Genomic DNA, 51,234 nt, shown 5'->3' on the forward strand with positions numbered 1-51,234 from the left:
TGCCATACACCATGTCGTAGGCTACTGTGCAATTTTGAAATACCTGGGCAGGTACGTCTGGCAATGTCCCCTGCAGGCTTGCAGACGTAGAGTTAATTACAACATCGTATGTTGCTGCCAGAGACTCCAAGGTTACCGCAACAACGCGCGCGCTTTCACTGTTGCTTGCTATTTCCTGGGCTTTGCTTAACGTTCGGTTAAAAATATGCAGAGTATTCACACCAGCTTCTAACAGCGGTTGAACCACGCCTTTTGCTGCGCCACCAGCCCCAAGTAGAAGGATGTTAGCACCTTGAAGACTTGCTCCTTTTGCATTCAGATCAGTCACCAGGCCAATGCCATCGGTATTGAACGCCAGTAGCCTGCCGTTTTCATCACGCATCAGTGTATTGGCTGCCTTTGCTAATCTGGCTGCAGGATTACACTCATCTGCAAGTGCATAAGCCTGCTCTTTAAAAGGCAGAGTAACATTGCACCCTAGCCCACCTTCGTTCCAAAAATCAGTTAACGCCTGTTCAAACCCATCGATTGGTGCAAGTACCTTGGTATACTCCAGTTCAACACCACAGGATTTTGCAAACATACTATGTATAGTTGGTGATAAACTCTGTGCTATTGGATTTCCAAAAACGGCGTACTTTTTCATGGGACTGTTATCTAAATTAGGCATGGGTAAAAAATCGACTGCCAACTCTACTGATGTTACCACCCCCTATCAAGCGATTGGTGGTGAAAAAGTTGCGTATGCAATTGCTAACCGGTTCTACGATATTATGGAAACCGATCCCATTGCCGCAGATTTACTGGCGATTCATCCACAACCATTAGACCGGATCAGACAGGTATTTTGCCTTTACCTTACCATGTGGCTTGGCGGTCCTAACGATTATGAACAACAACGCGGGCATCCGCGTTTGCGCGCTCGCCACCTGCCGTTTACGGTTACACCCACGTTGAAAGTGCAATGGATGTACTGCATGAAGAAAGCCATGTACGAAAATGTGCCCAACATAGCGCTGGCAGACCAATTACTGGCTGCATTGGATCAGTTGGCCAATCACATGATTAACTCAGACGCATAAAAAAGCCCTTCCGAAGAAGGGCAACAGGCAGTGCAAAAACACAAGGTGAAACTGATATTTTGTTTAATTAAAATTTGTAGCCTAAAGAAACGGTGTAAACATAAGGGTCAACCTGGATGTCTTTAATTTCCCCTTTGGCTTCGCCCACTTTAAACGTTGCAGAAGTATCGATGTCTATCCAGCGTGCAGACGCATTAACATGCCACTTCTCATCAATCGCATAGTCAAAGCCTAACTGTGCAGACAAACCAAAAGAATTGTCTAAGGACAGATCGCTCAGGCCGGCTTCTTTATTGGCAGATGTGAACTGTTCATCAAAGAAAATAGTGTAATTTACGCCAACACCCGCGTATGGCTGAAACGCAGATGACGCATCGGCAAAATAGTAGTTAACGCTAACTGTTGGTGGCAAATGGGTTACTTCACCAACCTGATTACCTGTGCCAAGCGGATCAGCAACACCAAAATTTACATCGTGTGTGAACGGTGTAGCCGCTAATAGCTCAATATTGATATTGGGTGTAACAAAGTAAGCTACGTTCAAACCCAACTGCGTGTTGCTGTCTACTGTTACGTTAACGCCCAGATCAGCGCCACCAGCCAGAATATTTGAAGAAGAGTCATCAGGTGATACTGATGTTAGACCGGCGCGAACCAGAATGTCGCCAGTTTCATAGGCAAACGCAGCAGGTGCTGTAACTAATGCAGCCAGGATGATTGTGGCTAAGGTTGATTTTTTCATTGTACTTTCTCACTTGTTTTAACTTGATGAGGCGTACTTTACGCTTCCTCAAATTCAAAATGTTGATCTAAAACAAGTTTGAAAATACGTTTTACTATCAGTGATTTCGAGTTGATCTGTATCAACCCGAATCACGGATCAGGGTTGATTTTACCACTCGATTGGTTTCAACCAGTCCTGTAGTTTTGCTTCAGGCGAGCCGGCTGGCGCCTCGTAGCAATATTCCCATCTGGCTAAAGGTGGCATCGACATGAGGATGGATTCTGTGCGCCCACCCGTTTGTAAGCCAAACAACGTGCCGCGATCGAATACCAGGTTAAATTCTACATAACGCCCACGGCGATATAGCTGGAACTGTCGCTCGCGCTCGCCAAATGCCATCGCTTTGCGCTTTTCTACAATCGGCACATAGGCATCGAGATAACCATTGCCAACAGCCTGCATAAAGGCAAAGCATTTGTCGAATTCCCAGTGATTAACATCATCAAAAAACAAACCGCCAACGCCGCGTGTCTCATTGCGATGCTTCAGGAAAAAGTAATCGTCACACCACTTTTTATATTCCTGGTACACGTTGTCGCCGAAGGGCTTACAAATGTTTTTCGCTACCTGATGCCAGTGTTGAACATCTTCTTTAAATGGATAAAAAGGTGTGAGATCGAAACCGCCACCAAACCACCAGATTGGTTCTTCGCCAGGTTTATCTGCAATAAAGAAGCGCACATTGGCGTGTGATGTGGGTACATAAGGGTTATGCGGATGAATAACCAGTGATACCCCCATGGCCTGAAAACTTCGGCCCGCTAGCTCAGGACGTGATGCCGTTGCAGAAGCAGGCATTTGCGTACCAAACACATGCGAGAAATTTACCCCACCCTGCTCAATTACCGCACCATTGCGCATCACGCGGGAGCGGCCACCACCGCCTTCAGTACGTTCCCAGGCGTCCTCAATGAAATGCCCTTTGCCATCGGCCAGTTCAAGGGTATGACAAATATTATCTTGCAGCGCGAGGAGAAATTGCTTTACCGACGCAATGGCAGATTCGGTATTAATGGCTTCATTTTGCATTAGGCATTCCGGATAATAGCGCCGGTAAGGGCGTCTTTGATCATTGAGGGTTGTGCAGCACCGCCCACTTCAGACGGAACATAATGAACGCTATCGCCAAAATAGTCTCTGGCTTGTGCAATGGTTCGCGCAGGCTCTTCACCGCTTGGGTTTGCACTGGTCGAGACTATAGGGCTGTTTATTTTGTTACAGAGGGTCCTAACGCCTTCATGAGCAGAAACGCGTACCGCGATTTTATCGTGTTCACCAGTGATCCAGGCTGGTGCCGTTGCCGATTTTGGTAGCAACCAGGTTACTGGCCCAGGCCAGCAGGAAAAAATAGCAAAACGACGGTCCTGTGGAATCGCGTTATCGTTCACAAAAGGCAATAATTGCGAGTAATTGCTGGCTACCAGGATCATGCCCTTTTCTACCGGCCGCTGCTTAATTGCCAGCAATTTGCGTACGGCAGCTTCATTATTGGGGTCGCAACCGATACCCATAACGGCTTCCGTTGCATAAATCAGTAACTCACCCTGTTCAAACGCTGCGACATCAGGATCCACTGGAGCCGACACCTGACTCATACCACCACCTCTATTGTTCGCGTTGTAACTTAAACCCACACAGGGGCTGCGGGCACACCAACTGCCCCTTTTTTTCTACCATTATCGCCCAGCCACATTCCGGGCACTGCTCTGGTACGGGGGCGAAATTTACCACATATCGGCATTGAGGATAACGGTTACAGGCAAAAAACCGCTTTCCGTATTTGTTGGTGCGGTCAATTAAATGGCCTTCTTTGCACTTCGGACAATTCACCAGCGTATCCTGCTGGCTTTTGGTGCCTTCGATGTGATGACACTCGGGGAAATTGGTACAGCCAATAAACATGCCGTAACGGCCTTTTTTAATGGCCATATTCGAACCACACTCAGGGCAGTGACTGTCTTCGATAACTTTGAGTACCGTAGTTTGAGTGTCGTGCAGAGGCTTGGCGTAGTGGCATTCAGGATAGCCACTACAGCCTATAAACGGGCCCGTTTTGCTGTTTCGGATATGCAGATCTTTCCCGCAGTCCGGACACTGACCGTATTGATGCTCCAATGCATGCTCGTGTGCACTGAATAGCGAATGATCAATTTTCGACACTGTGTATCAACACTTAACCCTTATTCGGAATCAGTGCAGTATACCGTCATACTCTTCGAATAACAGATCTTCCATCTGCGCATAGGCATTTTCTTTGCCCGGCACATTAAACAGCACCATGAGGATCACCCATTTCAAATCTTCCAAACAGAATTCGGCAGAGTCGATTTCCATTACGCGGTCGATTACCATTTCACGGGTAGATGCATCAAGTACACCCACCTGCTCAAGGAATAACAAGAATCCCTGGCACTCGGTGTCTAAACGCATTTGCTCCTGATGGGTATAGATACGGCTTAAGCCACTGCTAATACCTTTACAGAAATAAGGGTTAATATCGGTTTCCTGTAGCGCAGCCAGCTTTTCAAGCCACGCCAGTGCTTTGTAGATTTCATCATGATGGAATCCCGCCCGAATGAGCTCGTCGGTGAGTTCATCCTGATCGACGCGAATTTCGGTCTCACTATGAACGAAGTTCTCGAACAGATACATGAGGATATCGAACATTATATTTTCCCCCTCAAGTTGATGTAACAACCAGACAGTTGCTACGGTAACCTCGCAACTTATGTTCACGGCATGGTCTGCTTAGCAAATAGACCAAAGCGTTGCGTTCGGCATTAACACTATTAAGCATAGTGCTTAATCTCAACTTATCGAAAAATCCTGTCGCTGCCAAGCATTCGGTGCGAAATATTTCATTTATTTGCTAACTGTTCTTATGCCCCGACGGATTTGCTGATTTAACCAACAGATACTGCCTGAAATGTGCTCAATAGCTGCGGCGGTAACCTCCGGGCACAGCAACTACCTTGCCCGCTATTTCGAATTCCAGCATATCAGCCATCACCTGTGCCACCGGCATCCCGGATCGGGTTGAAATATCGTCTACACTGGTAAATTCGGTATCAACATGGGCCAGCAATCCTTGTAGTTGTTCCCAAAGTAAGTTGCTTTGAGCAGGGTCAGCGTCTCTGGATTGCGCAACATCCATTCCAAGCTCAAACAGGATGTCAGGCACGCACGTGGTAAGTGTTGCGCCTTGTTGTATTAAGTAGTGCGGCCCCGAGGTTAACGGATGCTTTATATTGCCTGGTATAGCAAATACGTCTTTGCCCGCATCGGCAGCAAGATTAGCCGTGATCATTGAGCCACTCTTAATTTTTGCCTCTATCACCAGCACCGCTTCCGACATAGCAGCAATAATGCGGTTTCTGCGTGGGAAGTGATACGGTTTTGGTATAACCCAAGGGGCAAACTCACTCACCATGCATCCCCCACCCGCTAGCATCTGCTGCGCCAGCTTTACGTGGCTTTTGGGGTGCATTTGTTCCAGCCCGCCCCCCATAACCGCAATCGTATTACCACTGGTGCCGCATGCTCCCTTATGGGCCGCACCATCAATGCCCAGCGCCAGCCCGCTGGTTATAGTTAATCCCATCGCCCCCAATTCTGCCGCAAACTCCGTAGCAATAGATAAACCTTGCAAGGTAGCCCGCCGACTACCCACAATGGCAACTTGTCGTTGTGACAGCAATTGGGGATTACCCTCGCAGAACAATACCAGCGGTGGCGAGGTCAGCTCTTTTAATAACGCAGGATACAGGGGGTGATCGAAGTCGATAATGTAGCGATGTTGTGCATGAGCTTGCCAGGCCAAAGCCCTTTTAATGCTATCCCTTTGCAGATCAAAGGCGCTTGAATCTTCTTCTGTTAGTCCCGTCTCCAGTAACGCTGTATCAGATAAAGAGAATGCTTCAGTCAAACTCAATGAATGGTGGGCTAACCAGTTTTTCCAGAACGCAGGAGAACGCTTCTCGTACAGACTGAGTGACAGCCAACAATGTGCGGTGCTGGAGATATCTGCATTTGGCATAAAAGCTCCCAATGAATATTGGGAGCCTCGTACTCTTATGGTTGAGCGACGATATTCCCGGTTTTAACAACGTCGGCAGCACGAGTAATGATGCCGTAACTGGCATGGGTAAACGTGCTGAAAATAACTAACTCTCCTACTTTTAAAGCAGGTTGTTCAACGGTTGAGCCGTCGTCAAATACGCTGACGACCACTTTACTTTCGCTCAGGTATTTAGGCTCATCACCATCAATGATGGTTGGCCCCTGCTGGTAAATCCCCATCACAGTGCCGGGTTGAATGTCACTTTCGCCCAGATCAACAATCACCACGTCGTACTTGCCGAGTAACTGATGCTGGTGAAGATTGCCAACAATAAAGCCCCGCTGCTCTTCCGTGGCGGCTTGAAGCGTCATATCACCTGCTATTTTCGGCTCACCGTATAACAGTTTGTCACCGCGTTTGGCTTCTGAATTGGTGCCTTCGATTTTTACCAACCACTCGCCGGCGGCGCGATCCTCCACCATTGTGGCATTGGCAATGTGGTGTACCTGTACCCCAAGCGTATTGCCGTCGAGGTCTTCGATCTTAGATTGTTTGCGAATAACGCGATACTGATCTCTGGCACGGCCGCTGCGTCGGCTCATCACCAAGTCATCATCAACAAAACGCATAGAAGCGTTCTTATCACCCAACAAATGGGGCAGAATTTTGTACTTTCCGGGATCCAGAATTTCATGATGCTGAATGTAGGGTTCGATTACCGACCACGGTAATAAACTGATTGGTGACGGTTTTGTTGTGCGCTCAACATCAGGCGATAGCGTAATACGAGGTTTATCTCTTACCACCTCCATTACTGGCTCGCCATCTACGTAACGCAATACCAGCACATCACCCGGGTAAATGAGATGTGGATTCATAATTTGCGTATTGTTGCGCCACAAATCCGGCCATAGCCAGGGTTTGTCTAAAAACAACCGGGCGATATCCCACAACGTATCGTTTTTCTTCACGGTGTACGTTGTTGGTGCGTCGTCTTTAATATCCAACGCAAGCGCTGCACAGTTAACACACCACAGCAAACCTGCGGTAATTATTGCGACCAGCGTTTTCGATTTATTTACCATTGTTCATCCTCGCCCTGCTTCGGGTGGCTGCACTACCTTGTATTATTAGATCATAATCCCCAATTATTCAGTAGTGTAATGATTATATACTGCATGAAAACCTGCTTTAGGCTAGAATAAAGGCAGTTAGCACCCTGTAAATAGTCCTATCGGACGGTGCGTATATTTCTTAATACAGAATAGAGTGTAAATAGCAACAGATGGCAATTTTAGACGTTTTACAATTCCCCGACGAGAGACTTCGCACCGTGGCTAAGCCGATTGCTGAGGTCAATTCTGAAGTTAAACAGTTAATCGCAGACATGTTCGACACCATGCGCGACGAAAAGGGCATTGGCTTGGCAGCAACACAGGTTGACCGTCACGTACGTTTGGTTGTTATGGATGTGTCGGAAGAACAGAATGAACCACGGGTATTTATCAACCCAGAGATTATTGCCAAAGAAGGCTCTACTATCAGTGAAGAAGGCTGTTTGTCGGTACCGGGAAACTACGCTAAGGTAGATCGCGCAGAAAAAGTGACGGTAAAAGCACTCGATGGCGAAGGTAATGAATTTAAATTAGAAGCTGAAGGCTTGCTGGCGATTTGTATTCAACACGAACTAGACCACTTACAAGGAAAGTTGTTTGTCGATTATCTGTCGCCGCTCAAGCGCCAGCGTATTCGTAAAAAGCTGGAAAAAGACGCGCGTATGGCCACTAAGGCCTGAGCGCAACAATGATGACTACACCACTTCGAATTATTTTTGCAGGTACACCTGAGTTCGCTGCCGATCATTTGGCTGCTTTGATAGCCAGCCACCACAACGTGATTGCCGTTTACACGCAACCCGATCGGCCTGCCGGGCGTGGGAAAAAGCTCATGCCCAGCGCCACCAAGCAGCTGGCGCTGCAGCACGATATTCCCGTATATCAACCTGAAAGCCTGAAAAGTGCGGATGCACAGCAGCAACTCGCCGACCTGGATGCCGATATTATGGTAGTGGTGGCATACGGGTTACTGCTACCCAAAGCCGTACTGGATACACCGAAACTGGGCTGTATTAACGTTCACGGTTCTATTCTGCCCCGTTGGCGCGGTGCAGCGCCTATTCAGCGAAGCATATGGGCTGGCGATAAAGAGACGGGCGTGACTATTATGCAGATGGATGTTGGCCTGGATACGGGCAATATGCTGCACATTGAAACCCTGCCAATAGAAGCCGATGATACCAGTGCCAGTCTTTACACTAAACTTGCCGGTGTTGGCCCTAAAGCACTGGTTTACACCTTGAACAACATTACTGGGTTGTCTGCCACCGTGCAGGATGACGCACTGGCGACCTATGCCAAAAAGTTATCCAAAGAAGAAGCCTTTATGGACTGGCAACAAAGTGCTGCGCAGTTAGCCCGCAACATTCGAGCGTTCAATCCCTGGCCTGTATGCTGGACCATGCTTGGCGACAAGCAAATCAAGATTTGGCAGGGCCATGTTTCTCAGGACAACACCAACAAGGCTGTACCTGGTACTCTGTTGCGTGCAGACAAACAAGGAATAGTGATTGCCACCAGCGAGGGGGCGCTTTGCCTCACGCAAATTCAAATCCCCGGCAAAAAGCCTATGGCCGTTCAGGACGTATTAAATGGACGTCAGGACTGGTTTGAAGTTGGCTCTGTTTTGCCAAGCCAGCCCGAGTAATAAAGATGAAATTACCTCCATACACCAACCTCAGAGCCGATACCGCCTGGGTGATTTACAGTGTGCTCGAGCTGGGAAAGTCATCCCGTGAATGTCTGGCAAAAGCTCAGGCCAGACACAACAAACAAGACAGCGCCTGGTTGCAAGAGATGGCTATGGGCGTATTTCGTCATGTACCACAGTTGCAGATATGGCTTCGCCAACTCCTCGACCAGCCACTCAAAGGCAATAAAAAGATCCTGGAGCATTTGTTATTGCTGGGTTTTTATCAACAGGCATATAGTCGCGTATCCGATCACGCAGCAGTGTCGGCTACGGTAGATGCAGCAGATGTGCTGGGCGGGATGCGACTTAAAGGCTTAATAAACGCCGTACTGCGGAATTTTCAGCGTCAGCAATTAGCTTCACAAACCAGTAGCGACCCTATTGTGGCATCGGGGTTACCCAAGTGGATGTACAAGCGCATCGCGGCAGCTTATCCGGAACAACTGGTTAATATTATTGATGCTATGAATCAACCCGCGCCCGTTTGGCTGCGGGTTAACACCCGTCAGTGTAGCCACCAGAAGTACTGTAAAGCACTTACTGAAGCGGGTATCAATTTTGAATTAAGTGACCTGCATCCGGATGCGGTCATTCTGCTTGATCGCCTGCCAATTACCACGCTACCAGGTTTCCCGCAGGGCTGGTTTAGCGTACAGGACGGCGCAGCCCAATTAGCCGCGCCCTTATTGTCACCTCAGCCTGGTGAACGGGTACTCGACTGCTGTGCCGCCCCGGGTGGAAAAACCGCGCATGTATTAGAAAAGCAGCCTGAACTGGCTGCCTGTGTCGCGCTTGACTCCGAGGCGTCGCGCCTGGAACGTTTGACTGAGAATTTGAACCGATTGCAGTTAGAAGCTGAAGTGATTTGTGCCGACGCAAGCACCCCTGACAGCTGGTGGGATGGCAATCAGTTTGACCGCATTTTGCTGGATGCCCCCTGCTCAGCAACCGGCGTGATCAGACGCCATTCCGATATTCGCTGGTTGCGAAAGCCCGCCGATATTGAGGCGCTGCAATCGTTACAACAACGCATACTTGATGCACTTTGGCCTACATTGAAACCGGGCGGCACATTGCTTTATGCAACCTGTTCTATTCTTCCCGAAGAAAATACCCTGCAAATAAAGCAATTTTTGGCTCGTCAGCAGGACGCCACGTTACAACCGATGACGGATAGTGAATCAAATGACAAACCCGGCAGACAAATTTTGCCTGGCGAACAACAAATGGATGGTTTCTATTATGCGAGGCTGCTAAAGTCCGTATAACCAAGCATATAACAGCCTTTTAATAACGACGATGAAGATAATCATCCTTGGCGCCGGACAGGTAGGTGGTACCCTTGCCGAAAACCTGGTTGGCGAGAAAAATGAGATCACGGTAATCGACTCCGACCCTGTCATTTTGCGTGCATTGCAGGACAGGTTGGATTTACAGGTGGTTGCCGGGGTAGGCTCTCATCCCGATATTTTGAAAAAGGCAGGCGCCGAAGACGCTGACATGCTGATAGCCGTCACCAACAGTGACGAGAGCAACATGTTAGCGTGCCAGGTAGCGTACAGTTTGTTTAAAACGCCCACTAAAATCGCCCGCGTTCGCTCTGAACAATACATCATTTACCAGGAACAACTCTATAAACAACAGGATATTCCTGTTGACCATATAATTGCTCCCGAACAGTTGGTTACCCAGTCAATTAAGCGGCTGATCGATTACCCTGGTGCGCTTCAGGTAGTGGAGTTTGCCGATGGCAAAGCCAGCCTTGTTGCTGTAAAAGCGTATTATGGTGGTTTGCTGGTGGGCCATGCGCTTTCTGCTCTGAAAGAACACATGCCTAACGTTGAAACGCGAGTTGCTGCCATTTACCGTCGTGGCCGCCCTATCCGACCATTGGGCACCACAGTAATAGAAGCTGATGACGAGGTATTCTTTATAGCCGCAACCAAGCACATTCGCGCGGTAATGAGCGAGCTACAAAAACTCGAGTCCAGTTACAAGCGCATAATGATTGCGGGTGGTGGTTTAATTGGCGCAGGGCTAGCAAAACGGCTGGAGCACAATCACAACGTTAAGCTCATAGAGTACAGCCACGAGCGCGCTCAATACCTGTCTGCTCACCTGGATAAGACCATCGTATTTTGCGGTGACGCGTCAGATTCAGAGTTACTCAGCGAAGAAGGGGTTGATCAGGTTGACGCGTTTATCGCGGTAACCAACGACGATGAAGCGAATATCATGTCTGCTATGCTGGCCAAGCGTATGGGTGCACAAAAGGCCATGGTGCTGATTCAACGCAGTGCATATGTTGATTTGGTCCAGGGCGGCGAAATAGACATTGCGTTCTCACCTCAGCAAGCCACTATCTCGGCACTGCTTACCCATATCCGCCGGGGCGATATAGTTAATGTGTACTCACTTCGCCGTGGGGCCGCAGAAGCCATAGAGGCGATTGCTCACGGAGATCAAAACACCTCGAAAGTGGTGGGCAGGCAAATTGGCGATATTAAGCTGCCACCCGGCACAACCATTGGCGCTGTAGTGCGAGAGGATCAGGTGATCATTGCGCACAGCGACACAGTAATTGAAGCGAACGATCACGTGATCCTGTTTTTGGTAGATAAGAAATACATCAGTGACGTAGAGAAGCTATTCCAACCCAGCGCGTTTTTCTTCGGCTAACGTTGTCGGTTAACATTGTAATTTGGTTAACCGTTATTACCCGATATCATCGCAGGTTACTCTGCCACTTACCTGAATGATATGTGCAGATGTGTGCTATCTGACAGGGCTAGCCCCGCCAGAATGTGGGAGAAAACAGTACCAGCAGTGAGAAGATCTCCAGCCGCCCAAACAGCATAGCGATAACCAGTAACCACTTTCCGCCATCACTCACATCGGCAAAAGTACCCGCAACCGAACCCAAGCCAGGACCCAGGTTGTTCAGCGTTGCTGCTGTGGCAGTAAACGCGCTGATGTTATCGAGTCCGGTGGCAATCAGGCCAATCATGATCACCACAAACACAATGGCATAGGCAGAAAAGAAGCCCCATACCGCTTCTACTACACGGTCAGGCATAGCGCGCTCACCCAGTTTTACTGAGTAAACCGCTTTAGGGTGAATAAGCCGGTCTATTTCCCGCTTTCCCTGTAAAAACAGTAAATAAATGCGAATCACTTTTAACCCGCCGCCGGTAGACCCGGCACAGCCACCAATAAAGCTGGAAAAAATTAGCAAAATAGGCAGGAACGACGGCCAGTTAGCAAAGTCGGTTGTGGCAAAACCAGCAGTCGTACTTATAGAAACGGCTTGTATAACTGCCTGATCCAGTGCCTCTTCCGCAGTACTAAACTGATTGTGCATTACCAATACTATAAAGCACACGGTAATTAAGGCTGCCTGAATAAACAAAAATGCTTTTAATTCAGGATCCTGCCAATAGCCTTTCAGGTTTCGACCACTGGCGGCCGCATAGTGAAGCGAAAAGTTGAGCGCTGCTATCAGTAAGAAAACCGCACAAATTGCATTTACCATGGGACTGTCGAAGTATCCCAGGCTGGCATCATGGGTAGAAAATCCGCCAATGGCGATAGTTGAAAACGAATGACAAATAGCATCGAACCAGTTCATACCAGCCAGCCAGTACGCTACGGTACAGGCAATGGTAAGAGACAAGTAGATGTACCATAAGTGTTTTGCGGTATCGGCAATGCGCGGTGTCATTTTGGAATCTTTTACCGGTCCGGGTGTTTCTGCCCGGTATAGCTGCATGCCCCCTACGCCTAAGATTGGAAGAATGGCGACGGCCAGTACGATGATCCCCATACCACCCAGCCATTGTAGCTGCTGACGGTAAAACTGCACCGAGTGCGGCAAAAAGTCGATGCCCTCAATCACCGTGGCCCCGGTAGTAGTGAGGCCAGAAAAGGACTCGAAAAACGCGTCGGTTACACTCATCGACGGCTGTTCTAACAGGATAAACGGGATCGCACCAAAACTGGCCAGTACCGACCAGAACAACACAACGATCAAAAAGCCTTCTTTGGCTCTGAGGTCTTTTCTGTGTGCTCTGTTTGGATACCAGAAGGCACATCCGGTAAGAATACACAGGATAAACGCCAGGAAAAAAGGCAAACCACTACCGTCCTGATAGACCAGTGACACGATGGCAGGTGGGATCATGGTCACAGAAAACAGGGCAACTAACAGCCCCAGGATCCGAATGATAGCGCGGTAGTGCATTATTATCGCTTTTACAGAGTGGTTTATGATTGCTGCCTACACTATATAGCGAAAGCAACAATCAACCAAATTTTGCTACTTCAACGCCAATACAGACTGCACCATTTTGTCGAGCCCTATACTGACTTCCAGTATATTCTGACCCAGCATATAGGCAGGTGTTGTAACCAGTTTCGCTTCCTGATCAATAATGACACTGTCTACCGCGCAGTTCTGATGTTTAGCGCCAAAGGTTTCCAGGGCAGTAGCAGTGCCAGCGTCATTTCCAATGGTCAGGTTGGTGTCATTGCCATATACCTTTGCCGCTAACGCTGGTGCGATACAGGCATAGGCGGCGGGTTTACCGGCTTTCGCAAAGCCCTTACACACCGTCAACACTTCGCTGTTAAACGCACAGTCCGGCCCGTCTATGGCAAACGTACAGAGATTTTTCGCAGCCCCAAAGCCACCGGGTAACACCAGTAAATCGAAGTCATCAACGTTGCACTCCGAAACGGGTTTAATATTGCCTCGTACAATGCGCGCTGCTTCTGTTAACACGTTGCGTGATTCGCCTTCCACTACTTCACCGGTTAAATGGTTTACAACGTGAAGCTGCTCCATATCGGGTGCAAAGCACTGATAGCTGGCGCCATGTTTCTCCAGACTCAGGAGTGTTAACACTGCTTCGTGAATCTCTGCACCATCGAATACGCCACATCCACTTAAAATCACCGCTGCCTTTTTCATCTACTCGTCTCCAGACCAGGCATTCACTGCCTTATGCTATTTACTTTTATAGATCTCTATTAACTAATAAAAATTTTATCAACCAATACTAGGAATTCTGCTTGAGTATGCTAGATTAGTCGGTGCCCTGCACATTGAGCATTTCTTGTACAGGCATGTTATCCACAATGATATATGGAAATAACAAAGCAGGGTAGCTTCCTATCTCCTTTTTATTTTTCCTTATTTTTCAATTAACTCTGCCATTTTCGCGCGTGGAGTTGCGATCGTGTTTTGCGATCTGAGATCACATTAGATCACAAAGTTATCCACAACCGGATCCAGACACACCCTAGCGCATTAGCCTGCTCTGTGGCATGCTTCCGTTCATTGCATAAATGAGAAGAAAATTGCCATGTCATCGTCTGAAAAACCACCATTTATTCTGGTAGATGGTTCATCCTATTTGTTTCGCGCCTTCCACGGTCTGCCTCCCCTAACCAATTCAAAAGGTCAGGATACCGGTGCCATTTATGGCGTGATCAATATGCTTAAGAGCCTGATCAAGCAATACCAGCCAACGCATATTGGTGTAGTGTTTGACGCCAAAGGTAAAACTTTCCGCGATGACATTTACCCGGAATACAAAGCAAATCGCCCGCCTATGCCGGAAGAACTGCGATCGCAAATCGAACCGCTGCACGCGATCATTCGCGCCATGGGATTACCCATTATTATTGAGGAAGGCGTAGAGGCCGATGATGTTATTGGTACCCTCGCCCGTCAGGCATCAGAGCAAGGTATTGATACCCTGATCAGCACTGGTGACAAAGACATGGCTCAGTTGGTTAACCAGCACGTTACCTTGATCAATACCATGACTAACCAGCTTATGGATGTTGAAGGCGTAAAGGAAAAGTTCGGTATTCCACCTGAACTGATAATTGATTTTCTGGCATTAAAGGGCGACAAGGTAGATAACATTCCAGGTGTACCCGGTGTAGGCGATAAAAGTGCACAGGGCCTGTTAAATGGCATTGGCGGTATTGACGCTATTTACCAAAACCTAGACAGCATCGCCGGGTTGTCTTTTCGCGGCGCGAAAACGCTCGGTCAGAAAATGGCAGAATACGAAGAGCAGGCCCGACTATCTTATAAGCTGGCCACAATCGACGTAAACCTTAACCTCGACTACTCCCCAACTTCTCTTGTGCCTGTGCCAAGTGACAATGAGGCACTGGCTACACTGTTTAGCGAATATGAATTCAAGCGCTGGTACACTGAAGTGACGTCTGGTCAGGTGGCCAGCACGCTTGCATCAGCGGGTAATCAAGCTGAAGAATCTGAGGTTCAGCAGGAAGAAATCGCGCCACCAAGCAGTGACACCATCGACACCAACTATACCACCGTGCTGGATGAAGCCACTTTTGAGCAATGGCTAACCACGCTTCAAAACGCATCGTTAGTGGCGTTTGATACCGAAACAACCAGTCTGGATTATATGGAAGCAGAGCTGGTGGGCGTGTCATTTTCGGTTGAGCCTGGTGTAGCAGCGTATGTTCCGGTTGCACACGATTATCCTGGTGCACCCGATCAACTGGATCGCAACTGGGTACTGGATAAACTGAAGCCCTGGCTGGAAAGCACCGATCACAAAAAGGTGGGGCAGCATTTAAAGTACGACAAAAACGTGCTGGCAAATTATGGGATCACGCTTCGCGGCATCGCATTTGACACTATGCTGGAATCCTATGTATTAAACAGCACAGCAACCCGCCATGACATGGATTCCCTTGCCCAAAATTATCTGGGTGTTCGCACGGTCCACTTCGAGGACATCGCAGGCAAAGGGGCTAAACAACTTACGTTTAATCAGATTGATCTGGACAAAGCCGCCTATTATGCGGCCGAGGACGCCGATATTACATTGCGCTTACATCAGGTGTTGTGGCCTAAACTACAAGCGGAACAGTCCCTCACTGGTATTCTCAGTGACATTGAAGTGCCGCTAGCGTCTGTATTGGCCCGAATGGAGCAATACGGAGTACTTATCGATTCTCAGCAGTTGTTACAGCAAAGCCAACAATTAGCGATCCGTATTGTTGAATTAGAAAAGTCGGTACACGACATGGCTGGCGAGGTGTTCAATTTAAGTTCAACCAAGCAACTTCAACAGATTTTGTTTGAAAAGCTGGAGTTACCAGCCATTAAGAAAACGCCCAAAGGCGCCCCTTCTACGTCTGAGGAAGTATTACAGGAACTTGCGCTGGATTATCCGTTACCGAAACTAATCATGGAGTATCGTGGATTAACCAAATTAAAGAGTACCTATACCGATAAACTACCCAAAATGACCAATCACCGTACGGGTCGGGTACATACGTCATATCATCAGGCCGTTGCAGCGACTGGCAGATTGTCATCTACTGATCCGAATCTGCAAAACATCCCTATTCGCACAGAGGAAGGTCGGCGGGTTCGCAAAGCGTTTATTGCACGTAAAGGCTATCAGATTGTGGCGGCGGATTACTCTCAAATTGAATTGCGCATTATGGCCCATTTGTCTGGCGACAAAGGCTTGCTGGATGCCTTTGCGCACGGCAAGGATATTCACCGGGCCACCGCGGCTGAAGTGTTCAACGTGCCAGAATCAGAAGTGACTGACAATCAGCGCCGCAGTGCCAAAGCCATTAACTTTGGTTTGATTTACGGTATGTCGGCGTTTGGACTTGCCAGGCAGTTAAATGTGAGTCGTCAGGAAGCACAGGAATATATGAACCTGTACTTTACCCGTTACCCTGGTGTGCTGTCGTATATGGATACTACCCGGGAATTTGCCAAGGAACACGGATACGTAGAAACCGTATTTGGTCGCAGGCTTTACCTGCCAGACATTAAGGCTAGTAATGGCGCTCGTCGCAAAGGTGCTGAGCGTGCAGCGATTAATGCGCCTATGCAGGGAACAGCAGCCGACATTATAAAAATGGCAATGCTGCAGGTAGACGATTGGATTCAACAGAGCAACAGCGATGATGTCATCATGATCATGCAGGTTCACGATGAATTAGTGTTTGAAATTAAACACGAAAACATTGATGAGAATATTGCCAAGATCACAGCCTTAATGGAGCAGGCGGCTGCTCTCGCCGTGCCGCTGAAAGTAGAAGCAGGCAAAGGTGAAAACTGGGAAGAAGCCCACTAAAATTGGTAAATATATTACGGAAAAGCGCTTTCCATTTGTTAAAATTTGTTTAAATTCTGCCTTATTCGGTAATTTTATTACACTTTTGACTTGCATTTTCTTCAGTCTTCGGTACTCTTAGCTATGTAGGGTACAGAGGTGAGAAATCGTTTTTCAAACCTTTGATTTAAGCTCCAGCCATTGCTGGGGCTTTTTTTTTGCCTGAAATTAGTCTGAATACTGAGATCGGCAGGTAATGGTAGTGAAGAGTGGGTACGCTCAGTTACGAGAAATGACTGGAAAGATAGAGGCGTAAACAACGGAATTTATCGTGAATATTCGTTGTTTAAAAGGCTTTAATTCCTCGAACCGACATGCATTTTCAAAATAAATTCAAGTACAACCAATTGTTTTAATTGAAGTTTTAAAAAAGTTTAAAAAAAGATACAAATAATCTGAACTTTCAGTTGAATTACGTACTCTTATTATCGGTTTTTTTATGTGTTTTCTCTCAGTCCTTAAACCCCATTCAGTGAATGGGGTTTTTTTTTGGAATCCTGTAATAGGAAGCATGCCAGCCACAACAAAGAGGTGGGATATGCCTCATTAATGCATGATGCGATTACGCAGGTTCGGATTCGTCGCCCTTGTGTCTTTCCAGCCAGGTATCCAGAATCGATTCCAGCTCAGGCACCCCTTGTCTGCTCAGTGCAGAGAAAGTGTGTACGGTTACATCCCCCATAAATGCTAATACGGCTTCACGGGCCATTAACAGTTGTTCCTTGCGTTTACCGGATTTCAATTTATCTGCTTTCGTAAGCAAGGCCAGTACGGGTAATCCGGCATCAACCGCCCATTGAATCAAGTCCTGATCGAGATCTTTGAACGGATGTCGTATGTCCATTAATACCACTAACCCTTTCAGGCTTTTGCGCTTTTGCAAATACTCACCCAAAGACCGTTGCCATTTTACCTTCATGGCCAAAGGCACTTTGGCATACCCGTAACCGGGTAAGTCCACTAACCGGCGATCAGGTTCCAGTTCAAATACGTTGATTAGCTGGGTACGACCCGGTGTTTTACTGGTCCGTGCCAGATTTTTCTGACGGGTAAGGGTATTCAAGGCGCTGGACTTCCCCGCATTAGACCGCCCTGCAAAGGCGACTTCAATGCCGGTATCGTCTTTCAGATGCGAAATATCCGGTGCGCTGGTAAAAAATGTTGCTTTGCTGTAATAACTCATCGCGTTACTCAAAAGTCAGTTCATCTGCTACATTGGTCTTAGTTCAATAATAAACCGATGTAATTCCATAGTTTTAGCATGGAATAGGTTTTTCTGACGCGTTAAATGTGTAAAATACGCATGATATCACGTATATCAAGATGACCGTCGGATCCTTGTAAGAGAATTATTATGAAAAAACTGTGTTTGTTGGTTTGTTTAACCCTTGGGCTTACCGCTGCTGTACAGGCAGAAGGCACGCCTGAGGCTGGTAAAGCGAAATCAGCTGTCTGTGCTGCCTGTCACGGACCTGATGGAAACAGCATGATCGAACTCAATCCTAAGATTGCCGGACAACACGAAAATTATCTTGTTAAGCAGTTAACTGAATTCCGCCTGGCATCTGCTACTGGTGGTGCAGAAGGCCGTAACAACGCGGTAATGAACGGCATGGCTGCAGCACTGAGTGATCAGGATATTGCTGATTTAGCTGCATACTTTTCCAGCCAGGAAGCTCAACCAGGTGCCACACCGGAAAACTTTGTTGAACCAGGTCAGGCTTTATACCGTGGTGGCGATGCCTCTCGTGGTGTAACTGCATGTATCGCTTGTCACGGCCCACAAGGCAATGGCATGCAGTTAGCTGGTTTCCCTGATATCAGTGGTCAACATGCTTCATACACCGCAGCGCAGCTGAAAGCCTTCCGCGCTGGAGAGCGTCACAACGACATGAACGGTATGATGCGCGACATCGCGTCTAAGCTTACTGACGAAGACATCGAAATTCTGTCTAACTACGTTGCAGGTTTACACTAAGTTATTGATTAACGGCGAATGTTAATTTTTTGTAACACTCGCTGTTGTAATCTTATACAGATGGTGTATCCTAGTTGGCGTCGTGAAACCTGTTGTGAAACAGTCCGACTCTAATAACAACAATATTTATACAGGATGATCTATAAAGCGTCAGGAAGACCCAGAACAACAATTTGCTCTGTTAAAAAGAACAATAAGGGGAGCACTGCAGGACGCCAGCCGCACAGAGAAGTGCACTAACGGGAGAGGTGTCATCTGACACTCATTTATGAAGGTGATGGTGTGATACCATCGCCTTTTTTATTGGCTGTTGAATATGAAACTATCCTGCCCGCTGTGTAAAAGTCATCATATCTTTGCATTCCATGCCGACAAACAACGGAATTACCACCGCTGTAAATCTTGTGCGTTAGTCTTTGTTGATCCACAACAGTTACCGGATAGCACTCAGGAACGCCGCGAGTACGAACTACACGAAAACTCACTTCAGGATAACGGCTATCTGGCTTACCTTGCCAGATTGTACGATTGCCTGGCCCCCCACTTGCGCAACAATATGACCATGCTGGATTATGGCTCGGGTCCCTGCCCGGCACTTGCGCACATTTTTGCAGAGGCAGGCTATGCTATGGATTGTTATGACCCCTTCTTTGGCCCCATGGAAATTGCAAAAAGCCAGTATGATGTGATCACCGCAACGGAAACTATAGAGCACTTTCACGCGCCCATTAAGGAGTGGACACACTGGATGACATTGTTAAAACCTGGCGGATGGCTGGGGATCATGACTAAACGCGTGTTAGATCAGCCACGGTTTGCCAATTGGCATTACAAAAATGACCCTACGCATGTGAGCTTTTTCTCAGAGGACACTTTCAATTGGCTGGCAGCGCAATATCAGTTAAATGTCATTTTTCCGGCCAACGATATTGTATTGATGCAGAAGCCTGGCTGATTACAGGGTATAATGAAATAATTCACGCTTAATAACGAGTGTTCGGTAAATGACAAAGAAAAGAAAATCGCGCAAAGTAGGCTTAATCGGCGTTCGAAAGGATCCTGATTACGTACATGAAAAATCCTCTGGCCGCGTAAAGAAGCACAAAGGCAAGCCTCCTGGTAGTCGTCACAACGTTGAAACGAAAAAGCAGCAGGCATCGTCTGGCTCGGTATCGAAAGATCCTCGCCATGGCAGCAAGAAGCCTGTTCAGTTAGTTAAAAGCACGGTAAAACCAGCCCAGCGCAAGTTTGCTACGCCTGCACAGGAGCTGGCGGCGCTTGAAGCGGATGACCGCTTGTCGTCGCTACTCGATATGCTCGACGAAGGTGAGGCGCTTACCCAGGAACAACAAAAGTACGTTGACGAGAAGATGGCGCGCCACCGTATTTTATGTGATTTGATGGGCATCAGTTCAGATGATGATGAAGACGACGATTTAGATGATTTCGACAAGCTCGATGCTATCAAAATCGACGATTACACCAGGTAGTGTTAACGATGTGGTGGTATTTGCTCGCCTCTGTCGGCTTACTGATCATAGCGGTATTAGGAGTCTATGCTGGTAAGCTGATATTTCAGTTACAGGCTCAAACTCAAAAGCAACAGGCTGCACGTGCTCAACGGGTCGAAACCATACTTGAAAGTATTCATACGATTTCCAGAGCCATGCAGCAGCAACAATGCAATGTGTCGGAGGGCGCGATCCGTATTTGTCGGTTATTTGCCGCCCTGCCCGACACCACACCGGTGGATTACAAGGCGCAATTTCCGGCCATTCATGCATTGTTTGTGGATGTGAGTGGATTTTCGATTTTGGCTGATCGCAAAGCGTTAACCAAGCAACAACGCTTTGCCGAAGACAAGGCGCGGGAAATTATTGAAGAACAACACGAATCCATTGTGCTTCGCGAATTACCAGCAATCATTGCGTATTGTGAGACCCGTCAGCCTTCTCTGGCTAATTCACAGGTAATTTTATAATAATGGCAATCGTTGGCGTGGTCGTTCACCATGCCAACTGCCTGCATAAATGCATAGCAAATTGTCTCCCCCACAAATTTGAAACCCGCCTTTTTTAACGCCTTCGCCATAGCCTTAGACTCTGGAGTCGAAGTAGGAGCAATACGGTAATCGCGCCAGGTATTCACGATGGTTTTGTGGTTAGTGAACTGCCAAATGAAATCGCTAAACGATTGTGTTTCCGTTAATTTAAGGTAAGCCCTGGCATTCTGAATTATCGCATTAATTTTTGCCCGGCTTCGAATAATGCCTTTGTTCGTCATTAACCGTTCAACATCTTCGTCGGTCATGGCGGCTACTTTTACTGGATCAAACTGATAAAATGCTTCTTCAAATGCAGGCTGTTTTTTCAATACGGTGATCCAGCTCAGACCGGCCTGTTGACCGTCCAGACACAGTTTTGCAAACAGTTGCTGAGAATCATACTCAGGCCGGCCCCACACTTCGTCGTGGTACTGCTGATAAATAGGATCATCTGATACCCAACCGCAGCGCTTTATCGTCATCACATTCCCCTCAGGTTAAATCCGCAAGCAATTCGCATTTTGCGGCCCAGAATAGCAAGCAAGTGCTACAAAAGCCCCGAAAATCCGCATTTGGGCCGATTAATTCACCCCTTAGGCCTACATTCACACGCTTTCAGAATGTATACTAACCCACCTTTAAGTCATCAGTCAGTTACAGTCGTTAATGTATGCACAAGTACGATATTAAAACATTTCAGGGTTTGATCCTTGCCTTACAGGATTATTGGGCCAGACAAGGCTGCGTTATCATTCAACCTCTGGATATGGAAGTGGGCGCGGGTACATTCCATCCCATGACATTTTTGCGCTCTTTAGGCCCAGAGCCAATTTGCAGCGCTTATGTACAACCTTGCAGACGTCCGACTGATGGCCGCTACGGCGAAAACCCTAACCGTTTGCAACATTATTATCAGTTCCAGGTAATGTTAAAGCCGTCACCAGATAATATTCAGGAGCTGTATCTTGGCTCATTGAAAGAGCTGGGATTTGACCCGCTGGTTCACGACATCCGGTTTGTTGAAGACAACTGGGAATCACCTACGCTTGGCGCTTGGGGCCTGGGCTGGGAAGTCTGGCTAAACGGCATGGAAGTGACACAGTTTACTTATTTCCAACAAGTAGGTGGTCTTGAGTGTAAGCCGGTTACCGGCGAAATTACTTACGGTCTTGAGCGTCTGGCCATGTATATTCAGGGCGTAAACAGCATTTACGACCTGGTGTGGACCAACGGCCCAATGGGCACCGTTACTTACGGCGATGTATTCCACCAGAACGAAGTTGAGCAGTCAGCTTACAACTTTGAGCATGCTAATGTAGCAGCGCTGTTTAACACCTTTGACGAGTGTGAAGCTGCCAGCCAGTATCTGATTGAACAGAACCTGCCATTACCAGCCTACGAACAGGTAATGAAGGCGTCTCATGCATTTAACCTGTTAGACGCACGTCACGCCATCTCTGTAACAGAAAGACAGCGCTATATTTTAAGAGTAAGAACCCTGGCAAAAGCCTGCGCTGAGGCCTATTACCAGGCCCGCGAAGCGCTGGGATTCCCGCTTTGCCAGAAGGAGCAGTAACAGTGCGTACCGAGAATTTATTAGTTGAATTAGGCACAGAAGAACTGCCGCCAAAAGCACTGATCCAGTTGGGCAGCAGTTTTGCCAATAACGTTGAAGAAGCACTTAATCAGGCAGAGCTATCATTCAACAGTGTTACCTGGTATGCCGCGCCCCGTCGTTTAGCCGTTCGTGTGGAAGCACTGGTAGACAGCCAGCAGGATAAAGTGGTTGAGAAGCGTGGCCCTGCCGTAGCGGCAGCTTTTGACGCAAACGGCCAAGCTACAAAAGCCGCGTTGGGCTGGGCTAGCGGCAACGGCATTACCATCGATCAGGCCGAACGCCTGGTAACAGATAAAGGTGAATGGCTGATGTACAAGGCTTCCGTAAAGGGCCTGGGTATCAGCGAATTGCTCGAAGGTATTGTGAGTCAGGCAATATCAAAACTGCCTATTCCAAAGCCGATGCGTTGGGGTAACTACAACACGCAGTTCATTCGTCCGGTTCACACGTTGTGTGCCTTATATGGTGGCGACCTGATTGATATTTCCGTACTGGGACTTAACAGTGGCCGAACACTGCAAGGCCACCGTTTCCATGGTGAAGCGCGTTTTGAATTGGATCACGCAGACAACTACCTGTCTGCCATGCAAGCGCATTTTGTAGTGGCGGACTTTGCCACTCGTGCGACTACTATTGCACAGTCGTTGAATGAGCGCGCTCAGGCTTTGTCGTTAACCGCAGATTACAATGAAGATTTGCTCAACGAGATTGCCGCGCTAGTGGAATGGCCGGTGGTAATGCAAGCCAGTTTTGACGAAGCATTCCTGCAAGTACCCAAAGAAGCGCTGATTTACACTATGAAGGACGATCAGAAATACGTTCCACTTCTGCATAGTGATGGCAGTCTGTCGAATAAATTCCTGTTTGTTAGCAACATTGATAGTCAGGATCCAAGCCAGGTGATTGGTGGGAACGAGCGCGTTATCCGCCCTCGCCTTGCTGATGCAGAATTCTTTTTTAATACCGATAAGAAGCACAGTCTTGCGTCGCGTTTGGATTCCCTTGACACCGTGTTATTCCAGAAGCAACTCGGCACACTTAAAGACAAGTCTGACCGCATCGCTTCCTTGTCTGGTTATATTGCGTCAGTTATTGGTGCAGATGAACAGCAAGCCAATCGCGCGGGTTTATTGTCTAAAACGGATCTGATGACCAATATGGTCAGCGAGTTTCCGGATGTACAAGGTGTAATGGGCAAGTACTATGCCCTTCACGACGGCGAATCTGAACTGGTCGCTAGTGCACTGTATGAGCAATATTTGCCACGCTTTGCAGGAGACGTATTGCCCTCTTCATTGGAAAGCGCGGCGGTAGCACTTGCTGATAAATTCGACACACTGGTTGGCATTTTTGGTATTGGTCAGTTGCCGAAAGGCGATAAAGATCCTTTTGCACTGCGCCGTGCCGCAATTGGTGTACTGAGAATAATCACTGAAAAATCCCTGGTTTTGGATTTGGAAGATGTTGTTGCACGTGCAGTTGCTATCTATGGTGACAAGCTAACCAACTCAGACACCCAGCTCCAGGTGGTTGATTTTATTCTTGGACGATTCAACGCATTGTTGCAAGACCAAAACATCGAGATCGACGTTATTCAGGCTGTATCGGCCCGTCGCCCTACACAACCAACAGACTACCTTGCGCGCGTAAAAGCGGTAGCTGAATTCAAAACAAATGACGCGGCAGAAGCCCTCGCTGCTGCCAACAAGCGCGTTGCCAACATACTTGCCAAGAACAATGTAGAAGGCGATTCTATCGTTAACGAAGCGCTATTACACGAAGCCGCCGAACAGCAATTAGCCCGCGATATAAACGCCATTAGCGATAGCATTTACAAAGCGGCTGGCGAGCGTGACTACGGCCATGTATTGAGCACGCTTGCAACGTTGCGCCCCAGTATTGATGCATTCTTCGACAACGTAATGGTAATGGCTGACGACGACGCGGTAAGAACTAATCGCCTGGCGTTGTTGCTTGCCTTACGAGAGCTGTTCTTAACAACCGCAGATGTATCATTGCTTGCAAAGTAAGGCGTTATTTAGATAACAGTGTGGCTTGCCTGGTTATGTTTTTGGCCAGGCTTAGCCCGCTGAGTGTTGGAGTTGTAATGCACAAATACAGGTTATTACTTACCCCCATTGTCATGCTACTTACGGCATGTTCGCAAACGGCGCAGTACCCTATTTTTACCCCTCAAAAGCCTGAAATCGTGTTTAGTGATTGGTATTTAAGAGGCATTTTTAACTGGTGGGAAGCCCAGCCTCGCTATCAGCTCATGTCGACTAAAGAAGGTTGGTATGTTGATGTAGAGCTCATTGCTGACCAACAGCCCTATGACTTCAAGTTCTCTAACGCGACCTGGTCAACCGAGCAAACCTGTGGCAGTAGTTATAAAGGCTATGCTGTTTCTGTTAATTCAGACACCGTACTTACCTGTGGCGAGTATGCGGAGAATCTGCAGTTCACGCCCATAAAAACAGGAGTTTATCGGTTTACGGTAAAAGGTAAGCGAGCGAGCGGCATAGTTCTAACGGTCACAAAGAAGCCCTAAACTATTGTATTTAAATAAAAAAGCAGGCTAACGCCTGCTTTTTTATTTTCCGAAATATCTATGTTATTTTAACCGCTTATCTTACCGGCTCCGCATGCGCTGCAGATCTAAAAATAGCGTTTAAGAACATAACGTTAAGTCCATCCAGATACGCCCGAGTTGTGGGCTCCTGAGTAAATGCGATTACCATTCCGCGACCTAGTGGCTGATGAATAAGAAACGGCTTGTAGGCCAGCTGCGCTTTGTTTTCTTCCCACAGGTATCCACTAGCCAATACATCCTCTTTCGACTTAAACCAGGCTACGTTTTCGCCACTTTCTAATTTTACCGGGGAATAGATGTCATTGCCGTATACCATTGCAATGACTTCTGGATTTACACCAGCTGTCAGCCAGTGTTCCTGATCGACTTCGACCTTAGCGAGAACACCTGCAACGCTATCTGGCATATCCGTATCATTTTCTATGGCAAGAATAAGGTCGGCTTTTGATTCGATGAGTTGGCCGTCAATCAAATCACTGTCTTTTGGTGATGACGAGCCGTCTTCACTGTAAGCAAGCTCACGCTTGGCATCCAACAAGCCAGCAGCTTCACTGGCAGCCCATTGCGTAGCATCAGACATGGTAATCAACACACCACCACGGCTTACCCAACCAGCCAGATTCTCAGCGCCCGATTTACCCAGGTCCCGACTGTAATTACCTGAAGGTAAGATCAACACCTGGTACTGACTCAAATCTGCACGTTGCAAACGATCAGCGCGAATAGCGGTTACCGGATAGTTAAACTGTTGCTCTATCACAAATCGCGTATTGCCTGCACTCAACGAACTGGTAGGTTCGTCCCACGCCATAGCAATTTTGGGTGCCGTCATATGGACAGTTTTTTCACTTCCAAAGCTTGGGCCTTTGGTAACCCAACTGGTATCCACACCCACTATCTTTGCGCCCGTTTGCTCTGAAAGTGTTTGCATTGTTTGTGGTAACGACGATGTGTTTGCATGGCGTTCAATCACCAGTGTGCCCGCGGGATAGTTTACGCCTTCCAACGTAAAAGCTTCATCTGCGCTCTTCAGTGATATGCCAGCTTGCAGTGCTGCTGTGAGTAATCTTCCTGCCGCCATATCACCCCAAGGCACAAGATACGCTACCTTTGCATCTGCGTTTATAAATGGCTGAACAAGCTTGTCTGTTTCATCTACCAACCGGCTTTTTACTTCTACGGCCTTACCACAACGCGCAGTATCGATATTGAACATCAAGGGTAATGACCATCCGGTTACGTCGTATATCTCGTCTCTGAGCTTTCTGGCTCGTCTGCGCTCCTGCTCATCAACGAATGCCTGAGGCATATCTACTTGTTCGGTAAATGTAGTTTTTACAAATCGCCCTCTTGGCTGTGCGGTGTCAATGATATAGGCACCAGCCTGGTATCGTTCGCCACAGGCTTTAAAGTCTTCTGTTGCCTGCTTTACTATCACTCCATGTTTAGCCATTAATGTAGCCAGGCGATGTGTTCCTGCAACGTCACGGGTATTAGGCAGAATAAAACTGCGTTCTTTTTTATCGTTCTCACCCGCTTCGATTGCCTCAACCTGGTAGTCATAGAAGTCTGTTAGTATCTTCTTGCGGTTTTCTGCGGTTGCCTGTGCAGTGCTTAATGCGGCCACAAAATGGCGTTGTACCGTGTCGCGGTAATGTTTTATTTCACCTGTGCGTGTTTTGTATATTTCACCGCGGGTTGATGCTACTTCATAAGTGGCAGCAGAGGCGCCGTAAAACGTTGGCCAGCTGTCACCATACCCAGGATAAAAGCCATCAAATACCTCACGGGTAAAATAGCTAAAGCCAAAGTCATCGAAATGTCTGGCGTTATTCTTTCCAATAATGTCGTTGTTGGCTAATTGATCTGGCTGCATGTATGGATTAATGGGTTGTGCAGCCGGTACAAAGAAGTAGGTGTCATCTCCGCCCATTTCGTGCAGGTCAATCACTACCGTTGGCTTAAAGTGATTGATGGCTTTGATACGTCCAGCCGTTTCAGGTTGTGTTATTGCCAGCCAATCGCGATTCATATCGAACAGGTAGTGATTGCTTCGTCCTCTTGGCCATGGTTCATTGTGCTCAGCACTTAACCTGTCATCACTGTGCACCATCCCAACTGTTGCGTAGTAATGACTTATAAAACGGCTTCGACCATCCGGGTTTTGCAGCGGATCAATAAATACCAGTGTATTACTCAATATTGTTTTATTTACCGGGTCTTCTGGTGCAGCCAGTAAATGATAGGCTGTTTGTATAGCTGCGTCAGTGCTGCTTATTTCGTTTCCATGTACCCCATGCTGCAACCAAACAGAACTGGGTAAAGACGCAATAATTTGATTAGCTTCGCCTTTGCCCAGACTTTTTGGGTCAGACAGCTTTTGCATGTTACTTGCAAACGCATCCAGATTTGCCAGATGTTCTGCGCTACCCACCACTGCATAAATGAGCGCTCTCCCTTCCCAGGTTTCGCCATATTTAACTAGCTTGATGTTATCAGGTGCGGCTGAAGCAAGGGCTTCAAAGTATTTTATCAGGTCGGCATGACTGGTGATTCGCTCTCCCACCTTGTAGCCCAAGATACTTTCCGTTGTGGGAATATTGGCATTGTAATTCACACCAGGCCAATAGCTGAACTCGGTAGTTTGTATATCATTAGAAGTTTGTGCGAGCGCATTACTCGTAAATGCGCCTGCAGTAACGGCAACAATGCACGAGGCTATCATTGTTTTACTGATTGTATTGAGTTTTCCCATAGTTTTTCCAGTCGTATTTTTTTAGCTATTTTTTGTTATTTAAGCATGCTTCAAGCGCTAACTCTATGTAAGTTGCAGTAGCTTTTCGTGCTGTGGTCGAAAATAAAAAGCCCGACTAAAAAGCCGGGCTCTGCATTATTTCATTTATGCGGACTCTGTATTGCTACACATCCAGATTTTCTACGTTTAGCGCGTTTGCTTCGATGAATGCACGACGCGGTTCTACCTGATCACCCATTAATGTAGTAAACAGTTGGTCACAACCGATAGCATCCTCAATGGTTACCTGAAGCATACGACGGCTGGCTGGGTCCATTGTGGTTTCCCAAAGCTGGTCAGGGTTCATTTCACCCAGACCTTTATAGCGCTGAATATACTGACCGCGTTTAGCTTCGCCCATCAACCAATCCAATGCTTGTTTAAATTGGCTCACAGGCTCTGTGCGCTCATTACGCTTAATATAGGCACCGTCCTCCATCATGTTATTGATGGCATCGTTCAGGTCGCGTATACGCTTATATTCAGCTGATTCTATAAAGTCTCGACCCAAATTGTACTCGTAGTCGATACCATGCATTCGCATAATAATTGAAATGTAGAATTCACTACGCTCTTGATCGCGTTTGATTTCAAATTTATACAAAGCGCCATCAGTTTCTTGTGTTTCAAGCGCTTCAGTAAATTCCTTAGCAAATGAAGTCAGCGCATCTTCATTATTCAAATCGCTAGTAGAGAGCGTTTTAGTGTAAATCAGTTTATACCAAAGACTTGGAGGCATTACACGATGCATTCTGGCAATCATTTTTTCAATTGCCTGATATTGATTCACCAGATTTTCTAATGCTACACCTTTAATCGCTGGCGCATTTTCTGAAGTGAAAAGTTCTGCACCATCTACCGCAATAGATGTAAGGTAGTTGGTTAATGCGTCATCATCCTTCAGATACTGCTCTTGCTTACCCTTTTTCACTTTATACAATGGTGGCTGTGCAATATACACATAACCCCGTTCAATAATTTCGGGCATTTGACGATAGAAGAATGTCAGCAACAAGGTACGAATGTGTGAACCATCCACGTCGGCATCCGTCATGATGATGATGCTGTGATAGCGCAATTTGCCAGGATCATATTCATCTCTACCGATTCCACAACCCAATGCAGTGATCAATGTAGCCACTTCCTGAGAAGATAACATTTTATCGAAACGCGCTTTTTCTACGTTAAGAATTTTACCTTTCAGAGGTAATATTGCCTGATTCTTACGATTACGACCCTGTTTGGCAGAACCACCTGCCGAGTCACCTTCCACTATATACAGTTCGCTAAGTGCCGGGTCTTTTTCCTGACAATCTGCCAGCTTTCCTGGCAATCCAGCTAAGTCCAGCGCGCCTTTGCGGCGAGTCATTTCACGCGCTTTTCGCGCAGCTTCACGAGCTCGTGCAGCATCTATGATCTTACCCGCAATGATTCGACTTTCGGCAGGATTTTCCAACAGGAATTCTGCCAGCTTTTCGTTCATGGCTGATTCAACTGCTGGACGTACTTCAGACGAGACCAACTTATCCTTAGTTTGAGACGAGAATTTAGGATCGGGTACTTTAACCGAAACAACCGCAGTTAAGCCTTCACGGGCATCATCACCACTGGTGGTTGTCTTGGCCTTTTTGTTCATACCCTCAGTTTCCATATAGTTATTAAGCGTACGGGTAAGTGCGCCACGGAAACCTGCTAAGTGTGTTCCACCATCACGTTGTGGGATGTTATTGGTAAAGCAGTAGATGTTTTCCTGGAAGCCATCATTCCACTGCATAGACACTTCTACTGAAATACCGTCTTCACGTTCACTAGAGAAGTGAAATACTTTCTGATGAATAGGGGTTTTATTTCTATTCAGATATTCAACAAACGCCTGGATACCGCCTTCATAATGGAAGTGATCCTCTTTGCCATCACGCTCATCTCTTAGCTTAATGGACACGCCTGAGTTAAGAAAAGACAACTCACGTAGTCTTTTAGCCAGGATGTCATAGTGAAAAAGTGTGTCAGAGAAGGTATCACTGCTTGGCCAGAATCGAACTGCTGTACCGGTTTTATCGGTATCACCAATCACAGCAAGTGGCGCTTGAGGCACACCATGTTGATATTCCTGCTCATGCGTTTTTCCACCGCGACGAATAGTCAGTTTCAATTTTTTAGACAATGCGTTTACAACGGAAACACCTACGCCGTGTAGGCCACCAGACACTTTATAAGAATTGTCGTCAAACTTGCCGCCGGCGTGAAGTACCGTCATGATTACTTCAGCAGCAGACACCCCTTCTTCTGGGTGTAATGCAGTTGGAATACCACGACCATTATCTGATACAGATACAGAGCCATCAGTGTGAATTTGTACGTTGATTTCGGAACAATAGCCGGCTAACGCTTCATCTATGGAGTTATCTACCACCTCGAATACCATGTGGTGCAAACCAGTACCATCATCGGTATCACCAATATACATACCCGGGCGCTTTCTTACGGCATCCAGTCCTTTCAGAACTTTAATACTGGAAGAATCATAAGTGTTCTGTTCTGACATTTAGTTCTTACTCCTCGCTCACGCTACCATGTTCCACGTGAAACATTTTTTTGTCTTTATATTTATGTACAAATTCAAGTTGCTCTTGCTCAATGGCGGTAACAAATACTTGCGTCCCGGTGTCGATTAAGCCATCAATGAATCTTTCTCTTTTGTCTGCATCGAGCTCTGCGCCTATATCATCCAGTAAGAAAATACCGTGGCGTTGAGTCTCTAGCGTAAACAGTTTTGTTTGCGATAACTGCAGCGCGGCTACAGCCATTCTCAATTGCCCTCGAGACAATAATTCCTGCGCCTGCACACTATTTACTTTAAACCTCAGGTCAGCCTTATGCGGGCCAACTGAGGTATGTCCAATTTTCAGGTCGTAAGCCATTTTGTTTTCAAGACTATCACTTAAAGACCTGTCTTTTTCCCACCCCTTATAATACGAAATTTCTACGGAAAACTCAGGTAGAAATTGCTCACAAGTTGCGTTAAATAGCGGAATTAATCGTTCTACATAAGAATTTCTGAGTGAATCTATACGTTCCCCCAGTATATTGAGTTGTTGATCCCAATAAGCCATCTGTTCACGTTCTTGCCGTTGCACAATTCCAGCCTTAAGCAACGCGTTTCTATTTTTAAGCACTTTTGCATATTGCTTCATTAGCCCTGCATAAGATTGTTCCACGTGAAACAATCCCCAATCACAAAAGCGACGACGTTCTGAAGGCGAGCCAATAACGAGATCGGTACTTTGAGGCGTGAATAACTGAACAGGTACAAGACTTACCAAATCGCTAAGGCGATTTGAATGCTCTCCATTAATACTGCATTGAAACTGGTCGGATAAACTTCGGGATAATCCAATTTTCGATACTTCGTCAACCTCGTTGCGGCACTGCGCAAAAATAGTGAAGGCATCCGATTCACGCTGAATTACAGACTGATGTTTGTTCGTTCTAAAAGAGCGACCAAAACCCAGATAGTGAATGGATTCCAGTAAAGAGGACTTCCCACTCCCATTCTTTCCAATGATAATACTCAACGAAGGTGAAGGATTAAGCAACGCAGAATTGAAATTACGAAATGTAGTTAATGATAGTGAGGTTAAAATCACATTCCTCTCCAACTACTACACGTTCGCGCAGAACGAAAAATGCCCAGGGATACTGAATAAATCATTTCAAATCACATGGGCATTTTAATACAAATAAAATCGACTTAAACGCAGCAAACTACAGACGCATCGGCATGATAACATAAAGAGCGGCTTCATTCTCGGCGTCTTCTATAAGCGCACTGGAATTAGCATCGGTCAGATTAATCTTCACGTTGTTCGACACAAGCGAATTCAATACATCAATCAAATAAGCAACGTTAAAACCAATCTCCAGAGAATCGCCCTGATAATCAATATCTACAATCTCTTCGGCTTCTTCCTGCTCTGGGTTATTTGCCGTGATTTTTAATTCACCCGGAGAAATATTTAATCGAACGCCGCGGAACTTCTCGTTCGATAAAATAGCAGCCCTGGAGAAAGCGTCTTTGAGCACATCTTTTCTGGCCAGAATGATCTTATCACCGTCTTTGGGTAATACGCGGCGATAATCAGGAAAGCGACCATCTACTAACTTACTGGTGAAAATAAAATCAGAAGAGAATAAACGAATGTGATTTGCACCAATCTGAATCTTTAACAACTTATCGTCGTCTTCAATCAAACGGGAAATCTCTAATACACCCTTACGGGGAATAATAACCTGACGAGCAGACAAGGTTGCAGCCGTGTATTCCATACGACATAAAGCCAATCGATGACCATCGGTAGCCACAGTGCGAACCAAATGCTCTTCGGTTTCCAATGACATACCATTCAGGTAATAACGTACATCCTGTTGTGCCATCGAAAACTGAACACTGTCGATGAGGCGCTTCAAATTAGCGCCGGACACTTCAAATTCCAACTCACCTTCCCAATCTTCAAGATTAGGATAATCACTGGCAGACAAGGTAGACAGTGTATATCTGCCGCGGCCAGCGCGAAGCAACGCCTTGTTGCCATCCAATGAGAAGTTGATTTCGCTACCTTCCGACAATCCACGGCAAATATCGAATAACTTTTTAGCCGGAACAGTAATTTCGCCTTCAGCAAAATCACCTTCTAATTTAACACTAGAGATAAGTTCAACCTCTAGATCCGTGCCGGTTAACCATAGTGCGCCTTCACTTACCTTAATGAGCACGTTAGACAAAATTGGCAAAGTGTGGCGTCTTTCAACAGCACCAGAAACAAGTTGTAATGGTTGTAAGAAATTTTCCCGGCTGATGGTAAAGTTCATCGAATTCTTATCTCGCCTTTGTTTGTGATAGATTTAAGAAGACAGTGTTCTGATTAAGTTTTTATAGTCTTCTTTTATATCATGACTTTCTTCTTTTAGCTGCTCTATTTTGCGGCAAGCGTGGAGCACCGTTGTATGGTCTCTGCCACCAAACAAGTTACCCAATTCGGGTAAACTGTGATTGGTTAACTCTTTCGCTAATGCCATGGCAACCTGCCTAGGCCGAGCAACACTGCGACTGCGTCGTTTAGACAGGATATCAGATACTTTGATTTTATAATAATCAGCAACCGTTTTCTGAATATTATCCACCGTAACCAGCTTTTCCTGCAGCGCTAACAAATCGCGCAATGCTTCACGAACAAAATCGATAGTGATTGGTCGCCCGGTGAAATTCGCGTTTGCGATAACCCTGTTTAGTGCCCCTTCCAGTTCGCGAACGTTGGAACGTAATCGTTTGGCTATAAAAAACGCCACTTCATTAGGTAGCTGGATATTATTTTCTGCCGCTTTGCGCATCAAAATGGCAACACGCGTTTCTAGTTCCGGTGGTTCTATGGCAATGGTTAATCCCCAGCCAAAACGCGATTTTAGTCTGTCCTCTACCCCATCAATTTCCTTTGGATAGCGGTCTGACGTCAGTATGATTTGCTGGTTACCTTCTAATAGTGCATTAAAGGTATGGAAAAACTCTTCCTGAGAACGCTCTTTATTAGCAAAGAACTGAATATCATCGATGAGTAGCGCATCAACAGAACGATAAAAGCGTTTAAAATCTTCGATGGCATTGTTTTGTAGCGCTTTAACCATGTCCTGTACGAAACGCTCGGAATGCATGTATACGATCTTTGCATCTGTTCGATTAGCCATAATCCCATTGCCAACAGCATGCAATAAGTGAGTCTTACCTAAACCGGTACCGCCGTAAATAAACAATGGATTATAGGAACCACCCGGATTATTCGCTACCTGACTCGCTGCTGCTCGGGCTAGCTGGTTACTTTTACCCTCAACAAAGTTATCAAACTGATAATTGGGGTTGATATTACTCTTGTGACTCAAGCCTTCCGGAATAGGTACAACAGTCGCTGTCGATGCCGGTTTTACCGGTGCAGGCTTTGGTTGAATAGTCTGAGCAGACACAACAGGTGCTACTACTACGTCTCTACGAACAGAATGAGTAGTGGAATTTACCGCAGAAAAATTGTGCGCGGACGGCGGAGAAACGGGCACCGCAGGCGCACTGGCAATGCTATGCGAAGCCGGCCGACGCTGAACAACTTCAAAACGAAGTTGTGGCGCATCTGTGCCTGCAAATTCTATAAATAACTGATTGATTTTATCGCGATACTTTTCGCGAACCCAATCAAGAATAAACCGATTCGGAGCATACAAGGTTACAGCAGCGTGATCCTGTTCAGATGTAAGTGGTCTTATCCACATCACAAATTGCTGAGTCGGCAGTTCCTGGCGCAATCGCTCCAGACACTGGTTCCATAAAGACATATTATTATTATGCTCCGTTATAGCTGAGGGCTTTTATTTATTGGTTTTCAGAGTTTCTTTATATATTTGGCAACGCAAGCAAAGTAATGCAATGTGCGATCTACTTTGTTGGCAAAATTGCGCTGTGTGCGCACAGCCTGTGGATTATCTTACTTATTCGATCCAAAGTAAATCAGGATCGTAAATTTTATTCCAACAACACAACATATCTATTTGTAAAATATAGTAAAACTTAAAATAAAATTCCGGATCACAATAATCCGATCCACGATCCTGTATAGGCGATCAGTATTGGATCATTTTAAGATCCATGCCAATTACAATAAAAAAACTTGTAATTCTGTGGATAATTTAACTTGACTATATAGTTATTCACAGGTAGCGATCCAAACTAAACAACCACTGCGCAAAATAAACCGTTTATTTAACTAATTAAGCAGTGGTTACCATTGACACAAGCCCTTTAGATCTCTAGAATTCAGCGTCCTTTTGCAGTGCGATGTGTTTTTATCGTGATGCAAATAAGTTTGTTTAACCACGATTAGTGAGACTTTGGTCATGAAAAGAACATTTCAACCGAGCAACCTAAAGCGTAAACGCTCTCACGGTTTCCGTGCACGTATGGCGACTAAAAGTGGTCGTAAAGTACTTGCAGCCCGCCGTGCTAAGGGTCGTGCTCGCCTTTCTGCTTAATGGTATTTACCAAAAGTGGGCGAAAACCAGTTTTCCAGGGAGTTAAGGCTACTTGCTCCCTCCCACTTTAAATTCGTCTTCGACAACGCTACTCCCGCAGTTTCTCCTACTTTTACCGTTCTAGGTAGAGTTAATCAGCTTAATCATCCTCGTATTGGCATTACATTAGCCAAAAAGCGTATTCGCAAAGCAAATCAGCGAAACAGAATAAAACGCCTTATTCGAGAAAGTTTTCGTCATCGTGCACAACAGCTCCCCAATATTGATATAGTGGTGGTTGGCAAAACCGGTGCAGACAACTTAACCAATGATGAAATCTATGCGGTACTGGACAAGTTATGGAACAAGCTCGCAAAGCGCTGCAGTTCGCATTAATTGCGATTCCACTACTTATCATTTATTTCTACCGGTGGTTTATTTCCCCACTGTTAGGACAGCGATGTCGATTTCATCCCAGTTGCTCGGTGTATGCCTTAGGCGCATTAAAAACACACGGATTGTTAATTGGCGGTTGGTTATCTATCAAACGCATATTAAAATGCCACCCTTTGCACCCTGGTGGGTACGACCCAGTACCCCACAACGAACATAACAAACACTCAAAATAAAGAGCCCAGTATGGAATCGCAACGAAGTATTCTCATTATTGCACTCGCGTTTGTCAGTTTTTTACTCTGGCAACAATGGAACGACGACTACGGTCCTAAGCCCATTGAACCGATTGCACAAGACACCACGCCCGCAGCAGCAGGCGTTCCTTCAGCAGCCTCATCAATACCTGCAGCAGGTAATGAAGATGTGCCGCTGGCGCTCAGCGAGGATGTACCTTCGGTGCAAGCTGAAGCAAGTGCTTCTCAAAGCACCATTACCGTGTCTACCGACACACTCGATGTCACTATTAATTTGGTAGGCGGCGATGTTGTAGAAGCAGATTTGCTGAAGTTCCCGGTTACTCAGGGTTCAAGTGAACCCTACAGCCTGCTTCGTCCGTCAAAAGATTTGTACGTTGCGCAAAGTGGATTGGTTGGACGCGATGGACCAGATGGCAATGCATCAGGCCGACCGTTATATCAGGCTCAGGCGTCACATTACAGTCTGGAAGGCGATTCACTTGCCGTCCCTTTAACCTGGTCAAGCAGCAGCGGCATCAGCATCACAAAAACCTTTACGTTTTATCGTGATCGCAATGACGTAACGGTTGAATACACCATTACAAACAATTCGGGTCAAACTGCGCAATTCGAACAATATGCCCAGCTTAAACAAACTACCGCAGAGCAAAAAGGCGGCAATATGTTTATGCCAACCTACCGCGGTGCGGCATATTCAACCCAGGATGACCGCTATAACAAATACGCCTTCGACGATATTGAAGATGAAGCGTTGCGCCAAACCACAGTAGGTGGTTGGGTAGGTATGCTGGAGCACTACTTTGTTTCTGCATGGGTTCCGCCTCAGGACGAAACCAATACCTTGTACAGTCGTATGGTGAATGGTCAGTACGCCATTATTGGATACAAAGGTGAATCTGCCAGTGTGGAATCAGGTCAGGTACTAACGTTAAGCAGTATTTTGTATATGGGTCCAAAAGATCAGGATTCCCTTGCAGAATTGGCGCGTGGGCTGGACCTAACCGTAGATTACGGCCCACTTTGGATGATTTCAAAGTACCTGTTTAAGTTGCTTCAGGTATTACATGAACTGGTTGGTAACTGGGGTGTTGCGATTATCCTGATCACCATTATTGTGAAAGGTGCCATGTACTGGCTCACCAAGAAACAATATGAGTCTATGGCAAAGATGCGTAACCTCGCGCCGAAAATGCAGCAGTTGAAAGACCGCTTTGGCGATGATCGTCAAAAAATGTCTCAGGCTATGATGGAGCTATACCGCAAAGAAAAAGTCAACCCGATGGGTGGCTGCTTCCCTCTGCTATTACAAATGCCTATTTTCCTGGCATTGTACTGGGTTCTGCTGGAAAGCGTGGAATTACGCCATGCAGGCTTTATTCTGTGGATCACTGACTTGTCGGTAATGGACCCCTACTTCGTATTGCCTGTATTAACTGGCGCAAGTATGTGGATGCTGCAAAAACTACAACCCACCACCATGACCGACCCGATGCAGCAGAAAATCATGCAATGGATGCCAGTAATGATGAGTATTTTCTTCATCTGGTTCCCGGCCGGTTTGGTACTGTACTGGTTGATCAGTAACGTGATTACCCTGGTACAAGCGAAAATGATCTATGCTTCAATGGAAAAGCGCGGTATCAGCAAATAATTACCAGCGCGCCATAATTTACGGTATCTGATTGAATATCAGTTACAATTAACAAGCCCGCCATTGCGGGCTTTGTTTACTATAAGGAATCTCCTATGCCATCGTTTGATATTGTGTCCGAAATCAATATGGAAGAAATAAGAAACGCCACTGAAAACGCCAATCGCGAATTATCAACGCGCTTTGATTTTCGGGGCATTGAGGCAGAATTCGAGTATAAAGACAAACAGGTTACCATGCATGCTCAGGCAGAATTTCAGCTACAGCAAATGGAATCCATGTTCCGAAATGCTTGTTCAAAACGCGGTGTGGATACCAGCGTAATAGACTGTAAACCATTTACCCAAACAGGTAAAAACTGCCGCCAAATCATTACCTTTAAAGAAGGCATTGAGCAACAGGTAGCCAAGCAAATTGTTAAACTAATCAAAGACGCTAAAGTAAAAGTACAAACAGCAATTCAAGGCGACCAACTACGGGTAACCGGTAAAAAACGCGACGATCTACAGGAAGCCATTGCCCTGGTAAAAGGTGCGAATCTGGGACAACCATTTCAGTTTAATAACTTCCGCGACTAATCAATTATGCAAATATCCCACACCGACACAATTGTTGCCCAGGCTACGCCGCCAGGCCGTGGCGGCGTGGGTATAATTCGCGTTTCCGGTCCCAAGGCCCTCGACGTAGCCAGGGCGTTGTTACATGTGGAATTAACCCCTCGGGTTGCCACTTATACGGGATTCTACGATGCCAGTAACGACGTAATAGATCAGGGTATAGCTCTGTATTTTAAAGCGCCAAACTCTTTTACTGGCGAAGATGTAGTAGAGTTTCAGGGGCACGGTGGTCCAGTGATCATGGACATGCTGCTGGAAGCCATTTTACAGGTAAAAAACATTAGACTGGCCAGGCCGGGTGAGTTCAGTGAACAGGCCTTCCTGAATGACAAGCTTGACTTAGCTCAGGCCGAAGCGATTGCTGATTTAATTGACGCCAGTTCCAAACAAGCTGCTCGGAGTGCCGTTCGTTCGTTACAAGGTGACTTTTCAAAACACATTCACGCACTGTCTGAAGCCATTATACACCTGAGAATGTACGTTGAAGCGGCGATAGATTTCCCCGACGAAGAAATCGATTTTCTGTCTGACGGCAAAGTAAGCCAGGATCTCACTCACATTATTAACGATGTGAATACTATCCGCGAGCAGGCCAAGCAAGGCACGCTGCTGCGAGAAGGCATGCAAGTTGTGATTGCAGGTCGTCCAAACGCTGGTAAATCCAGTCTGCTAAATGCGCTGGCTGGCAAAGAAAGCGCCATTGTTACCGACATTGCAGGTACTACCCGTGACGTTTTAAAAGAGCACATCAATGTGAATGGCATGCCATTGCATGTGATCGATACCGCAGGTTTGCGCGACAGCCCGGACAAGGTTGAGCAAATCGGTATCGCACGCGCGTGGGAGGCCATCAACAATGCCGATCGTGTACTGTTTGTTGTAGACAGTACTACGTCATCGGAGATTGACCCTTACCAAATTTGGCCTGAATTTATGCAGCGCCTGCCACAGGGTATGCCTGTTACCGTGGTCCGCAATAAAGCTGATATTTCCGGCGACAGTGTCACCTTACAACAGGCAGATACCCCACACGGTTCATTTAGTGTTATTTCGCTGTCGGCCAATACCGGGCAAGGCGTAGAATTACTGCGCGATCATTTGTCGCAAAGTATGGGCCTGGATACCACTACCGAAGGACAGTTTATTGCCCGCCGCCGACATATCGATGCAATAGATAAAACTCTCGAGCATTTGCAAACCGGTGAACAACAGCTGCTCGATAACCTGGCCGGCGAGTTGCTAGCAGAAGAATTGCGCCTGGCTCACCAGCACTTAAGTGAAATTACCGGAGAATTCAGCTCCGACGACCTGCTCGGCCGCATATTCTCGTCGTTTTGTATCGGTAAATAATCGCTCATTCGCAATGCCCGCTAAACAAAATAGCGGGCTATTGGTATACTCCCGCCTTAATTTAAGACGACAAACTTGTTCATCAGGAGCGTTATGGATCGTCATTTTACCCTGCTGGTTGGTTCCGTACTGGGTGCCAGTGAATATGTTGCTGATGCAATTGCCAATGCAATTCGTGAGCGCGGTAACAAAGTCAATGTGTTACTTGAACCCGATATCAATGATATCGACGAAGATTCTACCTGGATTATCTGCACATCAACTCACGGCGCAGGTGATTTACCAGAAAATATTCAACCCTTTGCCAAACAACTTGAAGGTGAAGATCTGTCAGACGTGGAAGCCTTTATCATTGGCCTGGGCGACAGCAGTTACGATACGTTTTGTTACGGTGCCATGACGATGGAAAAGCTGCTCAAGAAAGGCAGCGCAAAAGTGATGGCTGAACCGTTACTGATCGATGTATTGCACCACCCTATTCCCGAAGATAAAGCCGTAGAATGGTTTGAACCCATTTTGGATACCCTCGACTGATGTACACCCAGGCTGAGATCAATGCACTTACTTCGCCGCTGTCGAATGACGCGCGTGTTCTGTATTGTCTTGGCTTGCGTCCAAGTGTAAACACGCACACCCTGGTGTGCGCCCCACTCCAGTATAAGTCTCTACTGTCACTGGTTAATGGCAATGCAGAGAGCGGCCCCTACACGCGAGGCCGCGACATCAATCAACTGATCGAGCAACTGCTTCACGCCGGTCTGGTAACTTTGCCAGAATCAGTATCGTTGGAATCATCACTCAATGGTGAACGCATTTTACTTCCTTTGGTTCAGGAACATCCTGAATACGCTGCGCTGCATCAGCACAGACAGGCTATGCATCCGAACTGGCAACCCCACGTTACCGTATTCAATGAACTCGCTGGCTTGATTGGATTAATTGATACTCATTTCGAGCAGGAAGATACGGGCGAATTCGTAGCTTACTGGCTGGGCAGACCCGAAACTGTACTCAGCACTTATCAGTGGACTCAAAAGTTCGTTCATGCGCTCAAAACCCGTCGCACTGCCAAAGGCTACCAGGCAGTGAAAAAAGTGGGTAATCAGATTGTGAAAGTTGAGGCAGGCATTGAAGCCGACGATAATGCGCGTAAACTGGTAGCCAAATATGCCAATAAATCTAACAACCGTTGATCACTATGGATTCATTTAAAGACCGATTAAATTCACTCGCCAAAGCACTGGGTAAGCCCGTGCCCAATGAATCTGAATACATTGATTACAAAACCCTGCGCAAAGATTACGAAGCCAAAGCCAATCAGGAAATTGCGCAACTGCAGCAACAGAGTAAGCGCCAGCGCATAGAAGCACTGCATGGCAGGTCGGATTTAAATCCGCGCTGGACCTTTAACAATCTGATTGAAGACAGTGATGATGTAATTGAAGCGGTGAGTATTGCACAATCGTTTATTGCCGCCCACGAAGACCGGGCCTGGCGCGAAGCCGGATCTCACATGATGATATTTTACGGTGATTACGGTCGCGGAAAATCTCATATAGCCGGCGCTATTGCCCATCAGTTGATCGAACAGTTTGAAATCACCGTGCTGTATCGCCAGCTATCCAGTTTACTGGAAATGCGTTATGCGGCCTATGATTTTGGAGCACAGGACAATATTGGTCAGAAATTCCGTGAAGCTAATCAGGAACTACTCGACGTAGAGATGCTCATTCTTGACGAGGTCTGTGTTAACGAAACGGTATTAAAGAAAAACGCACAAAGCTGGCTGGGCAATCTGCTAAGACAACGTCTGGTAAACAAGAAGAACTGCATCCTGATCACCAACCATTCGTTGGGCGATTTAGAGCACGCATTGGGCCGCTATTGCTTCGAATCGATCAAAGAGTACGATACCTATAAGGTAAAGTTTTCAGGCCCAAGCCGTCGACAGGGTTTAACGTTGGAAGAAGACGAATTAAGTACAAAACAGCAATACCAGCCAAACCAGGTACGCTAATTCCAAATAGCCCATAGAAGCAATTTCTGTGGGCTGTATCACCCATCATCTCTGTTATATGGCCCAGTTAAAAATCACCTCATTTGACGAAATCTGCCCTAAATCTTTGTAGAAGCAAACATTAGTAACCACTTCACCTTCTGCTCACCCGCAAAACAGCTCGACGTTAAATAACAGAGAATTGTGGTTATTCATTACATAATTAAACAACCGCAGATTTTTACTCAATTTATCTTTTCTCATTGGCTCGATACCGAGAAACTTGCCGTAGCAGGCTTCTATTTACCTGATATTGTTTGACTGAGTCACCAGGTTCTTTTCACCTTCCAGTGGAGAACCTTTCATTAAAGCAGCAAAACAGTACGCAAAAATTCGACTGTCAATCAAAACGCAGACATTGTATACCGGTTCGACATGATCGGATTAAGACGTTTTCCGTGAAATGTTCACATCATTTTAAGTGAGAAAAGTCGTTGGTATAAAAATAAAGGGCAAATGTTTTGCGATTTTGGTGTGGTAAAGATTATTTCACTCTCCTTTTTACAACGGATCCATTACGCAGATCTGAATAACTCTTTTCCACACTCAGATCGCGCTGTATACCGCGTAAATCCGTTATTGTTACGATCCGATCACGGATCTACTCAACAACTTATCCCCAGCTAGATCAGAGGTAGATCACTGCTGTGTATAACCTCTGCAGACTAGCTGTGTAAAAGCTTTGATCTCATTTTTGATAAGATCCGAGAGGATTCTCAATGTGGATAAAACAGCCCCTTATACACAGGATCACACTATACTTGTGATCGGGGTAATTCAGATCTTATTGATCGCGTAAGATCATGTAATAACATAGGAAAACACGGTTATACACAGATCTGGGCTTGCTATATAAATATAAATATAAAAGATCTATACAGATCCTTTTTAATATATTGCCGATCGCCGTATTGCATATCGCCGGTAAAATGAAGAAAATTTAACCGTTTTCTTTATGCATTATCTCAGCTAAAATACGCGCCCTTTTTTCCCACGCTATGTTACGTAATTAGTGAGGTTACAATGTTTTATCAGCAAGATTATGATGTCATTGTTGTTGGTGGTGGTCATGCAGGCACTGAAGCCGCACTGGCAGCTGCACGCATGGGCGTTAATACCTTATTGCTTACACATAACGTAGAAACCATCGGCCAGATGTCGTGTAACCCTGCAATTGGCGGGATCGGTAAAGGCCATTTGGTTAAAGAGATCGACGCATTAGGTGGGGCAATGGCCCTGGCGATCGATCAAGGTGGGATCCAATTTCGCACACTAAACTCCAGTAAAGGCCCGGCAGTACGCGCTACCCGCGCTCAGGCTGACCGCACCTTATATCGTCAGGCGATCCGCAAAATGGTGGAGAACCAGCCAAATCTGACGCTGTTTCAACAAAGTTGCGATGATCTGATCGTAGAAAACGATCGCGTATGCGGCGTGGTTACGCAAATGGGTTTGAAATTCCGGGCTAAAACCGTTGTGTTAACGGTTGGTACGTTCCTGGGCGGAACAATTCATATCGGCTTGCAAAATTACAAAGGCGGTCGCGCCGGTGATCCGCCGTCCATTGCGCTTGCTGAACGTTTACGTGCATTGCCATTTCGTGTCGATCGCTTAAAAACCGGTACACCAGCGAGACTCGATATCCGTTCACTGGACTTCAGTGTAATGCAACCACAGCCGGGTGATGACCCTGCGCCGGTGTTTTCGTTCATGGGCAACCGCGACATGCATCCTCGCCAGATCCCGTGTTACATCACCCATACCAATGAACAAACGCATGAGATCATTCGCGGCGGTTTAGATCGCTCGCCCATGTATACCGGGGTGATTGAAGGCATTGGACCACGCTATTGTCCAAGTATCGAAGATAAAATTAATCGTTTCGCTGATAAATCTTCGCACCAGATATTTGTTGAACCAGAAGGTCTCAACAGTGTTGAGGTATATCCCAATGGTATTTCAACCAGCTTACCTTTCGATGTGCAAATGGCATTGGTTCGTTCGATCAAAGGATTTGAAAACGCGCATATCATTCGTCCGGGCTACGCCATTGAATATGATTTCTTTGATCCGCGTGACCTTAAGCAAACTCTGGAAACCAAGTACATCCAGGGGTTGTTTTTCGCTGGTCAAATCAATGGCACTACCGGCTACGAAGAAGCAGGTGCGCAAGGCTTAATTGCTGGTGCCAACGCCGCGCTGCAGGTACAGAACAAAGATCCAATGATCTTGCGTCGCGATCAGGCTTACATGGGCGTACTGATTGACGATCTGGCCACTATGGGAACCAAAGAACCCTACCGCATGTTTACCAGTCGTGCTGAATACCGCTTGTTACTGCGCGAAGATAACGCTGATATGCGTTTAACCGCCATAGGCCGCGAAGCCGGCTTGGTGGATGATGCGCGATGGGCTGCGTTTAATGCCAAGGTGGAAGCAGTTGAGCAGGAACAGCAACGTTTACGAGGCCAGTGGATTCATCCTGAACATGCTGCAGTGCCAGCGTTAAACGCGTTATTGAAAACACCGGTTAGCCGAGAATATTCGCTGGAAGAATTAATTCGCCGTCCAGAAATGACATATAGCGAACTGATGAATATCGAAGGTATTGGTCCTGGACTGGATGATCCCATTGCCGCTGAGCAGGTGGAGATTCAAATTAAGTATGCCGGGTATATTGCCCGTCAGCACGATGAAATTGCGAAAACTCAGCGTCACGAAAATACCTTACTGCCTGCGGATTTTGACTACAGCAAGATCTCCGGCTTGTCTAACGAGGTTGTGGCCAAGCTGAGTGATGCCCGTCCTGAAACCATTGGTAAAGCGGCACGTATTTCAGGGATCACACCTGCGGCCATCTCGTTGTTGCTGGTATACCTGAAAAAGCACGGTTTGTTACGTAAACACGAAAAGCAGTCGGCATAAATGAGTATTGATCAACACGCACTACAGCAGATCCTGTCTGATGGTTTATCAGCAATGGATCTCACGTTAAACAACGAACAACAGCAACAACTGGTTGATTATGTTTCGCGAATCCACAAGTGGAACAAAGCGTTTAATTTAACGTCAGTGCGCGATCCTGAACAAATGATGGTTAAACACATTCTGGACTCGCTGGCAGTAGCACCGCATATCGACGGCAACAATTTGATTGATGTTGGTACCGGCCCAGGTTTACCGGGGATCCCGCTGGCAATCGTGTATCCCGATAAGCATTTTACCTTACTGGATAGTTTGGGGAAGCGGGTGCGCTTTATGAAGCAATGTGCGTTTGAGATGAAGTTAACTAATATCACGCCAATTCAAAGCCGGGTAGAAGACCACATTCCACAGCAATACTACGATGCAGTGCTGAGCCGGGCGTTTGCCTCGCTAAAAGATATGTTGCACTGGTGTCAGCATCTGGTAGATTCAGAAGGTAAGTTTCTGGCGTTAAAAGGCCAGTATCCGGCAGACGAAATTGCAGAGCTGGGCGAACATTTTGCAGTAACACGCTCTGTAAAGCTTACCGTTCCTGGTCTGGAGGGTGAGCGTCACCTGCTAACCGTGCAAAAATCATAACTGGAATTAACCGTGGCTAAAGTCATTGCGATTGCAAATCAAAAAGGTGGTGTGGGTAAAACCACCACAGCGGTGAACGTATCGGCGTCAATGGCAGCAACCAAGCGCAAGGTACTGTTAGTCGATCTGGATCCCCAGGGCAATGCCACAATGGGGAGCGGAGTTGATAAATACGAAGTGGACGCCACCAGTTACGAGTTGTTAATCGAAGATAAACCCATCGAAGAAGTGATTGTTAAGGGAACCACCGGTAAGTACGATCTGATCGCTGCCAATGGTGATGTTACCGCAGCCGAAATCAAGCTGATGGAACAGTTCGCGCGTGAAGTGCGTCTTCGCAATGCGCTGGCGTCGGTGCGGGATTACTATGACTTTATCTTTATTGACTGCCCGCCATCGCTGAACCTGCTAACGGTAAATGCGCTGGCTGCAGCCGATTCTATTTTGGTTCCCATGCAGTGCGAGTATTATGCCCTGGAAGGGTTAACCGCCTTGATGGACACCATTCAAAAGCTGGCTTCTGTAGTAAATCCAGCCCTGAAGATAGAAGGCGTGCTCAGAACCATGTATGATCCGCGCAACCGCCTGGCCAATGATGTATCAGAGCAGTTAAAACGTCATTTTGGTGAGCAGGTATATCGAACAGTTATTCCGCGAAACGTTCGATTGGCAGAAGCACCGTCATTTGGTGCACCAGCAATGTACTACGACAAATCGTCTACCGGTGCAAAAGCCTACCTGGCACTTGCTGGTGAAATACTGAGGCGTCGGGATAAAAGCAGCGAAATGCCTGCCAAGGCCAGTTAGTAAACACACACTCAGGCATTGAGGAAATTATGTCAGCAAAAAGAAGAGGACTCGGACGAGGCCTGGACGCATTACTTGCAACCAGTCAGTCAGCATCCCGCCAGGACGAAGAAGCCGGCAACGCGCAAAAAAGCGAACTGCGTAAAATCCCTATTGAATTTTTACAGCGTGGTAAATACCAGCCGCGTAAAGACATGTCGCCTGAAGCCCTCGAAGAACTTGCTTCGTCTATACGTTCACAAGGAGTTATCCAGCCCATTGTGGTTCGTACTATCGGTGATAACCGCTACGAAATTATTGCCGGTGAACGTCGTTGGCGTGCAGCGCAAATCGCCCAGCTCGACGTAGTGCCCTGTTTAATTAAAGACGTTCCTGATGAAGCTGCCGTTGCCATTGCGTTGATTGAAAACATACAGCGCGAAGATTTAAACGCGATGGAAGAAGCCCAGGCGCTTGAGCGTTTAATGAATGAATTTGAATTAACTCACGCTGAAGTTGCCGACGCAGTAGGTAAATCCCGAACCACTATTACCAACTTGTTACGGTTAAACAACCTTAACGAAGATGTAAAACTGTTAGTTGAGCACGGCGATATTGAGATGGGTCATGCCCGTGCGTTACTTGCACTGGATGGCGAAGCCCAATCTGAAGCTGCACAGGTCGTTTCAGGAAAGGGATTAACCGTACGCGATACCGAAAAACTGGTACGCAAATTACTCGAACCCGCCCCAATCAAGCCGGAAAAGAAAGTGGATCCGGATGTACAAAGTTTAATAGTGGAACTTTCTGAAAAAATGGGCGCTCAAGTGTCAATTGATCACAATGCCAAAGGAAAAGGGAAGTTAACCATTAATTTTAACGACCTTGACCAACTCGACGGCATACTTTCGCGCATTAAGTAATCAAACACCGGTATCGTTAGCCTTGCATCTAAGACAATAGTCTTAGATGCCCTCGACTATATTTCTGATATTGGGCTGGTAAATTTTCAGAATAACCTTCAGAATGCCTTTTACAGTTGAATTTAATCGCCAAAACAGTATACTTCTGACGCTTTTTATTCAGTGATGGCGAGCGGGTTTTGCAAGCAGCTAAAGGTATCGGTACTAAAGGTCAACATTTGGCACTCAAAGTACTACTCTTGCAGAGTTGCGCGGGTGTGGTTGCCTCTGGCATTGTTGCCATCCTGATGAGCCTGGACAGCGGCCTCGATGCGCTGGTAGGCGTGGTAGCGAACATAGTACCGGCTGGCATATTTGCCTTTTTTGCATTCAGATTCGCCGGTGCATCCAAGAACGACTTGGTCGTGCGGAGTTTTCGCAAAGGAATAGCACTTAAGTTGTTGTTCACTTTTTTAATATTTACATGGGTATTTAAGCACACAAATGTGCAGGTGTTACCTTTGTTTATCGGCTACATTGTGACGTTAGTCGCGCAATGGCCCGGAATGATTTATTTACATCGCGCGTAAGCAAACAATAAATAATTAATTACAACGCGATGATTGCCTGACCAACTCAACAGACGTTTATTCGTCGGGCAGAGCACAGCATTTTTTAACTTTAGATAATTTGGGAAAAAAATGGCAGCATCTGGTGGCGAACAAACCATAAGCGGTTACATTCAACACCACTTGACCAATGCTACTGTTGGTGAGGGCTTTATGGCCGTTCACGTCGACACGCTTGCCTGGTCTGTGGGGTTAGGGATTCTCTTCCTTTATCTTTTCCGTAAAGCAGCAAAGTCTATGACAGCTGGTGTACCTGGTAAGTTCCAGGCTGCGGTTGAGATCATCGTTGAGTTTGTGGATAACACAGTAAAAGGCACTTACCACGGTAAGAGCCCACTCATCGCACCATTAGCACTTACCATCTTTGTATGGGTATTGCTGATGAACCTGATGGACTTGGTTCCGGTTGACTTCCTGCCTTGGGCAGCACAGCAGATTGGCGCAGCAATGGGCTATGATCCGCATCACGTATACATGAAAGTGGTACCTACCACCGACGTCAACATGACCTTCGCACTGTCGCTGGGCGTGTTCATTCTGATGATTTTCTACAGTATCAAAATCAAAGGTGTAGGTGGCTTCTTAAAAGAATTGTATGCCCACCCGTTCAATACGCCGTGGTTATACTGGTTTAACTTTGTGTTGGAATTGGTATCACTGTTGGCTAAGCCACTGTCGTTATCACTTCGTCTATTCGGTAACTTGTACGCAGGTGAGCTAATCTTCATCCTGATTGCAGGCACGATGGGTCTGTGGCAGCTACCTCTGCACTTTATCTGGGCGGCATTCCACTTACTGGTTATTCCTTTGCAGGCGTTCATTTTCATGATGTTGACCATCGTGTATCTGAGCTTGGCCAGCGAAGAACATTAATTTTTGATTGACTAACTTTTTAATATTTAACTTCCAAACTTAAAGGTGAAAAAACTATGGAAATTTTAGGTAATCTGTACATTGCAGTTGGTATCCTGATCGGCCTGTGTGCACTTGGTCCTGCGATCGGTTTCGGTCTGTTAGGTGGTAAATTCCTGGAGTCGGCTGCCCGTCAACCAGAATTAGCACCAACACTGCAGGTAAAAATGTTCATCGTAGCAGGTCTGATCGATGCGATCGCGATGATCGGTGTTGCTATTGCCCTGTTCCTACTGTTCGTTGAAAGCGCAAAGTTTGCTGTATAAGCACCGACTAACTTTTATCAACGAATAGAGGGGGAGCGGTTGTGAACATCAACCTTACTCTAATTGGCGAATTAATTGCTTTCATCGTTTTCGTGTGGTTCTGTATGGCGAAAGTCTGGCCACCGATCATGGCAGCAATTGAAGAGCGTCAGAAGAAAATAGCCGATGGGCTGGAAGCTTCTGAGCGCGCCGAAAAAGATTTAGAGCTTGCTCAGGCGAAAGCCACCGAGCAGCTGAAAGAAGCGAAAGTACAAGCAGCGGAAATTATCGAGCAGGCCAAAAAGCGCGCCAATCAACTTGTTGATGAGGAAACGCAACGTGGTCATGCTGAGCGCGAGAAAATTATCACGCAAGGTTATGCCGAAATCGAAGCTGAGCGCAATCGTGCCAAAGAGGAACTGCGTAAGCAGGTAGCAGCTCTGGCTGTTGCTGGTGCACAGCAGATCCTTCAACGTGAAATCGACGCCAGCGCGCAAAGCGACATTGTTGAAAAACTTGTCGCCGAGCTTTGAGATAGGAGATGAGCCATGTCTGAATTGACAACCGTAGCTCGTCCTTATGCTAAAGCGGCGTTTGATTTTGCAGTTGAGCATAACGCCATTGCACAATGGCAGGACATGCTGGGCTTTGCCGCAGCGGTAGCGAGCAACGAGACAGTAAGCCAACTGTCTGGTGGTTCAATGGCCGCTGACAAGCTGGCAGAACTGTACATTAATGTTTGTGGCGATTCGCTCGACACACATGGTCAGAACCTGATTAAGGTTCTGGCAGAGAATAAACGTTTAACCGCCCTGCCAGAGATTTCTGTGCTGTTTAATTTGCTTAAAGCAGAATACGACAAAGAAATCGAAGTGGTTGTAACCGCTGCGTCTGAACTGACCAGTACACAAACCACTAATCTGAGCGCAGCGTTGGAAAAACGTTTGGCACGTAAAGTGAAGCTTATTTGTAACGTGGACCCTGCCCTTGTTGCCGGTATGGTAATTAAAGCCGGTGACACAGTCATCGATGGTTCCGTCAAGTCTAAATTGAACCGTCTCGCAGACGCGTTGCAAGCATAACGGGGATAAGAGCATGCAACTTAATTCCACTGAAATTGCAGAACTGATCAAGAAAAGAATTGAACAGTTTGATGTAACCAGTGAAGCACGCAATGAAGGTACTATCGTCGCAGTAACCGACGGTATCATTCGCATTCACGGCCTGGCCGATGTCATGCAGGGTGAGATGATTGAGCTTCCTGGTGGTCGTTACGCGATTGCACTAAACCTTGAGCGAGACTCAGTTGGTGCAGTTGTTATGGGTCCTTACTCGGACCTGCAAGAAGGACAAAAAGTCCAGTCTACCGGCCGTATTCTTGAAGTACCGGTAGGGCGTTCGCTGTTGGGTCGTGTTGTAAACACCCTGGGTGCGCCAATTGATGGTAAAGGTGCAATCGATGCCGAAGGTTTTGAACCGGTTGAGAAAATTGCACCTGGTGTTATCGAGCGTCAATCAGTAGACCAGCCGGTACAAACTGGTTACAAGTCTGTTGACTCGATGATTCCAATCGGCCGTGGCCAGCGTGAGCTGATCATCGGTGACCGTCAGACTGGTAAAACAGCGATGGCTGTTGATGCCATCATCAACCAGAAAGGCACAGGCGTTAAGTGTGTTTACGTAGCGGTTGGTCAAAAGGCCTCTACTATTGCAAACGTAGTGCGCAAGCTGGAAGAGCACGGCGCGATGGCTCACACCATTGTTGTTGCTGCTTCTGCTTCTGAGTCTGCTGCCCTGCAATACCTGGCACCTTACTCTGGTTGCACTATGGGTGAATACTTCCGTGACCGCGGTGAAGACGCTCTGATCGTATACGATGATTTGTCTAAGCAAGCTGTTGCTTACCGTCAGATCTCATTGCTACTGAAGCGCCCACCAGGCCGTGAAGCTTACCCAGGTGACGTATTCTATTTGCACTCACGTCTGCTAGAGCGTGCTGCACGTGTAAACGAGCAGTATGTTGAGCGTTTCACCAAAGGTGAAGTGAAAGGCAAAACCGGTTCATTAACCGCGCTGCCAATCATTGAAACTCAGGCTGGTGACGTTTCTGCATTCGTACCTACCAACGTAATCTCGATTACAGACGGTCAGATCTTCTTAGAAACTGACTTGTTCAACGCAGGTATCCGTCCGGCGGTTAACGCTGGTATCTCGGTATCTCGTGTAGGTGGTGCGGCACAAACTAAAATCGTTAAGAAGCTGGGTGGCGGTATCCGTCTTGCCCTGGCTCAGTACCGTGAATTGGCGGCTTTCTCGCAGTTCGCATCTGACCTTGACGAAGCGACTCGTTCACAGCTTGAGCACGGTGAGCGCGTTACCGAACTAATGAAACAGAAACAGTACACGCCACTGTCAGTGGGTGAGACTGGTGTTTCCCTGTTCGCGGTAGAGAAAGGCTTCCTGAAAGACGTGGAACTGAACAAGATCCTGGATTTCGAAGCGGCCTTACATTCATACATGAACAGCGAATACGCTGATCTGATGAAGACTATCAACGAAACAGGTAACTACAACGCTGACATTGAGTCACAGTTGAATGACGCTTTAACTAAATTTAAAGCGACACAAACTTGGTAATCAATGGTGCTGACCGAAAGGTCAGCACATCACGTTGAGTAATCGGAGAGATAGTCATGGCCAGCGGTAAAGAGATAAAAGGTAAGATTGGGAGTATCAAGAATACTCAAAAGATTACCAGTGCGATGGAAATGGTTGCTGCGTCTAAAATGAAAAAGGCGCAGGAGCGCATGGCCTCCGGTCGTCCATATGCACAAAATATGCTTAAAGTGATTGGTCACATTGCTAACGGTAA

General features: G+C 46.7%; 50 protein-coding genes. 33 read left to right on the forward strand and 17 right to left on the reverse strand.

Features of this window, described 5'->3' with window-relative positions:
• On the reverse strand, window positions 1-670 hold a 670-nt coding region (gene aroE / locus ACLR2L_RS05430; RefSeq protein ID WP_413366368.1), incomplete at its 3' end, for a shikimate dehydrogenase.
• On the opposite strand from aroE, the gene ACLR2L_RS05435 reads away from it, so the two are divergent.
• Window positions 645-1,082, forward strand: coding sequence for a group II truncated hemoglobin (locus tag ACLR2L_RS05435; protein WP_413366370.1), 438 nt, complete (start codon window positions 645-647; stop codon window positions 1,080-1,082). The genes aroE and ACLR2L_RS05435 overlap by 26 nt on opposite strands.
• 67 nt (window positions 1,083-1,149) lie before the next feature.
• On the opposite strand, the gene ACLR2L_RS05440 is transcribed toward ACLR2L_RS05435, so the two are convergent.
• The 7 genes from ACLR2L_RS05440 to ACLR2L_RS05470 all read right to left on the reverse strand — a co-directional run bounded on the left by ACLR2L_RS05440 (window position 1,150) and on the right by ACLR2L_RS05470 (window position 7,011).
• Window positions 1,150-1,824: an OmpW family outer membrane protein gene (locus tag ACLR2L_RS05440; RefSeq protein WP_413366372.1), complete on the reverse strand. Its 675-nt coding sequence runs from the start codon at window positions 1,822-1,824 to the stop codon at window positions 1,150-1,152.
• Window positions 1,825-1,974: 150 nt separating this feature from the next.
• The gene (hemF, locus tag ACLR2L_RS05445; RefSeq protein WP_413366374.1) at window positions 1,975-2,895 is read right to left on the reverse strand and encodes an oxygen-dependent coproporphyrinogen oxidase; all 921 of its coding nucleotides are present in this window, start codon (window positions 2,893-2,895) and stop codon (window positions 1,975-1,977) included.
• Window positions 2,895-3,461, reverse strand: a complete 567-nt coding sequence (locus ACLR2L_RS05450; RefSeq protein ID WP_413366376.1) for a Sua5/YciO/YrdC/YwlC family protein — start codon at window positions 3,459-3,461, stop codon at window positions 2,895-2,897. The genes hemF and ACLR2L_RS05450 overlap by 1 nt, the downstream gene beginning before the upstream one ends.
• Before the next feature lie 10 nt (window positions 3,462-3,471).
• Window positions 3,472-4,026, reverse strand: coding sequence for a topoisomerase DNA-binding C4 zinc finger domain-containing protein (locus ACLR2L_RS05455; RefSeq protein WP_413366378.1), 555 nt, complete (start codon window positions 4,024-4,026; stop codon window positions 3,472-3,474).
• A gap of 30 nt (window positions 4,027-4,056) precedes the next feature.
• A complete protein-coding gene (locus ACLR2L_RS05460) occupies window positions 4,057-4,533 on the reverse strand; it encodes a DUF494 family protein (RefSeq protein WP_140958010.1) in 477 nt (158 codons plus the stop codon).
• Window positions 4,534-4,798: 265 nt separating this feature from the next.
• Entirely contained in the window at window positions 4,799-5,902 is a 1,104-nt protein-coding gene (dprA, locus tag ACLR2L_RS05465; protein ID WP_413366381.1) for a DNA-processing protein DprA, read from the reverse strand.
• A 35-nt stretch (window positions 5,903-5,937) separates the two neighbouring features.
• Entirely contained in the window at window positions 5,938-7,011 is a 1,074-nt protein-coding gene (locus tag ACLR2L_RS05470; protein WP_413366383.1) for a LysM peptidoglycan-binding domain-containing protein, read from the reverse strand.
• A 200-nt stretch (window positions 7,012-7,211) separates the two neighbouring features.
• On the opposite strand from ACLR2L_RS05470, the gene def reads away from it, so the two are divergent.
• Genes def through trkA form a run of 4 tightly spaced genes read left to right on the forward strand, consistent with a single transcriptional unit; the run spans window position 7,212 to window position 11,413 of the window.
• Window positions 7,212-7,721, forward strand: coding sequence for a peptide deformylase (def, locus tag ACLR2L_RS05475; RefSeq protein WP_413366385.1), 510 nt, complete (start codon window positions 7,212-7,214; stop codon window positions 7,719-7,721).
• A gap of 11 nt (window positions 7,722-7,732) precedes the next feature.
• Window positions 7,733-8,689: a methionyl-tRNA formyltransferase gene (gene fmt / locus ACLR2L_RS05480; protein ID WP_413366442.1), complete on the forward strand. Its 957-nt coding sequence runs from the start codon at window positions 7,733-7,735 to the stop codon at window positions 8,687-8,689.
• Between the two features lie 5 nt (window positions 8,690-8,694).
• A complete protein-coding gene (gene rsmB, locus ACLR2L_RS05485) occupies window positions 8,695-10,002 on the forward strand; it encodes a 16S rRNA (cytosine(967)-C(5))-methyltransferase RsmB (protein WP_413366387.1) in 1,308 nt (435 codons plus the stop codon).
• A gap of 31 nt (window positions 10,003-10,033) precedes the next feature.
• Window positions 10,034-11,413, forward strand: coding sequence for a Trk system potassium transporter TrkA (gene trkA, locus ACLR2L_RS05490; RefSeq protein ID WP_140958003.1), 1,380 nt, complete (start codon window positions 10,034-10,036; stop codon window positions 11,411-11,413).
• Between the two features lie 109 nt (window positions 11,414-11,522).
• Here trkA and ACLR2L_RS05495 read toward each other — a convergent pair whose 3' ends face one another.
• Window positions 11,523-12,974, reverse strand: coding sequence for a TrkH family potassium uptake protein (locus ACLR2L_RS05495; protein ID WP_140958001.1), 1,452 nt, complete (start codon window positions 12,972-12,974; stop codon window positions 11,523-11,525).
• Between the two features lie 75 nt (window positions 12,975-13,049).
• Window positions 13,050-13,703 carry an isoprenoid biosynthesis glyoxalase ElbB gene (gene elbB, locus ACLR2L_RS05500; protein WP_413366389.1) on the reverse strand — a complete coding sequence of 218 codons (654 nt, stop codon included), beginning with the start codon at window positions 13,701-13,703 and terminating at the stop codon, window positions 13,050-13,052.
• Window positions 13,704-14,097: 394 nt separating this feature from the next.
• Here elbB and polA point away from each other — a divergent pair, with 394 nt between their 5' ends.
• Entirely contained in the window at window positions 14,098-16,884 is a 2,787-nt protein-coding gene (polA, locus tag ACLR2L_RS05505; protein ID WP_413366391.1) for a DNA polymerase I, read from the forward strand.
• A 601-nt stretch (window positions 16,885-17,485) separates the two neighbouring features.
• Here the strand turns inward: polA and yihA are convergent.
• A complete protein-coding gene (gene yihA, locus ACLR2L_RS05510; protein ID WP_413366393.1) occupies window positions 17,486-18,106 on the reverse strand; it encodes a ribosome biogenesis GTP-binding protein YihA/YsxC in 621 nt (206 codons plus the stop codon).
• 171 nt (window positions 18,107-18,277) lie between these two features.
• Here yihA and ACLR2L_RS05515 point away from each other — a divergent pair, with 171 nt between their 5' ends.
• The 4 genes from ACLR2L_RS05515 to ACLR2L_RS05530 all read left to right on the forward strand — a co-directional run bounded on the left by ACLR2L_RS05515 (window position 18,278) and on the right by ACLR2L_RS05530 (window position 20,882).
• On the forward strand, window positions 18,278-18,901 hold the full coding sequence (locus tag ACLR2L_RS05515; RefSeq protein ID WP_140957997.1) for a c-type cytochrome: 624 nt from the start codon (window positions 18,278-18,280) through the stop codon (window positions 18,899-18,901).
• Window positions 18,902-19,217: 316 nt separating this feature from the next.
• Entirely contained in the window at window positions 19,218-19,856 is a 639-nt protein-coding gene (locus tag ACLR2L_RS05520; protein ID WP_413366396.1) for a class I SAM-dependent methyltransferase, read from the forward strand.
• A gap of 49 nt (window positions 19,857-19,905) precedes the next feature.
• On the forward strand, window positions 19,906-20,391 hold the full coding sequence (gene yihI, locus ACLR2L_RS05525) for a Der GTPase-activating protein YihI (RefSeq protein ID WP_140957994.1): 486 nt from the start codon (window positions 19,906-19,908) through the stop codon (window positions 20,389-20,391).
• Between the two features lie 8 nt (window positions 20,392-20,399).
• A complete protein-coding gene (locus ACLR2L_RS05530) occupies window positions 20,400-20,882 on the forward strand; it encodes a DUF2489 domain-containing protein (protein WP_413366399.1) in 483 nt (160 codons plus the stop codon).
• Here ACLR2L_RS05530 and ACLR2L_RS05535 read toward each other — a convergent pair.
• The gene (locus tag ACLR2L_RS05535; RefSeq protein ID WP_413366401.1) at window positions 20,846-21,427 is read right to left on the reverse strand and encodes a DNA-3-methyladenine glycosylase I; all 582 of its coding nucleotides are present in this window, start codon (window positions 21,425-21,427) and stop codon (window positions 20,846-20,848) included. The two genes, ACLR2L_RS05530 and ACLR2L_RS05535, sit on opposite strands and share 37 nt — an antisense overlap.
• Window positions 21,428-21,615: 188 nt before the next feature.
• Here ACLR2L_RS05535 and glyQ point away from each other — a divergent pair, with 188 nt between their 5' ends.
• From glyQ to ACLR2L_RS05550, 3 genes are all read left to right on the forward strand, one after another.
• Window positions 21,616-22,521, forward strand: a complete 906-nt coding sequence (glyQ, locus tag ACLR2L_RS05540; RefSeq protein ID WP_413366403.1) for a glycine--tRNA ligase subunit alpha — start codon at window positions 21,616-21,618, stop codon at window positions 22,519-22,521.
• A 2-nt stretch (window positions 22,522-22,523) separates the two neighbouring features.
• Window positions 22,524-24,593: a glycine--tRNA ligase subunit beta gene (glyS, locus tag ACLR2L_RS05545; RefSeq protein ID WP_413366405.1), complete on the forward strand. Its 2,070-nt coding sequence runs from the start codon at window positions 22,524-22,526 to the stop codon at window positions 24,591-24,593.
• Between the two features lie 77 nt (window positions 24,594-24,670).
• Window positions 24,671-25,114, forward strand: coding sequence for a hypothetical protein (locus ACLR2L_RS05550; protein ID WP_413366407.1), 444 nt, complete (start codon window positions 24,671-24,673; stop codon window positions 25,112-25,114).
• Window positions 25,115-25,190: 76 nt separating this feature from the next.
• Here ACLR2L_RS05550 and ACLR2L_RS05555 read toward each other — a convergent pair whose 3' ends face one another.
• The 5 genes from ACLR2L_RS05555 to dnaA form a co-directional block, all read right to left on the reverse strand.
• A complete protein-coding gene (locus tag ACLR2L_RS05555) occupies window positions 25,191-27,911 on the reverse strand; it encodes a M14 family zinc carboxypeptidase (RefSeq protein ID WP_413366409.1) in 2,721 nt (906 codons plus the stop codon).
• Between the two features lie 163 nt (window positions 27,912-28,074).
• The gene (gene gyrB, locus ACLR2L_RS05560; protein ID WP_413366411.1) at window positions 28,075-30,495 is read right to left on the reverse strand and encodes a DNA topoisomerase (ATP-hydrolyzing) subunit B; all 2,421 of its coding nucleotides are present in this window, start codon (window positions 30,493-30,495) and stop codon (window positions 28,075-28,077) included.
• A 7-nt stretch (window positions 30,496-30,502) separates the two neighbouring features.
• On the reverse strand, window positions 30,503-31,597 hold the full coding sequence (gene recF / locus ACLR2L_RS05565) for a DNA replication/repair protein RecF (protein ID WP_413366414.1): 1,095 nt from the start codon (window positions 31,595-31,597) through the stop codon (window positions 30,503-30,505).
• 118 nt (window positions 31,598-31,715) lie between these two features.
• Window positions 31,716-32,819, reverse strand: coding sequence for a DNA polymerase III subunit beta (gene dnaN, locus ACLR2L_RS05570; RefSeq protein WP_140957980.1), 1,104 nt, complete (start codon window positions 32,817-32,819; stop codon window positions 31,716-31,718).
• Window positions 32,820-32,852: 33 nt separating this feature from the next.
• The gene (dnaA, locus tag ACLR2L_RS05575) at window positions 32,853-34,325 is read right to left on the reverse strand and encodes a chromosomal replication initiator protein DnaA (RefSeq protein WP_413366417.1); all 1,473 of its coding nucleotides are present in this window, start codon (window positions 34,323-34,325) and stop codon (window positions 32,853-32,855) included.
• 558 nt (window positions 34,326-34,883) lie between these two features.
• Between dnaA and rpmH the strand changes: the two genes are divergently transcribed.
• The 20 genes from rpmH to ACLR2L_RS05675 all read left to right on the forward strand — a co-directional run.
• Window positions 34,884-35,018, forward strand: coding sequence for a 50S ribosomal protein L34 (rpmH, locus tag ACLR2L_RS05580; RefSeq protein WP_413366419.1), 135 nt, complete (start codon window positions 34,884-34,886; stop codon window positions 35,016-35,018).
• Window positions 35,019-35,033: 15 nt separating this feature from the next.
• Window positions 35,034-35,393 carry a ribonuclease P protein component gene (rnpA, locus tag ACLR2L_RS05585; protein WP_140957978.1) on the forward strand — a complete coding sequence of 120 codons (360 nt, stop codon included), beginning with the start codon at window positions 35,034-35,036 and terminating at the stop codon, window positions 35,391-35,393.
• Window positions 35,378-35,626 carry a membrane protein insertion efficiency factor YidD gene (yidD, locus tag ACLR2L_RS05590; RefSeq protein ID WP_217653449.1) on the forward strand — a complete coding sequence of 83 codons (249 nt, stop codon included), beginning with the start codon at window positions 35,378-35,380 and terminating at the stop codon, window positions 35,624-35,626. The genes rnpA and yidD overlap by 16 nt, the downstream gene beginning before the upstream one ends.
• Window positions 35,627-35,636: 10 nt before the next feature.
• On the forward strand, window positions 35,637-37,301 hold the full coding sequence (gene yidC / locus ACLR2L_RS05595; protein WP_413366421.1) for a membrane protein insertase YidC: 1,665 nt from the start codon (window positions 35,637-35,639) through the stop codon (window positions 37,299-37,301).
• 95 nt (window positions 37,302-37,396) lie between these two features.
• Window positions 37,397-37,879: a YajQ family cyclic di-GMP-binding protein gene (locus ACLR2L_RS05600; protein ID WP_140957973.1), complete on the forward strand. Its 483-nt coding sequence runs from the start codon at window positions 37,397-37,399 to the stop codon at window positions 37,877-37,879.
• A 6-nt stretch (window positions 37,880-37,885) separates the two neighbouring features.
• Window positions 37,886-39,268 (forward strand): tRNA uridine-5-carboxymethylaminomethyl(34) synthesis GTPase MnmE, encoded by a 1,383-nt coding sequence (mnmE, locus tag ACLR2L_RS05605; RefSeq protein ID WP_413366424.1) that lies wholly within the window; start codon window positions 37,886-37,888, stop codon window positions 39,266-39,268.
• Between the two features lie 93 nt (window positions 39,269-39,361).
• Entirely contained in the window at window positions 39,362-39,802 is a 441-nt protein-coding gene (mioC, locus tag ACLR2L_RS05610) for an FMN-binding protein MioC (RefSeq protein WP_413366426.1), read from the forward strand.
• A complete protein-coding gene (locus ACLR2L_RS05615) occupies window positions 39,802-40,461 on the forward strand; it encodes a DnaT-like ssDNA-binding domain-containing protein (protein WP_413366428.1) in 660 nt (219 codons plus the stop codon). The genes mioC and ACLR2L_RS05615 overlap by 1 nt, the downstream gene beginning before the upstream one ends.
• 5 nt (window positions 40,462-40,466) lie before the next feature.
• Complete coding sequence (locus ACLR2L_RS05620) at window positions 40,467-41,285, forward strand: ATP-binding protein (protein WP_413366430.1); 819 nt, start codon at window positions 40,467-40,469, stop codon at window positions 41,283-41,285.
• Between the two features lie 1,062 nt (window positions 41,286-42,347).
• Entirely contained in the window at window positions 42,348-44,249 is a 1,902-nt protein-coding gene (mnmG, locus tag ACLR2L_RS05625; RefSeq protein ID WP_140957968.1) for a tRNA uridine-5-carboxymethylaminomethyl(34) synthesis enzyme MnmG, read from the forward strand.
• Window positions 44,250-44,888: a 16S rRNA (guanine(527)-N(7))-methyltransferase RsmG gene (gene rsmG / locus ACLR2L_RS05630; protein ID WP_140957966.1), complete on the forward strand. Its 639-nt coding sequence runs from the start codon at window positions 44,250-44,252 to the stop codon at window positions 44,886-44,888.
• Window positions 44,889-44,900: 12 nt separating this feature from the next.
• The gene (locus tag ACLR2L_RS05635) at window positions 44,901-45,695 is read left to right on the forward strand and encodes a ParA family protein (protein WP_413366432.1); all 795 of its coding nucleotides are present in this window, start codon (window positions 44,901-44,903) and stop codon (window positions 45,693-45,695) included.
• A gap of 29 nt (window positions 45,696-45,724) precedes the next feature.
• Window positions 45,725-46,597, forward strand: coding sequence for a ParB/RepB/Spo0J family partition protein (locus ACLR2L_RS05640; RefSeq protein WP_413366434.1), 873 nt, complete (start codon window positions 45,725-45,727; stop codon window positions 46,595-46,597).
• A 179-nt stretch (window positions 46,598-46,776) separates the two neighbouring features.
• On the forward strand, window positions 46,777-47,166 hold the full coding sequence (locus tag ACLR2L_RS05645) for an ATP synthase subunit I (RefSeq protein ID WP_413366436.1): 390 nt from the start codon (window positions 46,777-46,779) through the stop codon (window positions 47,164-47,166).
• Between the two features lie 111 nt (window positions 47,167-47,277).
• Window positions 47,278-48,078, forward strand: coding sequence for a F0F1 ATP synthase subunit A (gene atpB / locus ACLR2L_RS05650; RefSeq protein WP_140957957.1), 801 nt, complete (start codon window positions 47,278-47,280; stop codon window positions 48,076-48,078).
• Between the two features lie 56 nt (window positions 48,079-48,134).
• Window positions 48,135-48,383, forward strand: a complete 249-nt coding sequence (gene atpE / locus ACLR2L_RS05655) for a F0F1 ATP synthase subunit C (protein ID WP_073318383.1) — start codon at window positions 48,135-48,137, stop codon at window positions 48,381-48,383.
• A gap of 41 nt (window positions 48,384-48,424) precedes the next feature.
• Entirely contained in the window at window positions 48,425-48,895 is a 471-nt protein-coding gene (atpF, locus tag ACLR2L_RS05660) for a F0F1 ATP synthase subunit B (RefSeq protein ID WP_413366439.1), read from the forward strand.
• Window positions 48,896-48,910: 15 nt separating this feature from the next.
• Window positions 48,911-49,444: a F0F1 ATP synthase subunit delta gene (gene atpH / locus ACLR2L_RS05665; protein WP_140957955.1), complete on the forward strand. Its 534-nt coding sequence runs from the start codon at window positions 48,911-48,913 to the stop codon at window positions 49,442-49,444.
• 13 nt (window positions 49,445-49,457) lie between these two features.
• Window positions 49,458-50,999: a F0F1 ATP synthase subunit alpha gene (gene atpA, locus ACLR2L_RS05670; RefSeq protein WP_140957954.1), complete on the forward strand. Its 1,542-nt coding sequence runs from the start codon at window positions 49,458-49,460 to the stop codon at window positions 50,997-50,999.
• A 56-nt stretch (window positions 51,000-51,055) separates the two neighbouring features.
• On the forward strand, window positions 51,056-51,234 hold a 179-nt coding region (locus tag ACLR2L_RS05675; RefSeq protein WP_413366445.1), incomplete at its 3' end, for a F0F1 ATP synthase subunit gamma.

The organism is Alteromonas sp. AMM-1 (assembly GCF_047290655.1).
In the GTDB taxonomy this organism is placed as follows: Bacteria; Pseudomonadota; Gammaproteobacteria; order Enterobacterales; family Alteromonadaceae; genus Alteromonas; species Alteromonas mangrovi.

Bases quoted from the DNA above. Each gene is read 5' to 3' on its own strand.
- ACLR2L_RS05435 (WP_413366370.1), top strand. From the start codon at position 645: ATGGGACTGTTATCTAAATTAGGCATGGGTAAAAAATCGACTGCCAAC.
- ACLR2L_RS05440 (WP_413366372.1), bottom strand. From the start codon at position 1,824: ATGAAAAAATCAACCTTAGCCACAATCATCCTGGCTGCATTAGTTACA.
- hemF (WP_413366374.1), bottom strand. From the start codon at position 2,895: ATGCAAAATGAAGCCATTAATACCGAATCTGCCATTGCGTCGGTAAAG.
- ACLR2L_RS05450 (WP_413366376.1), bottom strand. From the start codon at position 3,461: ATGAGTCAGGTGTCGGCTCCAGTGGATCCTGATGTCGCAGCGTTTGAA.
- ACLR2L_RS05460 (WP_140958010.1), bottom strand. From the start codon at position 4,533: ATGTTCGATATCCTCATGTATCTGTTCGAGAACTTCGTTCATAGTGAG.
- dprA (WP_413366381.1), bottom strand. From the start codon at position 5,902: ATGCCAAATGCAGATATCTCCAGCACCGCACATTGTTGGCTGTCACTC.
- ACLR2L_RS05470 (WP_413366383.1), bottom strand. From the start codon at position 7,011: ATGGTAAATAAATCGAAAACGCTGGTCGCAATAATTACCGCAGGTTTG.
- def (WP_413366385.1), top strand. From the start codon at position 7,212: ATGGCAATTTTAGACGTTTTACAATTCCCCGACGAGAGACTTCGCACC.
- fmt (WP_413366442.1), top strand. From the start codon at position 7,733: ATGACTACACCACTTCGAATTATTTTTGCAGGTACACCTGAGTTCGCT.
- rsmB (WP_413366387.1), top strand. From the start codon at position 8,695: ATGAAATTACCTCCATACACCAACCTCAGAGCCGATACCGCCTGGGTG.
- trkA (WP_140958003.1), top strand. From the start codon at position 10,034: ATGAAGATAATCATCCTTGGCGCCGGACAGGTAGGTGGTACCCTTGCC.
- ACLR2L_RS05495 (WP_140958001.1), bottom strand. From the start codon at position 12,974: ATGCACTACCGCGCTATCATTCGGATCCTGGGGCTGTTAGTTGCCCTG.
- elbB (WP_413366389.1), bottom strand. From the start codon at position 13,703: ATGAAAAAGGCAGCGGTGATTTTAAGTGGATGTGGCGTATTCGATGGT.
- polA (WP_413366391.1), top strand. From the start codon at position 14,098: ATGTCATCGTCTGAAAAACCACCATTTATTCTGGTAGATGGTTCATCC.
- yihA (WP_413366393.1), bottom strand. From the start codon at position 18,106: ATGAGTTATTACAGCAAAGCAACATTTTTTACCAGCGCACCGGATATT.
- ACLR2L_RS05515 (WP_140957997.1), top strand. From the start codon at position 18,278: ATGAAAAAACTGTGTTTGTTGGTTTGTTTAACCCTTGGGCTTACCGCT.
- ACLR2L_RS05520 (WP_413366396.1), top strand. From the start codon at position 19,218: ATGAAACTATCCTGCCCGCTGTGTAAAAGTCATCATATCTTTGCATTC.
- yihI (WP_140957994.1), top strand. From the start codon at position 19,906: ATGACAAAGAAAAGAAAATCGCGCAAAGTAGGCTTAATCGGCGTTCGA.
- ACLR2L_RS05530 (WP_413366399.1), top strand. From the start codon at position 20,400: ATGTGGTGGTATTTGCTCGCCTCTGTCGGCTTACTGATCATAGCGGTA.
- ACLR2L_RS05535 (WP_413366401.1), bottom strand. From the start codon at position 21,427: ATGACGATAAAGCGCTGCGGTTGGGTATCAGATGATCCTATTTATCAG.
- glyQ (WP_413366403.1), top strand. From the start codon at position 21,616: ATGCACAAGTACGATATTAAAACATTTCAGGGTTTGATCCTTGCCTTA.
- ACLR2L_RS05550 (WP_413366407.1), top strand. From the start codon at position 24,671: ATGCACAAATACAGGTTATTACTTACCCCCATTGTCATGCTACTTACG.
- ACLR2L_RS05555 (WP_413366409.1), bottom strand. From the start codon at position 27,911: ATGGGAAAACTCAATACAATCAGTAAAACAATGATAGCCTCGTGCATT.
- gyrB (WP_413366411.1), bottom strand. From the start codon at position 30,495: ATGTCAGAACAGAACACTTATGATTCTTCCAGTATTAAAGTTCTGAAA.
- dnaN (WP_140957980.1), bottom strand. From the start codon at position 32,819: ATGAACTTTACCATCAGCCGGGAAAATTTCTTACAACCATTACAACTT.
- dnaA (WP_413366417.1), bottom strand. From the start codon at position 34,325: ATGTCTTTATGGAACCAGTGTCTGGAGCGATTGCGCCAGGAACTGCCG.
- rpmH (WP_413366419.1), top strand. From the start codon at position 34,884: ATGAAAAGAACATTTCAACCGAGCAACCTAAAGCGTAAACGCTCTCAC.
- yidC (WP_413366421.1), top strand. From the start codon at position 35,637: ATGGAATCGCAACGAAGTATTCTCATTATTGCACTCGCGTTTGTCAGT.
- ACLR2L_RS05600 (WP_140957973.1), top strand. From the start codon at position 37,397: ATGCCATCGTTTGATATTGTGTCCGAAATCAATATGGAAGAAATAAGA.
- mnmE (WP_413366424.1), top strand. From the start codon at position 37,886: ATGCAAATATCCCACACCGACACAATTGTTGCCCAGGCTACGCCGCCA.
- mioC (WP_413366426.1), top strand. From the start codon at position 39,362: ATGGATCGTCATTTTACCCTGCTGGTTGGTTCCGTACTGGGTGCCAGT.
- ACLR2L_RS05615 (WP_413366428.1), top strand. From the start codon at position 39,802: ATGTACACCCAGGCTGAGATCAATGCACTTACTTCGCCGCTGTCGAAT.
- ACLR2L_RS05620 (WP_413366430.1), top strand. From the start codon at position 40,467: ATGGATTCATTTAAAGACCGATTAAATTCACTCGCCAAAGCACTGGGT.
- mnmG (WP_140957968.1), top strand. From the start codon at position 42,348: ATGTTTTATCAGCAAGATTATGATGTCATTGTTGTTGGTGGTGGTCAT.
- rsmG (WP_140957966.1), top strand. From the start codon at position 44,250: ATGAGTATTGATCAACACGCACTACAGCAGATCCTGTCTGATGGTTTA.
- ACLR2L_RS05640 (WP_413366434.1), top strand. From the start codon at position 45,725: ATGTCAGCAAAAAGAAGAGGACTCGGACGAGGCCTGGACGCATTACTT.
- atpB (WP_140957957.1), top strand. From the start codon at position 47,278: ATGGCAGCATCTGGTGGCGAACAAACCATAAGCGGTTACATTCAACAC.
- atpE (WP_073318383.1), top strand. From the start codon at position 48,135: ATGGAAATTTTAGGTAATCTGTACATTGCAGTTGGTATCCTGATCGGC.
- atpH (WP_140957955.1), top strand. From the start codon at position 48,911: ATGTCTGAATTGACAACCGTAGCTCGTCCTTATGCTAAAGCGGCGTTT.
- atpA (WP_140957954.1), top strand. From the start codon at position 49,458: ATGCAACTTAATTCCACTGAAATTGCAGAACTGATCAAGAAAAGAATT.